The following is a 57,671-nucleotide window of genomic DNA, read 5'->3' as shown; positions in this document are numbered from 1 at the left end:
TCAAGGAATGCCGTGCTCTCGTCAAAAACGACGACCTTATGGTCTCGCAAAAAACTTCTTGCCAAGGCAAGACGTTGACGCTCGCCTCCCGACAACATTAACCCCCTGTCTCCAATTTCCGTATCCAGCCCGGATGGCAAGCCTTTTAGGAATCCATCAAGGTCAGCAAGTTTTAAAACTGCTTCTAATCTTTCATCTGGTGCATTTTGATCAGCGATTCTTAGATTAAATCTTAACGACCCGTTGAATAAACCAACCTCTTGGGATACGAAAGAAAACCTAGAATAGAAGTCTTGATCAGACAAATCTTCTATCGCAACACCACCATATTTGATTAAACCAGAAGAGGGTGTATAGAGCCGCATCAGCAACTTGACAATTGTCGACTTACCCACACCAGATGGACCGGTGATCGCAACTACTTCACCTGGAATAAATCGGATTGACAAGTCGTGCAGCACCTTTTCTGTAGGTCGCTCAGGGTAAGAAAAGCGAACATTAGAAAATTCCAGGTGATGACTAATATTCGCAAGCTGATTACCTTTTCCAACATGCCGAACTTCACAAGCGTCGAGATGTTTTAGTAAGGGTGCAAAGCCACCGAGTGATTCAATCATGCTACCAATACTTTTCAAAAGAGCATCGTATGGCTGACACACCTGAAACATATAGGCTGCAACCATTACAAAATGACCAACACTTATCTCTTCGGAAAGCAACCTTAGTGAAGACTCATAAAGAACAACAAAAAAAACAAGCGAAAAAATACATACCCTAAAAACTTCTAGACAAGTACTTTTCCTATAAAAACCCAACCAAGACTGATAAACACCTTCTTGATCTTCACGAAAAAAACGCAACAGAAATTCATCGGCCAAATATATACGTATCGTCTCAATATTCGAAACAATTCCATGAATGGCTTTTGAACTTCCCATCTCTTTTAATATCACAACCTTGAACAACTCCGACAAGCGCCCGATCATTGAAGAGCTAAGAATTGCATACATAAAAACATATAAAAAAATCATGAACATTACGAAAAAATCTTTAAAAAAACCCAACACAACTAACGATACGAGTATTTGAACGATAGAGGGTAGTACACTAACCAGCATTGATCGAATTGTGTTATCCATACTCGCCGAAGCACATTGCAGGACCTGCGCCAGCTGCGCCGGGCCTTTTATAAGGCTCTCACATGCAGACAAACGAATAGATCTCTTAATGAACATCTCGCCAAGATTTATATTCACCCGCTGGATAAACATCATAGTCATTACATCAGACAAATGAGAAAACACCTGAGATATAAAAACAACGCCAACTACCAAACTCAAAAACATCAAAAACTGCTCATGATTACCTGACGCAACCGCAAGCATCCTCTGCAAAAATAAAGGTACGAGACCAAAACCTATCGCGGTAAGGAAAATCAAAACTACTAAAAAGGCCAAACGACTTACGTCTTTTGACTTCATGGACAACTTCAATAGCGTATAAGTATCAACAAATCCTTTGACATTCATTTGGATACTTCCCGAAAAATCAGCTTAAACAGCTCATGAGGCAACAGAGGAAAAGATTGGTCACCTGTCATTAAAGAATTCAGGGCCAGTTGCTCTCCGGCACACCCTTTCATCAGACCACACCCTAAAGTAGACGCCCCCTGAATCGTCCAATACTTACTTTCTAAATCGACGTTCAAAGCTTTCTTGAATAGTCGCTGATAAATTAACTCCACCCCCAACGCTCCGTTTGAAACTGAGAAATTTTCTTTACTGCCCGAAGCTTTTAAATTCTTCTCGAACATCGCTCGAAAGTTGTGCTCCTGCAAAAACCTGTCAAGTAGATCGATATTAAAATGTCTTCTTAAAAAATCGAACACATAAATAATTCCCGCGCCTCCATGCGCCCATCCAAACTCATTTTGAAGCTCTATGCTTCGAGGCTTATGTCTTAAATCTGGCCAGTTGCCAAGTTGCGGATCAAAGCAGTTGATTTCCGACGTAATTACGCCTTTTATCAATGGAAGGACCGTTTCATCAGATATATCAAAAACCATCGCATATACAGCGATCGAATAAGCGATACCTGCTTGTCCATGCGAAAGCCCACATAATATTTTTTTAGGATGCATTGAGATATTACTAGGGAATAGTATCTGTTCACCGTCTAATTCAGATCTCGCGACTAACGCCTCGAATAGTGATCTAGAAATATCTTGCCACTCCTCCTTCTTTGACAATTGAAAATAACAGCTGGCGACTACCAAAGCTCCAGCAAGACCATAGATCAAGCCCGAACCTAGATTTTTATATTCTTCAGAATAAAAAGCCGCAACAATTTTATCGGTTGCAATTGAAAGAAAGGAGGGATTTCCATGTATAAAAATTGGCGCTATAGAACTTAACCCACCGACATACGCTCCACCTATTGGAGACGACGATAGCAACTCACCACCTAAAATCATTTCAAAATATGCAAACAAAAATTCCTTATTCTCCGATTCTGATTCGAATAATCTCCCAATAGCAGCGAGATAACCAAGCCCACCCGAACCTGCAAACAAATCAAACCCCACGGTAGTTAACTCGAGATAGCTTTCACACCTACTTGTAAATATTAAAGGAGGAGACCGAGTATCAATCATGTGTTTAGCAGTTACATTTACTGCAGAAGGCATTTTTTTTAGAGTCAAGAAACTGGAATCTTCTTCCTCAAAACCATGAACTTGATTAAACCTACAGTTCAAGTCAACTATTTTTTCCGCCTCTCGGTATACGCACTTTAAAAATTGAATCTCGTTGCCAAACCCCTCATTCACTATGCGATGTAAATTATCCTTCACACTGTCGTATCCGCTTACATAATTAATCAACTTAATACTTTCAGCCGCATGAGTTGACCAAACAGCAAGATCTTTCGCACAAGAAGTAAATCTAGGAACATCCCCAAAAAAGCAAGATTCAACCTCCGCCTTTAAGAGAGCGGAGTCGGCCCGATGATCTTCGACTGATCCGAGGCAAGACTCGATATATTTTCTTCTATCCTGGTTATTTTTTAGAAACCAAGGATGATAGGAAGCCTCAATCACCAAGCAATAGTTAGCGGTATCTCTCAAGATTATTCTATTTGTTAGATTAGATGTTTGATTCAAAAAATCTACAAAACGCTTATATTCATAAATTATGACCTTGTAGCACTCAACACAACCTGCAACGATATTTTCAATATAGTCTATTGGATTCTGTACCTCACCATTAAACACCACCGCATTTGGATTCGTGTTTAATGATGCTTTTCTAACAGCTTGTTTCCGAAATATATTTCCTATGCCCGCGTGCTCGGTGTCGGCAAGTCCATCTGTGTACTTAATAACATTCGGCACAAGCCCTGTTCTAGGTATTCCCAAACGCGGCGCATCAACATAGACATGATGAAATACTGCCTCCAAGTCGACCGGAACGGGGTTTCCATGATGAGTTACGATATTTTCATAATGGAGGTCGGTAATTCCTAACGACGCAGCCGCAGCAATCAAATAACCTGCCAATCTATAGTAATTCTCTACCTCCGCCTTGCTTTTCAAAGGAGCCTGATCACACCACTTCACCCACCCGAAACCTTGCCCCGTTAGGTATTCTGGAAACTCCCAGCCGCGAATACCACATTGTTCATTGAAAAAAACTCCAAGAAACTCGCTTGTTTTCTTTTCCAACTCCAAATCACGCAACTTCAAGGCAAAAGCAGGGCATCCTTGAACATAAAAAAGTGCTACGTTTTTATTTCCATCGTGACTCTCGTCTCCCAGCAAAAACACATCACTCACTTCATGAGGACCATCCAAAAAACCACTACGCAGCAATTCTGGAAGCGACTCTAAAAAACACTCTTTCACTAATGAGAAATTCTCTAGTTCATCCACAAAAAGTTTATCCAGCAAGTACCTCAGCGAATCGTACTTCCTCAAAAACTCGAGATACAATTCATCCTGCGCTAAAAAATCCTCGTAGGTCATCCTGACCCCAAGGTTTTCGTTAACATGTGACACCTCTGCCTCGATGGATTGGCGAACATAGCTTTCCACCTTATTTACTACGTGTATAGCAAAGGCATTAGCCAACTTTCTATCAATCAGACAAGCAAGATCAAACCTCTTACTCTCATACAGGCTACTTAAAAATTCATTCACTAAAATCCTGTGTGAACCAGAATAAGCCGCCATAGAATCAACCATCGACAAATCACTCATTAACACTTCCTTATGTCAATTGAAAGGCCGCCTTGAGGCGGCACATACCTAGTTAAAAACGACTACACTGGCTCTGGATACCAGTCCATAACAGGTGCCACTTTTTATTGATTTCGGAGAGTAAGAAGCATAGCAACACCGACCGAAACATTGAGTACAATTACTTGTTGCTGCCCCCGTATGTACTGGCCTAGTCAGTTCCATTCCCGGGGGAGTGTTCTCAACTTGCATAAGAAGTGGATCTACGTACTTTTCCCCAAAGACAGCGCTCATCATAACGCCGTCTGCCCGAATAACATCTTTAATAGTTTCAATATCAACGTTTCGAATATTCATCTCACATCCTTGTATCGCCATTAGAATTTTCTGAAAAATCGTGAATCACTTGCACTTATAGATATATTGGATCAAGCCTTTACGGTCAATAAATTAGAGGCAGGAATAAGACTAATATCGTGTAGGATTATTCCAGCAAGCCCATGGGAGCAATCCATATTTAATCCAAAATATGAAGATTTTCACACAAACAATAAATTCGTTAGAAAACGACATGCCTACTGATCTAATACTTAGATGCTCAACAATCAATAACTTAGACATCTTCAAACATTGGGACGGACGCTACTCAAACCTGGCACGACCACTGCAACCCAACCCGCGTCCCCCCTCTTCAGCAAGGAACGCCCCATGACGCAGAACGATCCCGGCAACGACTACCCCCTCAGCGAAGTCCCGATGCATGCGCGAAAAGGCCTGGCCTCGACCGCCATGGTGTTACTGGGATTCACATTTTTCACCGCAACCATGTTTGCCGGCGGCAAGCTCGGCGTGGCCTTCAGTTTTGGCGAGATGATGGCGGTGATCGTCGTCGGTAACCTGCTGCTCGGGCTGTATGCGGCGGGGCTGGGTTATATCGCCTTCAAGAGCGGGCTTAATTCGGTGCTGATGGGGCGTTTCTGTTTTGGTGAGGTTGGCAGCAAACTCAGTGACCTGATCCTGGGATTTACCCAGATCGGCTGGTACGCCTGGGGCACTGCAACCGCCGCGGTGGTGATTGGCAAATACTTCGCGCTGGAGCAAGGCACGGTGCTGGGCCTGATGGTGCTGTTCGGCCTGGTGTTCTGCGCCACGGCGTATGTCGGTTATCGCGGCCTGGAGATCCTCTCGTACATCGCGGTGCCGGCGATGATGTTGCTGCTGATGCTGTCGATGTGGGTCGCGACGGTAAAAGTCGGTGGCCTCGAAGATTTGCTCAGCGTGGTGCCGACGGGTTCGCTGGACTGGTCGACCGCGATCACGCTGGTGTTCGGCACCTTCGTCAGCGGCGCGACGCAGGCCACCAACTGGACACGTTTCTCGCGCTCGGCAAGGGTTGCCGTGCTGGCGAGCCTGATCGGTTTTTTCATCGGCAATGGCCTGATGGTGCTGATCGGTGCCTACGGCGCGATCGTCTATCAGCAGCCCGACGTGGTTGAAGTGTTGCTGCTGCAAGGTTTCGCCATGGCCGCAATGGCCATGCTGCTACTGAATATCTGGAGCACCCAGGACAACACCATCTACAACTTTGCCGTCGCCGGCTGCAACCTGCTGCGCACCGGCCGACGCAAAACCGTGACCCTGGCGGGCGCGGTGATCGGCACCCTGCTCGCGCTGCTGGGCATGTACGACATGCTGGTGCCGTACCTGATTCTGCTGGGCACGGTGATTCCACCGATTGGCGGGGTGATCATGGCCGACTTTTTCTTCCGCTGGCGCGGGCGCTATCCGCGTCTGGCCGACGCACGGCTGCCGGCGTTCAACTGGCCGGGACTGGGGGCTTACGCGGTCGGCACGCTCACTGCGTTCCACTCGCCCTGGGTCGCGCCGCTGGTAGGGATTGCCGCCGCCGCGCTAACGTATGTCATCGTCACCAGCCTGCTCGGCGCCCGTCGCGCCAGTGCGCCACTACCAGACCTATAAGAAGGATTCGCCTGATGCACATTATCAACGCCCGACTGCGCAACCAGGAAGGTTTGCACGAATTGCACCTGGAAGACGGCCTGATCCGCAGCATCGGCCGCCAGACCGAAGCCCCGACCCTCAACCCCGGCGACCTCGACGCCGGCGGCAATCTGGTGGTGCCGCCCTTCGTCGAGCCGCACATCCACCTCGACGCCACGCTGACTGCTGGCGAACCGCGCTGGAACATGAGCGGCACGCTGTTCGAGGGCATCGAGTGCTGGGGCGAACGCAAGGTCACCATCACCGAAGAAGACACCAAAACCCGCGCCAGGAAGACCCTTCAAGCCTTGGCCGCTCACGGCATTCAGCACGTGCGCACCCACGTCGACGTCACCGACCCGCAGCTCACCGCGCTGAAGGCGATGCTCGAAGTCCGCGAAGAAACCCGCCATCTGATCGATCTGCAAATCGTCGCGTTCCCACAGGAAGGCATTGAGTCGTTCCGCAGCGGTCGCGAGCTGATGGAAGAAGCGATTCGCATGGGCGCCGATGTGGTGGGCGGCATTCCGCATTTCGAGTACACCCGTGATCAGGGCGTCAGTTCGGTGAAGTTTCTGATGGACCTGGCCGAACGCACCGGTTGCCTGGTCGATGTGCATTGCGACGAAACCGACGACCCGCATTCGCGCTTTCTTGAGGTACTCGCCGAAGAGGCCCGCAGCCGCGACATGGGCGCGCGGGTCACGGCCAGCCACACCACGGCGATGGGCTCTTACGACAACGCTTACTGCGCGAAATTGTTCCGTTTGCTCGGTCATTCCGGGATCAGTTTCGTCTCGTGCCCGACCGAAAGCATTCACTTGCAGGGACGCTTCGACAACTTCCCGAAACGTCGGGGCGTGACCCGGGTCAACGAGCTGCTGGAGGCCGGGATGAACGTGTGTTTTGGCCAGGATTCAATCGTCGATCCGTGGTACCCGCTGGGCAACGGCAACATCCTGCGCGTGCTTGAGGCGGGGTTGCACATTTGCCATATGCTCGGCTATCGCAACCTGCAGAACGCGCTGGATCTGGTCACCGACAACAGCGCCAAGGCCATGCACTTGGGCGAACGATACGGACTGGAACAGGGGCGTCCGGCGAACTTGCTGATTCTGTCGGCGGACAGCGATTACGAAGTGATCCGTAGCCAGGGCCTGCCGCTGTATTCGATTCGCGGCGGCAAGGTGCTGATGAAGCGGCAGATGCCGGTGGTGGAGTTCAGCAGCCCTCTTAACTGACCGCCATTTCCTGTAGGAGCTGCCGCAGGCTGCGATCTTTGTTTTTGATTCTAAAAACAAGATCAAAAGATCGCAGCCTGCGGCAGCTCCTACAGAATGCTCGCGATCCTGCATGGGTATGCATTTCCCTGTGGGAGCTGGCTTGCCAGCGAAGGCGATTGCCGCTTCAACCGATCAAGCGAGCCGTACCAAACAACCTGACCCGCATCAATTCGCCCCGCTCTTCTTCAAGCAACACCGGCGCCGTCCCGCCCGGCATGACGACGTGCACCTCCCCACTCGCCACCCAACCCACCGCCCATGCGGCACAGGCCACTGCACTGGCGCTGGTACCGGAAGACGCCGTCGGTCCTTCACCACGCTCGAACACTCGGGCGACGATGCGCTGCGCTGACTCAAGCGCGGCCCATTGCAGATTGACGCCCGCCGGGCATGGCTGGCCGGCGCCCGTCGGCATCGCGTAGGCGATTCGGGTCAGGCCTTCGGCCCATGGCGACTGGCGCATTTGTGAGTTGCTCGGCAACTCGGCGATGTCGGTCAACAACGTTACGCAATGCGGATTGCCGATGCGCACGAATTGACTGTGCTGCCACGCGGAATCGAGTTGTGCCAATGGCGCTACGTGGCTCACCTCATGACCATTCAACCCGCGCTGTTCAACCTGCTGCGCACCCACCGCTGAAGGCCCGAAGCCCGGTTGACCAAGGTCCAGCCAGAAACCGTTCACGCCTTCGACTACGGCCGGTTTCACCGAGGTTTCCACGGCATCACCCTTGTCGTGATGCACTCGCAGCGACACCCCTTGCGCCGGCATCAGCCCTTGCTCCAGCAACGACTGGGAAAAAATCGTCAGGCCATTGCCACTGCGCTCGGCCAAGGTGCCGTCGGTGTTGACGATCAGCACGTCGAACGGCGGCGCTGACTGGAACGGGCCGATCAGCAAACCGTCGCTGCGGTGCGCCTTGCTCCCCGCCGGACGCTGGCCCTCGGGCCAGTCGCAGCACAGCGCAATGGCTGCCTGACTCCACGCCGGTCTCGACACCGCACACTGCGCGGCTCCCATCGGCAGATCGATCCCCGCCTCACGAAGTGCCTGCGGCGAAATCACCCCGTAAATATTGCCTCGCGCATCGTAGAACTGCGTCATCACCGATCTCTCTCACCTTGTCGAAGCCATCACTGTAAACCGCGATCCCTTGTAGGAGTGAGCCTGCTCGCGAAAGCGGTTTGTCAGCGGCCATATTCATTGCCTGAACCACCGCAATCGCGGGCAAGCCCGCTCCCACAGGGTTCTGCACAGAACGGGCAATTGTGAACACCGGTCATCCAATGTGGGAGCGAGCTTGCTCGCGAAGGCTGCGTATCAGTCGCCATATTCATTGGCTGATATACCGCATTCGCGAGCAAGCTCGCTCCCACAGGTTAGGATGTCGGCTGCCCCGCCCCGAGACCTGCGATCGAACCTCGCCGCGCGATGACTGTCATTCGGGGGACGCGACGTTTTTTGCCAAGGATCGATATGACCAGCCTCAACCCCCAAGACACCTTCGTCCCCGGACGCCTGCAGCAGATGTCGACGCGCATCGCTTTCTTCATCGCCGGCCTGGGCATTGCCGCGTGGGCGCCATTGGTGCCATACGCCAAGGCTCGCGCCGGGCTCGACGAAGGCACGTTGGGCCTGCTGCTGTTGTGCCTCGGCGTCGGCTCGATTCTCGCAATGCCGCTGGCGGGGATTCTCGCCACGCGCTTCGGCTGCCGCAAAGTCGCCACCGGCGGCACCCTGCTGATCTGCGCGGCGCTGCCGTTGCTGGCGACGGTATCGTCGATTCCGGCGCTGATCGCCACGCTGTTCATGTTCGGTGCCGGTCTGGGCACGGTGGATTCGACCGTCAACCTGCAAGCGGTGATCGTCGAAAGGGCCAGCGGCAAGCACATGATGTCGGGCTTTCATGGCCTGTTCAGCCTCGGCGGGATTGTCGGTGCAGCGGGGGTCAGTGCCCTGCTCGGCCTCGGCCTGACACCGCTGGCAGCGATGCTGGTAGTGGTAGCGGTGTTGGCCGGCGCGCTGTTCAAGTGTGTACCGCACATGTTGCCGTACGGCAGTGAAAGCTCGGGACCTGCCTTCGCCATTCCCCACGGCATTGTGTTGTTCATCGGCGGCATGTGCTTCATCGTGTTCCTCACCGAAGGCGCGGCGCTGGACTGGAGTGCGGTGTTTCTTGCGCAGGAGCGCGGGATCGACACGGCGTACGCGGGATTGGGTTATGCGGCGTTTGCATTGACCATGACGGCCGGACGTTTGATGGGTGACCGGATCGTGCGGACTGTCGGTGCAACGCGGATCATTCTGTTTGGTGGTCTGTTGGCAGCTGCAGGTCTGTTTCTGGCGACATTCGCGCCGAGCTGGGAAGCGGCATTGGTCGGTTACGCACTGGTGGGTGCGGGTTGTTCGAACATCGTGCCCGTGCTGTACACGGCGGTGGGCAAGCAGACGGTGATGCCGGAGAGCATCGCGGTGCCAGCCATTACTACCCTGGGCTACGCAGGGATTCTGGCGGGACCGGCGGTGATCGGCTTTGTCGCGCATGCCAGCAGTCTGAGTTTTGCCTTCGGGTTGATGGCGCTGCTGTTGGTGGCCGTCGCCATCGGCGGCAAAGTCCTCAAGGTCTGAACCCCATCATTGTGGCGAGGGAGCTTGCTCCCGCCGGGTTGCGGAGCGCCCCCAAAAAATCGGGCCTGCTGCGCAGTCCAGCGGGAGCAAGCTCCCTCGCCACAGGATCAGGCGTTATCAGAAACCGACGCTGGCCTGCACGAAGAACGTACGCGGCGCGCCGACATACATCCCCGAATTGTTGTCGCTGGAGCGGGTGAAGTACTGCTTGTCGAAGACGTTTTTCACCCCGGCACCCAGTTTCAGATTCGACACTTGTGGCCCGAAGTCATAACCGCCGCGCACGTTCCAGGTTACGTAACCCGGAATGTCGCCATACTGCCCATCGGCCGTGCCTTCGGTGATGTAATTGCCGTTGAAGCTGCCATCGGCGTTGACCCCGGTACCCGGTGAGCGCTGTTTGGACTGGGCGAAACCGTCGATGTTGTAGGTCCAGCGGTTGATGTCGTAACGCAGCCCCACGGTCGCCACCTGCCGCGAATAGAACGGCAGATCACGGCCCTTGAAGCCCGGAATCTCACCCTCGTAGGTGGCGCGGGTGTAAGTGAGACCGGCGTTGGCGGTCAGCCCGTCAAGGCGTGGATCGAGCGCGGCCATGTCGTAATGCACCGACGCTTCGATGCCCTGATGCTTGGTCGCGCCGAGGTTGGTCCAGCCGACATCGTTGCTGATGTATTGCAGCTCGTCATCGAAGTCGATGTAGAACAGCGTCACTTCCCCGCCCCACACGTCATCGTTGTAGCGCGTGCCGATCTCGTAAGTCTTGGCCTTTTCCGGCTCCAGGCCGTTGGCGGTCTGGTCACCCGAACCGCCCTGGCCGAGCTGGAAATACTGCAGGCTGCCGAACGAGGTTTCGTAGTTGGCGAACAGTTTCCACGCGTCCGACAGGTGATACATCACGCTCAGCGCCGGCAGCGGTTCATTGCTCTCGATGCTGCGGTTTTTCTCCGGCACGCGCTTGCCTGCGGTGTCGAGCACGGCGCGGTCATGCCAGTCGGTGCTGATGTGTTCGAAGCGAATGCCCGGGGTGATGGTCCAGTTGCCGACGTCGATCTTGTTGTCGACATACACCGAGTTGGCCTCGGTGCCACCGGTGCGGTCCTGGAACACATGACCGTCGGACGTCGGCGTGACCACCGGCTGATTGTTGACCAGCGCCAGACGACTCGACTGTTCGTGCATCGCCTCTTTCAGGTAGCGATAACCGACGCTGACTTCCTGAGTGGTCGGGCCGACGTCGAAGACCCGCGACACACGCGGCTCGACACCGAGGGTGTAGTAGGAACGCGGGTACGAACTGAGGGTATTCTGGTCACGTGCGGCGATGGTGCTGCCGCGAAAACTGTCGGTGTAATAGGTCAGGATTTCTGCCTGCGTACGCTCGTCGATCTGGCGAATCCACTTGAACGATACGTCCTTGCGCCGACCGCTGAAGTTGTCGTAATCGCGCACCGAGTCGTACGGCTTGTCGTCGTACTGCTTCTGCGTCAGACCGCCCGGCATGTCGGCGCTGGCGTCGTAGTAATGAAAGTTGAGGCTGAAATCGTCCTGATCGGTCGGCGCCCAATGGGTCTTGAGCAGCACGTCGTCGATGTCGTTACCGTTGTTGCGCTCGCGGTAACCGTTGCCGTTGACCCCGGAATACAACAACGCCACGCCCATGCCGTTGTCGGCGGTGCCGCCGAGGAACGCCGTGTCGATGTGTTTCCAGCCGCCGTAACGGGAGGTTTCCAAAGTGGTGCCGATTTCCCCGGTGGCTTTTTCCGGGATGGCGCGGGTGACGAAGTTGATCACCCCGCCAACGTTCTGCGGCCCGTAACGCACGGAACCGGCGCCACGCACCACATCGATGCTGTCGAGGTTGCCGGAAGAGATCGGCGCCATCGACAGTTGCGGCTGGCCGTACGGTGCGAACGCGGCCGGCACGCCGTCGATCAGCACCGTGGAGCGTGGCGACAGGCGCGAAGTCAGGCCACGCACGCCAACGTTCAACGCGATGTCGCTGCCGCCGGTGCCGTTGGAGTCCTGCACCTGCACGCCGGGCACGCGCTTGAGCACATCACTGACGTTCATCGCGCCCTGCTCGACCATGGCTTCGCGGCGGATCACCGTGCGCGCACCCGGGTGGTTCTGCACCACCGCGGCATCAGCGTCACCGAGCCAGTCGCCGACCACTTTGATGTCGGTCACGCCCAGTTCCAGCGGGCCATTGTTGGCAGCGTTGGCGGCCGGTGCGAGGGTCACCGAGCCTTCGTTGATCTGATACTCCAGGCCGCTGCCCTGCAACAACTGACGCAGCGCCTGCTCGGGGGAAAGATTGCCGTCGACCGCCGGTGCCTGTTTGCCAGCAACCAGATCCGGGCTGAAGAAAACCTGCAGCGAAGTTTGCTGGCCAAGTTCGCTCAGGGCCTGGCCCAGCGGCTGGGCGCGGATGTGAATGGCTTCAGCGGCGAAGGCCAGCGGCACGGCGGCATTGACCGCCAGCGCGAGAGCCAGCGGCAGCCAAGGGGATTTTTTGTTGTGGGCTGAGGTGTTTTTCACGTCGAACGTAGTCCTGTGGATCGCAAGAGTGTGCGTCTGTTAATGCAAACCAGTTGCAGTTGAACAGGAAGACGATGAACTCGAAAAAAACCTGAATGTTATTTTGAAATTATTTCCTGACTGCCGTCGGCCAGGGTGCGCACGGCCACCGGCAGGATGTTTGGCAGGGCCTTGAGCAAGGCGTCGGTGTTGTCGGATTTGAACACGCTGGTCAAGCGCAGGTTGGCCACCGTCGCGTTGGCAACCTTCAGCGGTTTGTCGCGATAACGCGAAACCTCCGCCACCACTTCGCTGAGGCTGGCGTTGTTGAACACCAGTTTGCCGCTGCGCCAGGCCGTCAGCTCGACGGGGTTGACCGCATAGGCCGCAGCGACTTTGCCCTCGGCGTCGACATGGGTGCCGAGGCCTGCGGTGAGGTTGATGAAAGCATTGTCCGGTGCATTGCGCCCCTGCACCTTGACCGTGCCCTGCTCCACCGAAACCCGGGTTTGCGTGGCATCGCGGCGCACATCGAAACGCGTGCCGGTGACCGTGACCTTGCCGCTGCCAGCCTCAACCACGAACGGGCGCGCGGTGTCGTGCTGAACGCTGAACATCGCTTCGCCCTCACTCAACTCGATCAACCGCCGATCCTTCTCATAGCGCACCTGCAAACGGCTGCGGCTGTTGAGGTCGATTACCGATCCGTCCGGCAGCGCCACATGCTTGCGCTCACCCAACGCCGTCGCGAACTCGGCGCTATAACCGTCCGGGTGATTCAGACCGCTGAACAAACCGAGGCCGAGCGCCACCGCGAGCACACTGGCGGCCACGGCATAGCGCGCCAGTGGGCGACGTTCGCGACGGGCCGGCGGGGTTTCAACGAGGGCCTTGAGGCGTGGCGCCGGCAGCAGATCCGCCGCCGTCCACAGGCCTTGCAGCAACTGGAATTCGTCACGGTGTTGCGGATGCTGGTTCAGCCAGACGTCGAAGCGCTGCTGTTCGTCGGCACTGATCAGCGGTTCCTGCAAACGCACAAACCAGCGTGCCGCCTCATCGCGCACCATTGTTTGCCCGCACGCGCAATCACGGGTATCCATCATGGAATGTCCTGTCGGGCTGGGGATGAAAAGCGGTGGCCGCTCATGACTGCATGCCATCGAGACGGTCGCGCAGATGCCGCAGGGTGCGAATCATATATTTTTCGACCATGTTCCTGGACAGTCCCAGGCGTTCGGCGATCTCTGCCTGGGTCAGTCCTTCGATCTTCTGCCAGACGAAAATCTTCCGGCAGTTGAGCGGCAGTTCCTGCAGCGCCCGTTCGATGGAGTCGGCCAACTGGATCGCCTGCATGTAATGCTCCGGGTCGCCGGTTGACGACACACTGTGATCGATCGCCTGCGACTCCATGGCTTCCCGTCGATCCTCACGCCGATAACCGTCGACCGCGATGTTGCGTGCGGTCTGGTGCAGATACGCCCGTGGCTGCTGCACCGCTGCCGAATCGGATTCGAGCACCCGCACAAAGGTGTCGTGCGCCAGATCCTCGGCCTGCGCGCGATTGCGCAGACGCCGGGTCCAGGTGCCGATCAACTCTTCGTAATGCTCGAAAAAGCCGGGTCTGCGGGGCAGCATGGGGTTCATGACAGCGTGCTGGGGAAAGAGGCGTGAATAGTAATGCTTCCTATTAAGGCAGGCAATTCATTCCTTGGAGACCCGATCCGCCGTTCATCTCCAGGTCATCGTGCTTTTGCAATCACCTCACTCATGTATTGATGCAGATCGCGAAAATCCTGAACGCTCCAGGCGTGCGGCGCGATCTTCACGCCGTTGTCCTGCAAGGTTTTTGGAATCAGGTTTCCATTGGGACGAAGGATGATCGAGGACACGATGACGCCCGGATAATCCTTAAGGCGTTTCTTGAAGGTGGCTGTTGTCAGGTCAGGCGTTGGCGGATTGCTTTTATTGGCCAATGGCCCGGTTGCCTTGATATCGGCGCCGTGGCATACAGCACAGCGCTGGACATAAAGATTTTTGCCGTTGGCATTTTCTGCCACGGACAGGGAGGTCTGAATGACTGATAACAATGCGAATAAGGCGACGAGGGTTGTTTTCATTTTTATAAAGGGTCAGAGGCTGAAACGGACGGCGCACAGCTAAGCACACATCAGGAAGCCAATTTCCACGTATCGAGAAATTGCCGGGCAGCGACCCACGTCGTCGAGTTTTTCGCAGCCGTCCCGCCTATTGTGTAAAATGCCGCCCGGGTGCCACCGCAACAACGCGGCAGGGCAGGTTTAATTCAGCGCAGGTCGGGCCGCCGCGCGGAGTTGCTGTGCCTATGAGCCACGATCCGTCACGCCTGCAGGCTGCCCGTCAGGAGTCGCCTTCTGCCCTGGCCTTTCTCTCGCGATTTTTCGCCGCCGAGTCCGCCGGTGGCCTGATTCTGATGGCCGCTGCCCTGGCCGCGCTGCTGGTCGCCAACTCGCCTTGGGCGGCCACGTATTTCTCGACCTTGCACATCAAGATCGCCGGTCTGTCGATCGAGCATTGGGTGAATGATGGCCTGATGGCGATCTTCTTCATGCTGGTGGGCCTGGAGATTAAGCGCGAAATGCTCGCCGGTCAGTTGTCGACCTGGGGTCAGCGCGCGCTGCCGGGCTTTGCCGCACTGGGCGGGATGCTGGTGCCCGCCCTGATCTACGTCGCGATCAACTGGGGCAATCCACAAACCCTCAGCGGTTGGGCGATTCCCGCGGCCACCGACATTGCTTTTGCCCTGGGCGTGCTGTCGCTGCTGGGCAAACGGGTGCCTGTGTCGCTGAAAATCTTCCTCTCGGCGCTGGCCATCCTCGATGACTTGGGCGCCGTGGTGATCATCGCGATTTTCTACACCAGCGGGCTGTCGGTGAGCATGCTGCTGGCGTCGCTGGCGGTGATTGCGCTGCTGGTGATCCTCAACCGCTGCGGGGTCAGAAAGCTGTGGCCGTACCTGATCGCTGGCGCCCTGCTGTGGTTCTTCATGCTGCAATCGGGGATCCACGCGACCCTCGCCGGGGTGATTCTGGCTCTGTGCATTCCGCTGGGTAACCCGGAGGACGAGCACAACTCGCCGCTGCTCTACCTCGAAGAAAAAATGCATCCGTGGGTGGCGTTCGCCGTGGTGCCGATTTTCGGCTTCGCCAACGCCGGGGTGTCGCTGACTGGCATTTCCCCGAGCAACCTGCTTGAGCCGGTGCCGTTGGGCGTCGCGTTGGGCCTGGTGTTCGGCAAGCAGATCGGCATCCTCGGCCTCGGTGCCCTGGCGATTCGCAGTGGTCTGGCGCAACTGCCGCAAGGCGCGAGCTGGCTGCAACTGTATGGCGTCGCCCTGCTCTGCGGGATCGGCTTCACCATGAGCCTGTTCATTGGCGCGCTGGCGTTCCCGGGCGCGCCGCATCTGGTCGACTCGGTGAAAGTTGGGGTGTTGCTGGGTTCGATCCTGTCCGCGCTGCTGGCGGTGGTCGTGCTGACGAGTGCGGGTAAGGCGAAGGCTTCGAGCTGACCTCAAGGTCTCATCGAAACAAAAAACAATGTGGGAGCGAACCTGCTCGCGAAGGCGCTGGTTCAGTCAACAGCTTCGCTGACTGAACTGACGCTATCGCGAGCAGGCTCACTCCCACAGTTTTTTACAGCGGTAATGCTCAGCCTTTTTCGTCGATTCCGGCCTGCAGGGTCTGGCTGTTCAGGTGGCCGCTCAGGGTCACCGGACCGACTTTCAGATTGCCGTTATCAAACGACACCTTCGGTGCGTTCTCCTCGGTTTTCTGCGGCAGGTCCAGTCCGGCTTTCACCCCGTAATCACGGTTGACCAGATCGCTGCCAACGACCTTCGAAGCGCCCAGATCGACCTTGCCGTCCGTCGATGAAATCCGCGCGCCGGTCAGCTGCGTGCCACCACCAACGTTCAACTTCACACCCTGATTGCCACCGATGCCGGACGCCTGCGCCACGCTGTCCTTGTGCGCGTATTCGCCCTGCGCTTTCAGCGTTGGTTTGTAGTCGGTGCCGGCGAGTTTTTCCTTGTCACTCGGCGGGTTCTTCTTCGCGGTCAGGCCCAGATCGACATCGACCTTGGCTTGCGTCTTCGAGTCCTGACGGCTGTCGACAGTCAGGTCACCGGCAACCTTGCCACTGACATTTTTCGCGTCGATCCGCGCGCCCGACAGTTGTGCATCGCCTGCGCTGTTGAGGACCACGCTGTCAGCCTTGATCTGGCTGTTCTGCTGGGTGGTGCCTTGCAGGTAATCGACGCCGACCTTGGCCCCGGCGTTGAAGCCGTGGTCGCTGCTGGCCTGTTCATCGGCGGCGGTCGGGGTCTTGCTGCTCAGGTTGCCACCGGCATTCAGCGCAACGTTCCAGTTGTTGCGCGTCTCGGTGGATTGCGCAGACTCCTGAACCAAACCGCCCTTCTGCGCATCGATGCTGATGTTCGGCGCGCTGACTTGCGTGCCTTGCAGGTGCACCGCGTCACCGCTCAAGGCGATTTGGCTCTGGCTGTTGAGCTGTCCACCGGTCAGGGTTTGCGAGTGTTCGTTGACCCGACCGATGTTGAAGTTGCCGCTCAAATTACCGCCCTGATCGCGACTCTTCTCGCTGCTGGATTTGCTGCCGCCGCCCTTCAAACCGCCGCCGAGATTGCTGCCGGTTGCGGTGTGGGTATCAACGGCCGCTTGCAGATCAAGCTTGCCGTCAGCGTGCATATCGATGGCGCCGGCGCTGTCGATCCTGGTGCCTTGCTGAACCTGATTGCCACCGCTGCTCAGTTGCACCGGGCCGTTGCCGCTGATGCTCGCCACGTGAGCCTGGGTGTCATTGGTCTGCTTGCCGGTGTGATCAATCTGGAAGCCAGCGCCGAGGTCGACGTTGGTGCCGTCGGTGCCCGGCAAGGTGCCAACCGTCAGCGAGCCGTTGCCGCGCAGGCTGGAGTCGCTGCTGCTCTGGCGATCATTGGCCTGATTCAGCGCCAGATCGCCGCCGGTCTTGATGTTCACCCCGCCCTGCCCGCCGTCGAAACGGCTGCCAGCAAACTGCGCATCTGCGCCAACGTTGATGTTCACACCCTGATTGCCGGCATACCCGCCGACCACCGCCGTGCTGCTGTCCTTGCTGCTGTAGCGGTTGCCGCCCGCGCCGCTGCCGGCGACGTTTACGTCTTCGCCGGTCTTGGTGTAGACGCGCACGTCGACCTTGGCGTCCACTGAGTTATCGGTGCTGCTGTGAGTGTTGCTCGCGGCATCGGCAACCAGTGTGTCAGCGCTGATGTTGACCTTGCCGTTGCTCGCGCTGTACTGAGTGCCCTGATCGTGCAGGGTACCGGCGGTTTTCACCTCGACACTGCCGCCGTCGAAACGACTGACTACCGCGTTGCTGCTCTGCTCGGTCTTGTCGGCGCTGCCGTGACCGATCGCCACGTCGAGACCGACGTTCGGCTGGCCAAGATTGCTCAGGCCTTCCTTGTCCGGCACCTTGCCGTTGAGCACATCCTTGACCGCACCGGCAATCGGGCGGGCGATGTCCTTGTACTCGACGTTGGCGCCGATGTCCGCCGACCAGTTGCTCTGGTTGTGGCTGCTGCTTTCGGTGTTGCTTGCCGCGCGGTTGTCGATCTCGTTGGCCGCGACGTTCAGACCGTTGCCAGCCTTGACCTGCGCGCCTTCGGTCACCAGCTTGTCGGCGTTGAGGGTCAAGCCGCCGCTGCTCTGCACGTTGGTGGTTTGCGCGGTGGTTTTGCTGCTGCTGTCTTGCGTGGTGCTGTGAGCGAAATCGACGCCACTGCCGGCACGGTCGAGGCCGCCGGTGTAGTAGAAACCACCGCCGGTGCTGGAGGTGTCGGTCGAAGTTTTGTGGCTATCCTGTTCGGCCAGCAACGACACATTTTTGCCGCCCAGCGTGGTGTCGCCGGCGGTGGATTTGACTTCACCGCCCTTGATCGTCAGATCGCCGCCGGCCTTCACTTGCACGCTGCCGCCGCTGAGGCTCGAGCCTTGCTGGGTGACGTCGTTGCGGGTGACGGTCTGCTGCTTGTCTTCGTAGTGCACCCCGGCGCGGTATTGCTCCGGCGTTTGCTCTTTGGCGTAGGCATCGAAGCCACGGGTCTCGGTGGTCGAACTGCTGTCGTGGGTGTTCTGCGTGGAATGCACGTTCACATCACCGGCAGCGTCCGCCGTCAGCGCACCGCCGGCCTTGACCGTGGAGCCGGCCACTTCGATGTCCTTGGCGCTCTTGAGCTTGAGGTTGCTGTCGGAAACCAGCTCGCTGCGCAGCGTGGTGCTGTCCCTGGAGTTCTGCCGCGATTCGTCCTTGCTGATGCCGAAGAACTTGCTGTCCTTGTCGTGGTTGTTGCTGTGCGAAGTGTCCTGCACGCCGTCGATCACCAGCGAACCCTGATCGCTGATCACGCTGGCCTCGGTGCCGCCACGCACCTGGCTGCCGCTGATGCGCACGTCATCAGCCTTGACGATCAGTTTGCCGGCCGCATTGATTTTGCTGCCCTGATGCTGGGTCTGGCCCTTGTCGGCGTCACCGGTCTTGCCGAAGAATCCGCCGCCAACCAGGTCGCCTGAGTAGCTGTTGTTATTACTGCGACTGGTGCGCGTGGCGGTGGTGACGTCCACTTGCTTGCCCGCCAGTTTCACATCGCCGGCGCTGTTCAGTTCGGCGCCTTCGGAACGCAACAACGCGGCGGTTTGCAGCGCGATATTGCCACCCTGCAACTGGCTGCCGAGGCTGCGCTGCTCTTCGCTGCTGTTGTTCCAGTCAGCCTTCCACAAATGCTTGCGATGGTTGCCCTGATCGGTCTGAGTGTGGCTTTCGGTGGCCGCAGTCAGGCGCAGATCACCGCCGCTGTGCACATCGAGATTTTTCGCCGCTTCAACTTTGGCTGCTTTGAGTTCGGTGTCTTTGCCGGAGGTCAGCCTGGCGTCGCGGCTGGCGACGATCTGGCTGCCGTGCTGGCGAGTTTCACTGTCGGTCTGGGTGCGGTCGTAGGTTTCCCAAGTGATGCCGATGGTGCTGTTGCTCCAGTTTTCGCGTTTTTCCTGAAGCTTGCGGCTTTCGACGGTACTCAAGGTCAGGTTGCGCTTGGCATTGACGCTGACATCGCGACCACTGACGTCGGTGGCGGCCAGCGTCAGGTCGTTGCCGCTGTGCAGGCCGACATCGCCCTGACTGCTGCGAATGCCGGCACGGCTCGCGTCGAGGCTATTGGAGATGGCCTCACCGCTGACGCTGAGGTCGCCAACCGAACGGATCTGCACGCCGTCACGCCCGGCCACTTGCACCGCACCCACACGCACGCCCGCGCCTTCGGCGGTGCTGACGATATTGATGCGCCCGGCCTGCATCGCGCCGAACAGGCTGGCGTCGATGCGTTGATCGGCGGTGTTGCCCGCCGGGTCCACGGTTTTTACCTGACCGCTGGCGTAATCCACCTGATTGCGTCCGACCGTGAGGTTCAGTTGATCGCGGGCGTCGATGCGGCCCTGGCTGTCGATACGCGGGGCAATCAAATTGACCGAACCCTCGGCGTTACGCAGGCCGCCACTCTGAATCTGCAACTGACCGCTGGCGTCGCGGGTGTTCAGCGCTTGCAGTTTGCCGTCGTTCAATTCAGGACGACCGACCAGCAGACTGGCGTTAGGCGTGTTGATGAAACTGCCGCCGTTCACCGAGATGCCGTTGGGGTTGGCCAGCACGTAATCGGCGGCGCGACCGAAGATTTCCTGGGCGCCATTGATCGCCGAAGGGTTACGGCTGATCACCTCGTTGAGGATCACGCTCGCCGCCTGCCCCTGCAGTTGCGGGTTGGCCGCCAGTTGCCCGGCGAGCTGCGATTGCCCGGCCTGCAAGGCGTTATTCAGCACCAGCCCCTGACGGTCGACGTTGTAGTCGAGGAACTGGTTGTGCGACAGGCCCGAGCCGTTGGGCGCGACGATATTGACGATGGGCACACCGCCCTGAGTCTGCAATTGCGCGGTGCCGCCGGGGCCGGGTGCGACCACCACACCGCCGGCGATAGCGGTCGGCAGGTGCACGGCGAAGAACAGGCTGGCGATCGCCCAGCGCAGTTTGCCCCGAGGAGAAAGATGAAATGCAAAGGTGCGTGCTGGCATAAAAACGTCTCCATGTAAGTACGGCATCACGGCGCGCGATTGAGTATTGGCCGTGGCTGTCGCGCTCAGATCCGACGGCTGTTTGTTCACTGCTTGATGAGTCTCGGTGGTGCTCATATCTGCAACCCCACGCGCATCAGCCAGGTCTCTGGCTCGTGCTGCAATCCGTTGGGGGTGTTGAGGGCGCGCTGGTAGTCGACGTCCACTTGCAGATTCTTCCAGCCCAGATTCAGCCCGACGCTGGCGCCGCTCAGGCGTTGGCCCTGGGCACCGTGGTCGGCCTTGAGCCAGCCGTTGTCCAGCGCCACGCGCGGGGTGATCTGCACCGGCCAGTCGTTGCGCAGGGGCAGACGCAGGGTGTTGCGCCAGATCGCGCCGCTGGCAGCGGATGCGCTGTTGACCCGATAGCCGCGCACTGCCGAATCGTCGGTGCCAAGCAACTGTTCGATGGCTGGCAACGGGTCGGGGCTGTATTGCAAATTGAGCTGGCTTTGCCACTGCCACGCTTGCGCGCCGAACTGGCCGTTACGCCACTGGCTGAGGCCGGCGCGGTACTTGTGAAATTGCGCTTTGGGCAGGTTGTTGACCGCGTGATTGGCGTCGTCATCGGCGCCCAGCCAGCGCAGGCCTTGCGAGTAGGTGAAGTCGAGGTTCCACACCGCACGGTCGAGCCAGAACAGATTGAGCCCGGCTTCGGCCACGGTCAGGGTCGGGCTCTGAATGCCCAGGCGAACATTCTCCAGGTAGCTGTCGACGTCCTTGTGTGCCAGTTGCAGGTTGGCGCTGAGCTGGCGGCTCTGGTCGCGCCACAACACGCGGTCGGCGCGCAGGCTCAGTTGATCGGTGATGCCGGTGCTGTACAGGGTCGCGCTGGGCAGTTTGAACGGCGCGCGATACTCGGCGTGGCTGGCGAATGCGCTGTAGGTCCAGTAGCCGTAGGGAATCGCGTAATACAGGCTGGCGTTGCGACTGTAGCGGTCGCCCTGATTCAACGTGTCGCTGGCGCTGAGGCTCAGCAGGTCGTTAAGTTGCAACGGGCTGTCGACGCTCAGGCTGACGCTGTTGCGATCCCGCCCGGTGCTGGCGCTGCCGAGGTTGTCCACGCCCAACCCCAACGCCCAGCGCGACTGTCCGGAAGTGCGCGAGCGCAGGATGATTCGCGACGCGCCAGGCTGGCTGCCGGGGGCGATGTCGGCGGTCAGGTCAAGCGAACGCAAGCGGTTCAGTTGATCCAGGCCCTGCTCCAGATCGCGCAGGTTCAGCGGCTGGCCGAGCATGTGCGGGAACGCGCCACCCAGCGAAACGGGCAGGCTCTGATCGGCCAGTTCGATGGACTCGATGTAGCCTTCGTCCACCATGATGTCCAGCGACTGCCCCGCCGCCGGCGCACTCAACAGGTACGGACGGCTGGCGATGTAGCCCTGCTCGACGTAGGCGGCGGTGATGGTCGCCAGCAGATGGTTGATCTGGCCGACGCCCATGCACGGCGCCAGCAGCGGTTTGATCCGGGCGTTGAGCTTGGCGCTGTCGATCAGCGTGACACCGCCGATGCGCGTGCCACTTAGCGGCCAGCAACGTTCATCGGGGGCGACTGTCTGCGGGAGCGCTGGTGTGGCCGGCGCCGGGCCGAACGCACCGCGCTCCAGTTGGCGCTTGCGTTGTTCCATCTGCAGTTGTTGCAGATCGCGTTGTTGCTGTTGCTGCTGGCGCAGCACTTCCTGGCCCGGCGCAACAGGGTCGGCCGCTTGAATCGAGGAGGCACACACACTCAACACAAAGGCCGACAACAGCGGGCAAAGCGTGAAGCGACGACGAGAAACAGCGCGAAGCAAATACGGCACGCAACATCCTTGCAAGCATGAAATGGCGTAATGCCACTTCATCAATGCGAGTGATAGTCAGAGCCTTCTTACGCAAATGCAAGACGCTTCCTACAGCGCTTACATTTCTTAAACATTTGATTTTGCTGTGTTCAACGCTAGGCCATCAGGGTTTCCCCGAGGGCTTTCATCGAGTACTCGAAGACCTGCCCCGCATTACCAGGGCTGTCATTCATCGAAACCGCTCCAAACCCCGAGGCCGGGTAAGCAACTGACGACCGGCACAAAAACATAATTGCCACAAAATATTACTTGCGTCATATTACAACTGTAATAACTACTCGTTCCCGCAGGTATTACGCCATGACCGCCATGTCCACCCTCGAGCCCGACCTGTCAGCCCCGGTCACCCCCGCCAAACCGCCATTGCGCAAGCGCCTGCTGCTGACCGGCTCTGGCCTGATCGCGCTGGTCGTGGTCGGCGTGTACGCCAGTCATTGGTGGAGCACCGGGCGTTTTCTCGAGGAGACTGACGATGCCTACATCGGTGGCGACGTCACGGTGATCGGGCCGAAGATTGCCGGCTACATCGAAGAAGTGCTGGTCAGCGACAACCAGTCGGTCAAGGCCGGCGACGTGCTGATCCGCCTCGACGCGCGCGACTATCGCGCCAACCTCGCCAAAGCCGAAGGCGCAGTAGCCGCCGAAGAGGCGCTGCTGGCCAACCTCGATGCCACTGAACAACTGCAGCAAGCGGTGATCGGCCAGGCCCGCGCCGGCATCGATGCCGCCGGTGCCGAAACCGCCCGCTCGCGGGATGACAATGCGCGCTACAAACGTCTGGTCAGCACCAATGCCGTGTCGGTGGAAAGCGCCCAGCGCGCCGACGCCAGCTTCAAGACCGCCCAGGCCCTGAGTGCCCGCGCCCAGGCCGAATTGCTCGCCGCTCAGCGCCAACTGGCGGTGATCGACACCCAGAAACAACAGGCCCGCGCCGCCCTGCAACAAGCCCGGGCCGAGCGTGATCTGGCGCAGTTGAACCTCGGCTACACCGAACTGCGCGCGCCGGTTGATGGCGTGATCGGCAATCGCCGCGCACGGGTCGGCGCCTATGCCCAGGCCGGGTCGCAACAGTTGTCGGTGGTGCCGGCCAGCGGTCTGTGGGTGGATGCCAATTTCAAGGAAGACCAACTGGCGCGGATGAAACCCGGGCAACGGGTGAGCATCCGCGCCGACGTGCTTTCCGGCCAGGAGTTCCACGGCCGCCTCGACAGCCTCGCCCCGGCCACCGGCGCGCAATTCAGCGTGCTACCGCCGGAGAACGCCACCGGCAACTTCACCAAAATCGTCCAGCGGGTACCGGTGCGAATCCTCCTCGATCCGGCTGATGGCGTGCTCGGCCATCTGCGGCCGGGGCTATCGGTGACCGCTGAAGTCGACACCCGCGCGCAAGCCGAAACCAGCGCCGTGGCCGTCGCACCATGAGCACCGCCCTCACCGCCCCGGCGCAACCGTTCAACGCCGCCGACATGGCCACCGCGACCAAAGTGTTCGCCTTCGCCACGATGTGCATCGGCATGTTCATCGCGCTGCTAGACATCCAGATCGTCTCGGCCTCGCTGCGCGACATCGGCGGCGGGCTCTCGGCCGGCACCGATGAAACCGCGTGGGTGCAGACCAGTTACCTGATCGCCGAAATCATCGTGATCCCGCTGTCAGGCTGGCTGTCGCGGGTGTTCTCCACGCGCTGGCTGTTCTGCGCCTCGGCGGTCGGTTTTACTCTGGCCAGCCTGCTCTGCGGCGTGGCCTGGAACATCCAGAGCATGATCGCCTTTCGGGCGCTGCAGGGCTTTCTCGGCGGCTCGATGATTCCGTTGGTGTTCACCACCGCGTTCTTTTTCTTCACCGGCAAACAACGGGTGATCGCCGCCGCGACCATCGGTGCGGTGGCGTCACTGGCGCCGACCCTGGGTCCGGTAATCGGCGGCTGGATTACCGACATTTCCTCATGGCACTGGCTGTTCTACATCAACCTGGTGCCGGGGATTTTCGTCGCCGTCGCAGTACCAATGCTGGTAAAGATCGACCAGCCGGAACTGGCGCTGCTCAAGGGCGCGGACTACCTGAGCATGGTGTGTCTCGCGCTGTTTCTCGGCTGCCTGGAATACACCCTCGAAGAAGGTCCGCGCTGGAACTGGTTCAGCGATCAAACGATTCTGACCACGGCGTGGATCAGCGGTCTGGCGGGTCTGGCCTTTATCGGGCGCACCTTGCACGTGGCCAATCCGATCGTCGATCTGCGCGCACTCAAGGATCGCAATTTCGCCCTCGGCTGCTTCTTTTCCTTCGTCACCGGGATTGGTCTGTTCGCGACGATTTACCTGACGCCGCTGTTTCTCGGCCGGGTGCGTGGCTACAGCGCGCTGGACATTGGTCTGGCGGTTTTTTCCACCGGGGTGTTCCAGATCATGGCGATTCCGTTGTACGCCTTTCTCGCCAATCGCATGGATTTGCGCTGGATCATGATGCTTGGGTTGGGCTTGTTTGCCGTATCGATGTGGGAGTTCAGTCCAATCACCCACGACTGGGGCGCCGGTCAATTGATGTTGCCGCAAGCGCTGCGCGGGATCGCCCAGCAACTGGCGGTACCGCCGGCAGTGACGCTGACCTTGGGAGGCTTGGCACCGGCACGCTTGAAGCACGCTTCGGGGCTGTTCAACCTGATGCGCAATCTGGGCGGGGCCATCGGCATTGCCGCCTGCGCGACCATTCTCAATGACCGCACCAACCTGCACTTCACCCGCCTGGCCGAGCATTTGAACAGCAGCAACGAGGCGCTGAATCAGTGGTTGGCGCAGGTCGGTGGCAACCTGGCGACATTGGGCCAGAGCGGTGATGTCGGGACCACCGCCGGCCTGCGTCAACTGTGGTTGCTGACTTACCGCGAGGCGCAGACCCAGACCTACGGCGATACCTTTTTGATGATCATGCTGTGCTTCATCATCGCCACGGCGATGGTGCCCTTGATGCGCAAGGTACAACCACCGTCTGCGCCGAGTGCGGATGCGCATTGATGCCTCGCCCGTGTAGGAGCTGCCGCAGGCTGCGATCTTTTTATCTTGTCTTTAACAGATCGCAGCCTCGTTTCACTCGACAGCGCCTACAGGGTTATGTCTTGCGGCTCAGAGCTGCGGGGTTTTGCGGAAGCCCACGGCCAGACGGTTCCAGCTGTTGATGGTGCTGATCGCCACGCTCAGGTCGACCATTTCCTTGGGCGTGAATTGCGCGGCGACGATGTCATAGTCTTCGTCCGGCGCGTGAGTCAGGCTCAGTTGAGTCAGCGACTCGGTCCACAGCAGCGCCGCACGTTCGCGCTCGGTGAAGAATGGCGCCTCACGCCACGCGGTCACGGCGAACAGCCGGCGCGGGGTCTCACCGCCCTTGATTGCGTCAGCGGTGTGCATGTCGATGCAGAAGGCGCAGCCGTTGATCTGCGAAGCGCGCAGCTTGACCAGTTCAATCAGGGTCTTTTCCAGCGGCAGTTTCGAGACCGCAGTTTCCAGGGCCATCATCGCTTTCAGGGCGTCTGGGGAGGCGGTGTAGAAATCGGTACGAGCTTTCATGGTGGAGTTTCCGGGGCCAGTGAATGTGTGACTAAGGTAGTCCCGCCACTGCCCCGGACAAATAGCCAATCTCCCGGAAGACGAGTAGACCACCCCGTCACACGCGCTGACGCAACCAGTGCAGGAACCCGGTTTTCGCCACCACGGTCGGCACGTCCTGGGTCAGGGTCTGGGCCTTGTGCAGGCGATAATCGAGCAAGGCTTTCATCGCCTCGTTGATGTCGTGGCGGGCATCCAGGCACGGCTTCAGGTAGGTCTTCTCGATGCGATACAGCGCGCAAAAGGTTTTTGCTGCGAAGGTCGCCGGCACCGACGAATCGGAGAGGATGCCGGCCTCGCCGATCACCTCCCCCGGCCCCATGCGTCCGGATTCGAACGGGCTGCCATGGCGAGTCAAGGTCACGCTGACCACGCCCGATTCGATAATGAACAAATGATCGCTGACCTCCCCGGCTTCGAGGATCGTCTCGCCGGCACGGAAGGTTTGCAGGGTCATGTTCTGGCTGAAGGTGTCTTTCTCTTCCTGGCGCAGCGTGGAGAAAATCGGTGAGCTGTCGAGCAGCGCCCGCGGCCGCGAAAGATTGCCGGTGACGATCGGTTCGACACTCGACAACAGATTGACCCCGGACGCCTGCAGATGCCGGTAAGCCAGATCGAACAGCTGATTGCGCACCGGACGTTTCTGGTCCATAGACGACACAAAGCCGCTGATTTCGTATTCGACACCGGTACTGCTGGCGCTTTTCAGTGCGACGCTCGGCGCGGGATTGTCCAGCAGCGGACGGCAGCCCTGCATCGCCCGTTCCAGCGCATCGATCACCGTATTGGGCCGGGCATGCGGGCTGACCTGGACACTGACGGCCAGGCCGAACATGTTGCTCGGCCGGCTGAAGTTGATGATCTTGGCCTTGGCCGCCAGCGAGTTGGGAATCACCGCCATGCTGCCCTGGCTGGTCTGCAGACGCGTAGCGCGCCAATCGATGTCGATGACCCGGCCTTCGGTGCCGTCGATGGAGATCCAGTCATCGATCTGATACGGCTTGGTGGTGTTGAGCACGATCCCGGAAAACACATCACTGAGGGTGCTCTGCAACGCCAGACCGACAATGATCGCCAAGGCCCCGGACGTCGCCAGCACGCCTTTGACCGGCAAGTCCAGCACGTAGGCCAGTGCGGCGATAATGGCGATCAGGAAAATCACCGCACCGAGCAGATCCTGCAACAGCCGCCCGGTGTGCCCGACGCGCTGCATCATCACCGCGCCGATCAGCACGGTCAGGGTGCGTGCGCCAAACAGCCACCAACCGATCTGCAACCCGGTCGCCGCCAGATGCAACGGCACGTTGTCCGCCCACGGCGCAGGCTCCATCGGGTTGAGGCCTTCGTTGAACAGCACCGCGCTGAACAGGCTGAAAATCAGCACCCGCACCAACAGCTTCCACGCGCTGCCACGGGAACTGATCAGGCGCCACAGGCCCAGATCGAGCAGGATCAGGATCAACGCGCAAAACAACGGATGTTCGGTCAAGAAAGACAGCATCAAACCACTCCGATACGGGCCAATCGCGAGAAGATCGCACAGATTGGCTCAGTGTAGGAGCAATTGATTTCAGAGGCAGAACGCCCGCGCAAAAACACCAGAAACCAATGTGGAAGCGGGCTTGCTCGCGAAAGCGGTGGCTCAGTCAAACACGCATCGACTCTAAGTCCGCTATCGCGAGCAAGCCCGCTCCCACAGGGGTGAAATTTACCCGTGCATCTGGCCAAACCGACCGGACTGGAAGTCGGCGAATGCCTGATGAATTTCCTGCTCGGTGTTCATCACGAACGGACCATGGCCGACAATCGGTTCGTCGATCGGCTCGCCGCTGAGCAGCAGCACCACCGCGTCTTCACTGGCCTCAAGGGTCAACTGACGACCGTCGCGCTCGAACAGCACCAACTGCCCGACACCCGCAGTTTCCACACCGTTTATCTTGACCGAACCTTTCAACAGCACCAGCGCAGTGTTGCGCCCTTCGTGCAGATCCAGGCTCAGCAACTTGCCGGCATTGAGCCGCAGGTCCCAGACGTCGATCGGCGTGAACGTGCGCGATGGGCCTGTATACCCATCGAACTCACCGGCAATCAGCCGCAGGCTGCCGGCGTCGTCCTTCAGCGCGATATTCGGAATATCGCCGTCGAGAATGGTCTGGTAGCCGGGCGCGGCCATTTTGTCCTTGGCCGGCAGGTTGACCCACAGCTGCACCATTTCGAGCTTGCCGCCGGTTCTGGCGAAATCATCCGAATGAAACTCTTCATGCAGGATCCCGGACGCAGCCGTCATCCACTGCACGTCGCCCGGGCCGATGGTGCCGCCGCTGCCGGTGGAGTCACGGTGCTGCACCTCACCGTCGTAGACGATGGTCACGGTTTCAAAACCACGATGCGGATGCTGGCCAACACCGCGGCGCTCGGTGGTCGGGGTGAATTGCGCAGGTCCTGCGTGATCGAGCAGCAGGAACGGGCTGATGTGCTTGCCCAGATTGTCGTAGGAAAACAGAGTGCGAACCGGGAAGCCATCGCCGACCCAATGGCCGCGGGGGCTGGTGTAGATACCGATGATGTTTTTCATGGTTGCCTCCAGAAAAGTGGGTGACGCAATGAATTAAGCTTAAATCCATGACGGTTGAAGGACTAGACGGCAAAAACCAGTCTTAGCGTCCCACTCATAGAACAGTCCTCATCCAAAAGCGTCCCCGCCTCGCCCTGTAGGAGCTGCGGCACGCTGCGATCTTTTGATTTTAATAACAGGATCAAAAGATCGCGGCGTGCCGCAGCGCCCGCAAGATTCGTGACTTGTGCTCAACAGTGCTTTGTCCCCCCAGCGGTTTTTCTCAAGAACTCAGACGCGGATACTCCCGCCCATTCTCACTGCAACCCTGGAGTCATCAATGTCTGTTCCCGCTTTTGGTCTGGGTACGTTTCGCCTGCAAGGCCAGGTGGTGATCGATTCGGTGCGTAATGCGCTGGATCTCGGTTACCGCGTCATCGACACCGCGCAGATCTACGAGAACGAAGCCGAGGTCGGTCAAGCCATCGCCGCCAGCGGCATTGCTCGCCAAGAGCTGTTCATCACCAGCAAGATCTGGATCGCCAACTTCGCCAAGGATCGCTTGATCGACAGCCTCAAGGAAAGCCTGCGCAAGCTGCAAACCGACTACCTCGACCTGACGCTGATCCACTGGCCATCGCCGGAAGATCAAGTGCCCGTCGCCGAGTTCATGGGCGCGCTGCTCGAAGCCAAACGTCTGGGCCTGACCCGGCAGATCGGCGTTTCCAACTTCACCATCGAGCTGATGCAACAGGCAATTGCAGCGGTCGGCGCAGAAAACATCGCCACCAACCAGATCGAACTGCACCCGTACCTGCAAAACCGCAAAGTGGTCGAGTTCGCGCAAAGCCAAGGCATCCAGATTACCTCGTACATGACCCTCGCCTATGGCGAAGTGCTCAAGGACCCGCTGATCCAGCAGATTGCCGCACGCCTGCAAGCGACCCCGGCGCAAGTCACTCTGGCCTGGGCAATGCAACAGGGCTACGCGGTGATTCCATCGTCGACCCGACGCGCCAATCTGCAGAGCAACCTCGGTGCTGCGGCGCTGACCCTGAGCGACGCCGACATGGCGTTGATCGCCACGCTGGAGCGCGGCCAGCGCCTGACCAGCCCGAAAGGCATTGCTCCGCTGTGGGACTGATCGTTCAGCTCTGAAGGCGCTGCGCGAGACTGAGCATGGCCTGGCGCAGCACCTCGACCGAGCGCTCGACCACTTGGATTTCGGCGTCTCGGCAGGCCTGCTCGAGATCCGTACAGGCTGCCACCACTCGCGCGGCACCGACCATCTGCGCGCCGCCCTTGATGTGATGCGCCAGCCTGCGCAATTCACTCGGATTGAGGGGCCGGCGTGCGACGTCCAGCCGTTGCAGGTCGTCCTGCAGACTGCACAAGACTTGCTCTCGCAAACGTTGCATCAGCGCATGATCGTCACCGGCCATTTGCTCCAGCGCACTCAGGTCGAGTTCGGTCAAGGGCCGTGGCTGCTTCGGCTCGCCCGCATTTTCGCTGTGCCTGGCGCCCTGCAACGCCAGCGCCAGATCAGCCAGGCGGGTCGGTTTGAACAGGCAATCATCCATACCGGCCTCAAGACACCGTGCCTTTTCCTCGATCTGCGCATTGGCGGTAAAGCCGAGAATCAGACACCGTGCCCGGCCGCTCGCCGCCTCTTCGCCACGGATCGCCCGCGCGAGTTCGTAGCCGTTGCGCCGGGGCATATTGCAGTCGGTGATCAGCACGTCAAACGCTTGCGCCCGCCAGCGTTGCAGCCCCTGTTCCCCGTCCTCCATATCAACGGTGCGGTGGCCGAGTTCACTCAACTGCCAACAGAGCAGCAGCCGGTTGACCGGATGGTCATCCACCACCAGCACGCTCAGTGAGCGCGCCGGCGTGTCGGCCACCGCGGTGCTTGCAGCCTCGGTGGCAAGCGCGGCCAACGATTGCAATTGCAGACTGACCTCGACCCGTGTTCCATGTCCCGGCTCGCTGACAAGGCGTAGCGTACCGCCCATCATTTCGCAGAGCTCACGGCTGATCACCAACCCCAGCCCCGAGCCGCTGCGCGCGGACTGCCCGGGGTTGCCGGCCTGAACAAACGGGCTGAACAGGCGCTGGCGGTCATGCTCGCTGATGCCGATGCCACTGTCTTCGATCACCACCGTCACGCCCACGCTTGCGAGCGGCATCGCGTGCACTGATAGCCGCAAGCTGACCTCGCCTTGCTCGGTGAACTTGATCGCGTTGCTCAACAGGTTCGACAGCACTTGCTTGAAGCGCACCGGATCAATCAATACGTCAACGTCACTGCCCGCCCCCAGCTCGATGTGCCATGACAGGCACTTTTGTCGCGCCAGCCCTTCGAATACCCGGCACACCGAGGCCACCAGTTCGCGCAGGTTGGCCCGCTGCGGCGCGAGGGACAACTGCCCGGATTCGATGCGCGCGATATCGAGAATATCGCCAATCAGCGCGAGCAGTTGCTGACCGGCGCCCGACGCAACCTGAATCGCCAACCGGTCAGTGACACCCTCCTCGGCACGCTTGAGCGCCAGTTCGAGCATGCCGATCAACGCGTTCATCGGCGTGCGGATTTCATGGCTCATGGTCGCCAGGAAAGTCGTCTTGGCGCGGTTGGCATCGTCAGCCGCCTCTTTGGCCTGCTGCAACTGACGCAACCATTGCTGACGCTGACGTAACTGCCAGCGCTGAAAACCGATCCAGGCCAGCGCCAGCACCAGCAACCCCGCCGCGGCGGCAAACCCGAGGACAATCTCGCGCCGGTGGCGTACCCAATAGCTCTCCTCCACCACCACATCATGGCTCCAGCGCTCGACCAACTCATCCATCTGCTGCGGCGCGATGCTCAGCAGTGCCTTGTTCAGCATTGTGTGCAGCGCCGTGGCTTGCGGTGCAGTCGCCAATGCGATGCGTGCCGGTTGATCGCCGACGGTGTTGGTGATGCGCAAACGCTCGCGGTACTGGCGGGCAAGCAGAAAGCGCGCCACCAGCAGTGAACTGACGGTCGCATCGGCCTGGTCCTTGACGATCAGTTCCATGCCCTCGGCGGGACTGCGCACCTCCACCAGTCGGACTCGTGGCACGCGCCGCACCATGTAGTCGCGCAACGGATGCCCGCGATAAATTGCCAGGCGCTTGTCCTGTAAATCGTCGAGGCTGCGCGGACTGCCGGCCGTTGTCGCACTGATCAGCACAAACGGGTTGTTCAGATAGGCGCGGGTGAACTGCAGCTCGGCTTCACGCTCGCTGCTGGGCGTCACCACCGGCAACACGTCGAGTTCACCGGCCTTGAGCTGTTCGATCTGGCGGTCCAGCGAACGCCCCCGAACCACGTCGAATTGCAAACCGGTGCGCTGGCTGATCAGGTTGAGCAGCTGTGCCGACAGACCACTGAAACGGCCCTCGGCATCAAAAAAACTCAGTGGCGCGAAGTCCTCGATCACCCCCACCCGCACCACCGGGTGCTGCGCCAACCAGTCCTGCTCGCTGGCACTCAGGTGTACCCGCGACTGTGCGGCCATCTGCGCGCGCCCTGCGCTCCAGCGCTGCTCGATAAGCTGACGACGCTCCATGGGAATCGCCACCAGTGCCTTGTCGATGATGCGTTTGAGGCGTACTTCACTGCGCCGCAAGGCGAAACCAAAGGCGTTGGCATCCAGCCCGGACGGCCCGGCCAATTGCAGGTCATTGCGATAATTGGTGTTGATCAGGTAATTGGCGCTGATCAGATCGCCGAGATAGCCATCATCGACACCGAAAGCCACCGACCCCAGTGCGTCCATCGCCGAGGGATAGCGCAGCACCTGCGCCTCGGGATAGAACGCCTGCACACTGGCCAGCGGCAGATAATCCTCGACCATGGCGATGCGTTTGCCTGCCAGATCCACCGGCAACGTTTCGTCAAACCGGGTCACCAGCATCGGCTGATCGTCGGCGTAGGGTCGCGACAGGACGAAATCAGGGTCGGCGAGTTCAAAGCTGTTGGAGGTGCCGAGCAGGTCGAGTTCGCCATATTTCAGCGCAGCCATGACTTGCTCGCGATTGGCGAAACGCTGCACATCAATGCGCACCCCGAGCAGTTGCGCCAGCAGCTCGGCGTAATCGGCGGTGAGCCCTTCCAGCTCTTGTTGATTGCGGGTGATTTCGAACGGCGGATAGTCCGCACCGGAAACGCCCATGCGCAAGACCGGATGCTGGCGTAACCACTGACGGTCACGCCCATCGAGCGCAACATGGACATTGTCCAGTTCGGCCTGGGGCAACAGTTGCAGGTGCTGCGCCGGGTCACTGGCCCAAGAGGTGGCCGTGATGCTCAACCACAGGACACAGCACCAGCCTTGCCGATTCATCAGGTCACTCAGAGCAAATGATTGCGTTTGGCGAATTCGCGCAAGTGCACCGTCGAGTTGATCCCAAGTTTTTTCATCAAACGGGTTTTGTAGGTGCTGACGGTTTTATGGCTCAGGTGCATGTCTTCGGCGATCAGTTTGTTGGCTTTGCCCTGGGCCAATTGCTCAAGGATATTCAGCTCACGATTGGACAGGTCGTCGATCATCTGCTTTTCGCTGCGGTGCAAAGGGGTCGACGTATAGTCCTTGTCAGACGGCGCCGCAAAATAGGAATAGCCTGACATCATCGCCTGAATTGCCTTGTGCAATTGCAGCAACTGGTTGGTTTTGGCCACGAAACCCAAGGCACCCGCACGCAGGCAGCGGTCCTGATAATACTGCGGGTCCTGAGAGGTGAAGATCAGCACCTTGCATTTGGGGTCGATGGCCTTCAGCCGTTCCAGCACCTCCAGGCCACCGATCCCCGGTAACTTGAGGTCGAGTATCACCAGTTTGGGTTTGTGCTCACGATTCAGGGCCAGGGCCTCGCTGGCGCTCGCGGCCTCGTGAATCTCCTTGAATCGCTCGGTCTGGAGTACGAGTCTCACGGCTGCGCGCACCACCGGATGATCGTCGACGATCAGCGCTGACTTCATGACGGCTCCCCGTACAACCACATGACAAAGGTGCCACGACGTCGGATGCTGCGGACGCCGTCGCTGTGCAAAGACTGTTACACGGGAACCCTGCGGGATCTACCTGTCAGATCTGACAGTTGCAGCAAACGCCAAACCGTGCTCAAGCCCGGCGCTGCAGGGCCGATGCCGGGTTCCGGGCATTCGCTGCGCACTGCGGCGGGCCCTCAACCCGATCCATCAGGTGCTTGATCGCTGCCAGGTCGGGCAGTGCGACATGGCTGATCTGCATGTTCTCCTGAGCAAAACCTGCCGGGGTCTGCACCGGGGCCGAAGGTTCGTTGTAGATCAGAACATGACGGACATGCGGGTTGTTCAGGAAAAAGTCCGACAGGTCCAGCGACCCGGCCGTCAGTTCGGCATTGATGACTACGGCATCGAAGGGTTCGCAGCCGTATTCCACCAGCGTCAGCAACTCCAGCAGACTCTGCACCGGAGCGACGCGGAAGTATTCGAGATGGTTGAACAGCCGCTCGATTTTCATTCGGTGAAAATGCTGCGGATCGGCAATCAGGATGCGCAGGGTTTTATTGATCATGCTCGATATCCCGAAGTTCGGAGATGGCGCGCCGAGATTACGCATCTCGCCGGAACAGCTCTGTAGGACCTTTCCTAAAAATCCGCTCATTCGTCTGTTCCTTTGCCGTGGTTGCGCCGTTGCAGCCAGTTCAACAGATCGGCCCCGGCCATCGGCCGTGCGTACCAGTAGCCCTGCCCTTGCGTGCAGCCCAGCGCCAGCAGTTCACGACGTTGCGCAGCGGTTTCGATGCCTTCGATGACCACGCTCATGCCCAAGGCTTCGCCCAACGCCAGGGTGCTGCTGATGGCCGCGCGGCAACGGGGTTCATGCGCAAGGTTGCGAATGAAATCGGCGTCGAGCTTGATCTCGTTGAAGGGCAACTGACACAGGCGTTGCAACGAAGAGAATCCGGCGCCGAAGTCATCGATCGACAAGCGACAGCCCATCATCCGCAACCGCACCAGTGTCTCCAGGCTGGTGGCGGGTGCTTCGAGCAGGCCGCTTTCGGTCAGCTCGAAGGTCAGGCTCGAGCCGCTGCTTGTATGTTCGGCCAACAGGCTTTTCAACGTCGATGTCAGTTGCGCATTGGCCAGTTGCACGGTTTGCAGGTTGAACGCCAGGTTCAGGACAAAACCTTGCGCCCGGGCGCTGCGCTGCACGTGCAAGGCCTGGTCGATCTGCGCCAACAGCATCTCGTCGAGCAGCCCGCAACGCTCGAGTACCGGCAAGAACAATGCTGGCGAAATCAGCCCGCGTGTCGGGTGCTGCCAGCGGCACAGCACTTCGACGCCTCGAACCTCGCCGTTCTGCAGGTCGAACTTGGGTTGATACCAGGCCTGCAATTGGCCCTCGGCCAGCGCATGGCGGACCGTCGTTTCACTGGCCAGCGTCATCGCGCGCAGCGGCTGCGGCGGGCTGATCTGCCGGTTGACGAATGTGTCGAGTAACTCGGCCAGTCCCTCAACGTGCAGCGGTTTGCCGACATCACCGAGCAGGTCCAGCCCAAGCAGTGCGACCATCTGATGCACCGCGCGCCGCAGGTCCGCCGACAGCGCACTGCAGATGATCACCGACCTGACCTGCCCCGAGGCGCCGACCCGTTGCAGAAACGCCAGCCCGTCCATGCCCTCCATCTGCAAGTCGCACAGGGCGATGTCCACCGCGCCGACTTCATCGAGCAACGCCAGCGCCTGCGCACCATCGCTGGCCTCCAGCACCTGCTGACAACCCAGCCCTTGCAGGAGGTTCACCGCCACGGAGCGCTGAAAAGCGTGGTCTTCCAGCACCAGGATACGAAGCGGCAGGTTGGGCATGAGGGTCGGCTCGCTGTGGGTGAAGTGCGGATGAGTGTTGAGCTCGCGAGGGAGCGTCTGCATTTGCTTGACCATCGAGATGTACCAGCACGGTGCCAGGGCCCTGGCGATTCCGCGTCGCAGAGCGTGTAGGACTTAGAGTTTGACGGCGTAAGAAAATGTGCTGAGCACGCTATACAGAACTCACCAGAAACACTGTAGGAAACGTCCTGAAAAACAGCTGGAAATCTCTTGAAAGCAGGCAACATGCCGCACAGGCATTGGCCGATGCGGCGATGTTCATGACAGCACCGGCGACTGTGTACGCTGAGAGCCACGCCCAATGGCGGTGCAATGTGGTTGCCTCATTCGGTGGTACTCGGACTCCAGAACGCCTGCACCACCAGCGCTGAAGTCGAAATCCGCGCCACCAGCGCATCGAGTTCATCGCCGTCGACCGAAGTCGTCGCCAGCGTGGCTTCGATCTCGATTTCGTCGGCACCGAAGGCGTGTACATCGACGTCGCTGGCCGGGTAATTGCTGCGTTCCAGCTCGGCTTCGAGCAGGGCGAACACGGCTTTCTGCTGCGAGCGCCGGGCGATCACGTAAACAATGTTGGTGACTTCCGCCGAAACCACGTCCAGTGGCTGGCGGTTGATGTTGTTGACGATCGGCCGCAGCAAGGTGTTGGCGGCGAGGATGAACAGCGTGCCGAGCACCGCCTCGGCCAACAGGTCGGCCCCGGCGCAAGCGCCGACGGCGGCGGAAGTCCACAAGGTCGCGGCGGTGTTGAGGCCACGGACGTTACCTTCCTCGCGCATGATCACGCCCGCGCCGAGAAAGCCAATCCCGGAAACCACGTACGCGACCACCCGCACCGCGCCTTCTGCGCCGCCGAGACGGTTGGCCATGTCGACGAAAATCGCCGCACCGACCGCCACCAGCACGTTGGTGCGCAGGCCGGCGGTGCGTTGCCGGTACTGGCGCTCGAACCCGATCAGGCCACCGAGGATGAACGCCGCGCTGAGGCTGACGAGGGTGTCGAGCAGCGAGGTGAGGTTGAGGTTGTTGATGGCTTGCATGATGAAGCTCCTTGAATAGTCCACAGTCCCTTTGTTGGGCTTGCTGCCAATTCACTTGAACTACCCGTTCCCTGTAGGAGCTGCCGCAGGCTGCGATCTGTTGATCTTGTCTTTTAAAAACAAAATCGACAGATCGCAGCCTGCGGCAGCTCCTACAGGTTGGCAGGTGAAGATTGCAGCCTGCTGTTATTGCCAGCCGAACCGGCGGATGTAGAAACCTTTCACCGCCTGGGTCAGCGCCATGTACGCCAGCAGGATCATCGGCAGGAACACGAAGTACAGCGACGGCAGTGCCTGCAGTTTGAAGTAGTTGGCCAGCGGCCCCATCGGCAGGAAGATCCCGACCGCCATGATGATCCCGGTCATCACCAGCAGCGGCATGGCTGCACGGCTTTGCAGGAACGGAATCTTCGGCGTGCGGATCATGTGCACGATCAGCGTCTGGGTCAGCAGCCCTACCACGAACCAGCCGGACTGGAACAGTGTCTGGTGATCCGGGGTGTTGGCATCGAACACGTACCACATCAAGGCGAACGTGGTGATGTCAAAGATCGAACTGATCGGCCCGAAGAACAGCATGAAGCGACCGACATCCGCCGGCTGCCAGCGCTGTGGCTTTTTCAGCATCTCGTCATCGACGTTGTCGAACGGAATGGCGATCTGCGAAATGTCGTAGAGCAGGTTCTGTACCAGCAGGTGCATCGGCAGCATCGGCAGGAACGGAATGAACGCACTGGCGACCAGCACCGAGAACACGTTGCCGAAGTTGGAGCTGGCCGTCATCTTGATGTACTTGAGCATGTTGGCGAAGGTCCGACGCCCTTCGAGCACGCCCTCCTCCAGCACCATCAGGCTCTTTTCCAGGAGGATGATGTCGGCGGCTTCCTTGGCGATGTCCACCGCACTGTCCACCGAAATACCGATGTCGGCGGTACGCAGCGCCGGCGCATCGTTGATACCATCGCCCATGAAACCGACCACATGGCCGTTGCCTTTGAGGATGCGCACGATGCGCTCCTTGTGCGACGGCGTGAGCTTGGCGAAGACGTTGGTTTTCTCTACCGCCACGGCCAGTTCGGCATCGCTCATGCGCTCGATGTCGTTGCCCATCAGCAAGCCCTGTTGCGCGAGGCCGACTTCGCGGCAAATCTTCGCGGTCACCAGTTCGTTGTCACCGGTCAGCACTTTGACCGCGACGCCGTGCTCGGCCAGCGCCTTGAGCGCTGGCGCAGTGCTTTCCTTCGGTGGATCAAGGAACGCCACGTAACCGATCAGCGTCAGTTCCTGTTCATCCGCCAGGCTGTAAGTGTCGCGACCTTCCGGCATCGAACGGGCAGCCACCGCCACCACGCGCAAGCCTTCAGCGTTGAATGCTGCGGTGACCTGACGAATCCGGGTCAGCAATTCATCGCTCAAGGCTTCTTCGACTTCGCCGTGCTGCACACGGGTGCACACCGCCAACACTTCTTCCACCGCACCTTTGCAGATCAGTTGATGTGGCTGACCACGCCCTTCGACCACCACCGACATGCGCCGGCGATTGAAGTCGAACGGAATCTCGTCGACCTTGCGAAACGCCGTGCCAACCTTCAATTCGCGATGGATTTCCACGTGCTCCAGCACCGCCACATCGAGCAGGTTTTTCAGCCCGGTCTGGTAGTAACTGTTGAGGTAAGCCATTTCCAGCACATCGTCGGAGTCTTCACCCCAGACGTCGACATTGCGTGCGAGAAAGATCTTGTCCTGGGTCAGGGTGCCGGTCTTGTCGGTGCACAGCACGTCCATCGCGCCGAAGTTCTGGATCGCATCCAGCCGCTTGACGATGACCTTCTTGCGCGACAGGAACACCGCGCCTTTGGCCAGGGTCGAGGTGACGATCATCGGCAGCATTTCCGGGGTCAGGCCCACGGCAATCGACAGCGCGAACAGCAGCGCTTCGGTCCAGTCGCCCTTGGTGAAACCGTTGATGAACAGCACCAGCGGCGCCATGACGAACATGAAGCGGATCAGCAGCCAGCTGACTTTGTTCACGCCCAGCTGGAACGAGGTCACCGCGCGGTCAGTTGCGCCCACACGCTGTGCCAACGCGCCGAAATAGGTGCTGTTGCCCGTGGTGAGAATCACCGCCACCGCCGTGCCGGACACCACGTTGGTGCCCATGAATAGAATGTTCTCCAGCTCCAGCGGATTGCGCGTGTCGCGGTCGGCCTGACGGGCAAACTTTTCCACCGGCATCGATTCGCCGGTCATCGCCGCCTGGCTGACGAACAGGTCCTTGGCGCTGAGCACCCGGCAGTCAGCGGGAATCATGTCGCCGGCCGACAGCACGATCAGGTCGCCCGGCACCAGTTGCTTGATCGGCAGCTCGATGCGTGGCTCGTCGCGGCGCATCACCGTGGCGGTGTTGCTGACCATCGCCTTGAGCGAGTCGGCGGCCCGGTTGGATTTGCTTTCCTGCCAGAAGCGCAGCAGCGTCGACAGCACCACCATGGAGAAAATCACCGTGGCGGCTTTCAGGTCTTCGGTCAGCCAGGAGATCACCGCCAACAGGGTCAGCAGCAGGTTGAACGGGTTTTTATAGCAGTGCCACAGGTGAGTCCACCATGGCAGCGGCTGCTCGTGTTCGACTTCGTTGAGGCCGTACTGCGCGCGCAGTGCGTCGACTTCAAAATCGGTCAGGCCGTCGGTGTGAGTACCCAGCGACGAGAGCAGTTCACCGCTGTCGCGATGGGCCGCATCGACCAGGGTGTTGGCCAGCGTGGGCGGGACTTCACGGCTGACCGTGGTGTCGTTGATCGATTCCAGCAGCGCCAGACGGCGGAAGTGCCGGGCGATGTGGCGTGTGCGCAGGAAGCCTGCGAAAAATTCCTTGAGCGTAAGTTTCATGGCTGTTGCCCCTATGGTCAGCCGGGAAACCGTCGAGCAGGTACGACCACGCCTCGTTCACCGGAAAATCCGGCACGGCAAGGCTTGGCGCGCCGGTCAGAAAAGACAGGCGTGTCGATAGGTTTGCGATCACGACCACACGGTCGAAATCACATACTTTCAGTGTCGATGAGAAGGACGTCGGGACATGGTCTCAACTGACCATGATCGGGATGCCGCTGCTCGCTTTACGGCGAGACAACGGCAGAGAAAGGCTGCGCGTTATCTTGCCGAGAATCTGCCGGTTACCGAGACCGGCCGACAACTGTCACTCGAACAAGTACCCACTGTGGGTCTCCGCTATTGATGAAAACGCGCGAAGCTTACGCCTCGATGATTGGAGAGTAAACCCGCAAAAGGAAGTGTGTCGGGGAATATCGGGGGATGTTCAGGAAGGGTTCAGGAATGGTTTTTTGCGGTGATCCTTGAGGCCCCTTCGCGAGCAAGCTCGCTCCCACATTGGATCTTCATCTGACACAAAATCTGTGTTCACTGAAAATCCCTTGTGGGAGCGAGCTTGCTCGCGAAGGCGGTCGATCAGGCAAAGCAGATTCAGCTGGCAGTCGCCAACAACAGATCCGCCATCGAACGATGCCCACGGTTCTTGCCATGCTCATACAACGACCCGGCAATCTCGTCGGCACGCACCGGCAACACCGACAGCAAGGTGTCGCTCAGACCATGGCTGGCCTGGCAGAAGCCCTGCATGTACAGGCCGGCCTTGCAGCGTTCGTCGGTGATCAGTTTGTAGTTGCGATCGACCTCGAAATCACCGAGGTACTCTTCCAGTGGCGCCAGTAATTTGCGGTGCATCTGCCGCTCGTAACCGGTGGCCAGGACCACGGCGTCATAGAGGCGCACGGTGACTTCGCCGGTAGCGTTGTTGCGCACCGCCAGTTCGATGCCGCGCTCGGTGGCGCTGGCGCTTTCCACAGTGGTCAGGGTGCGGAACGCATGACGGGCGATGCCCGAGACTTTCTGCCGATAGAAGATGCCGTAGATGCGTTCGATCAGGTCGATGTCCACCACCGAATAGTTGGTGTTGTGGTACTCGTTGACCAGCCGCTCACGCTCGGCGCTGTTTTGCTGGAACACCAGATCGGTGAACTCCGGCGAGAACACTTCGTTGACAAACGGGCTGTCGTCCGCAGGCTTGAGCGCCGAGCCGCGCAGGATCATGTCGACCTGCACCGACGGGAACGAATCGTTCAGATCGATGAAGGCTTCCGCCGCGCTCTGCCCGCCGCCGATGATCGCGATGCTCATCGGTTGATTGTTCACACAAGGCTGCTTGGCCATCTGCGACAGATACTGCGAGTGATGGAACACACGGCTGTCGCCCTTCAACGCCTTGAACGCCTCCGGAATACGCGGCGTACCACCGGCACTGACCACCACCGAACGCGCGGTGCGCACAAACTGCTGGCCTTCGCTGTCGCGGGAGATCACGCGCAACGCTTCAACCTGGTGGTTGTGCAGCACCGGTTCGATGGTCAGCACTTCTTCGCCATAGCGGCTCTGCTCGGTGAACTGCCCGGCGACCCAGCGCAGGTAGTCGTTGTACTCCATGCGGCACGGGTAGAAGGTGCCGAGGTTGATGAAGTCCACCAGGCGGCCGTGAGCCTTCAGGTAATTGACGAACGAGTACGGGCTGGTCGGGTTGCGCAGGGTCACCAGATCCTTGAGGAAGGAAATCTGCAATTCGCTTTGGGTCGACAGGGTGTTGCCGTGCCAGCTGTAGTTGGCCTGCTTGTCGAGGAACAGCACATCCAGCTCGCCGTGGGTCGGGCCGCGCTCTTGCAGAGCGATGGCCAGCGCCAGGTTCGAAGGGCCGAAACCGACGCCGATCAGGTCGTGAACGATGGGCGATGCAATTGCCTGAGTCATTTCCAGTGTCCTCTGGATGAACCCCTCAACAAGGGGAAAGGAGAGCCTAAGTGACCCGACTGGCCTTGAGCAGGACAGCAGGTCGTCTGTTGAGTAGGAACGAGGACAGTGAAATAAAATTTAGCGATGGCGGCTCAATGGGCATCCCATTGCTTGATGCGCAGGCGGCAATGCTTCATCGCATTGACAATGTGTTTTTCCACCAGTGCCTTGGAAATGCCCAGGTGTTCGGCGATCTGCGGGTGCGACAGGCCTTCGATCTTGCGCAGCAGAAAACTGTCGCGGCACAGCGGCGGCAATTCTGCCAGGGCGCGCTGGAGCATCTCCAGACGCTGGCCGTGATCGAGGGTGCCTTGGGGCGACGGGGTGAAATAACGCTCTTCGCTGTCGAGCACTTCCAGCGGCTCGACCTGACGCAAGGCGTTGCGCCGATGATCATCGATCACCAGATTCAGCGCAGTGCGATAGAGAAACGCCCGGGGCTGCTCGATGGGCGTGTCGCTGGAGCGTTCCAGTACGCGCACATAAGCGTCATGCACCACATCTTCGGCGACCTGACGGTTGCCGAGCTTGGCGTTCAGGAAACACACCAGCTCGCGATAGTAGTTTTCCAACATGACTCCCGGCCGCTTCGATGCGGATTCGATCCTTGAGCACACTGATCGACGGCCCCGCAAACACGGGTAGCAAGATAGTGGCAACTTGAGGTGCGTAATTTATAGTAATTCTCATATAGATTTAAAGTGGCGTTTGTCGTTGCCCGCCAAATAGTGCCGTTCTATACCTGTAACATCCTGTGTCTTCGCTTAAATTCCCCTGCGCATTCCTCGTTTACAGGACAGCTCCCCGTGTCTGTCGTGCCCTGCGACAGCGTTCAGCGGCTGCGCGCTGTGCCGCGCAGCCGGACGACGGGCCGAATTCCACTGGCCGGAACCCTGCATGAAACGTCCCCGCCCCGCCCGACGCGCCCTGCTCGCAACCCTCTGTCTGATTCCCGTTGTTGCCTTCGCCGCGTGGCAAATCATGCCGCCGGGCCGCGAGCGCTTCGCCACCGTGCAAGTCAGCCGCGGCGACATCGAAAGCAGCGTCACCGCGCTGGGCACTCTGCAACCGCGCCGTTATGTCGATGTTGGCGCGCAAGCCTCCGGACAGATCCAGAAAATCCACGTCGAAGTCGGTGACGTGGTCAAGGAGGGTCAACTGCTGGTGGAAATCGATCCGTCCACGCAGAAGGCCAAACTCGACGCCGGGCGCTTCTCGATCGAAAACCTCAAGGCGCAATTGCAGGAGCAACTCGCCCAGCATGAGCTGGCGCGGCAGAAGTATCAGCGGCAGCAGCATCTCGCGGCCGGCGGCGCCACCCGTGAAGAAGACGTGCAGACCGCCCGCGCCGAACTGAAAGCCACTCAGGCCCGCGTCGACATGTTCCAGGCACAGATCCGCCAGGCCGAAGCCAGCCTGCGCAGCGATCAGGCTGAACTCGGCTACACGCGGATCTACGCGCCGATGGCCGGCACCGTGGTCGCCCTCGACGCCCGCGAGGGCCAGACCCTCAACGCACAACAGCAGACACCGCTGATCCTGCGCATCGCCAAACTGTCACCGATGACCGTGTGGGCCGAGGTTTCCGAGGCTGACATCGGCCACGTCAAACCGGGCATGACCGCCTACTTCACCACCCTCAGCGGCGGCCAGCGGCGCTGGAGCAGCACCGTGCGGCAGATTCTGCCGGTGCCGCCCAAGCCGCTGGATCAGACCAGCCAGGGCGGCGGCAGCCCGGCCAGCAGCAGTAAAAGCGGCAGCGCCCGCGTTGTGCTGTACACGGTTTTGCTCGACGTCGATAACGCCGACAACGCCTTGATGGCCGAGATGACCACCCAGGTGTTTTTCGTCGCCAACCAGGCCAAAGGCGTGCTCACCGCGCCGGTCGCCGCGTTGCAGGGCAGCACCACGGCCAACCTGCAAACCGCGCAGGTGGTGGCGGCCAACGGCGACATTCAGCAACGCGAGGTACGCACCGGCATCAGCGACCGACTCAACGTGCAGATTGTCGACGGCCTCAACGAAGGTGATCACCTGTTGATCGGCCCGGTCGACGGCAGCGGAGGCTGAATGCAAACGCCTCTGATTGACCTGCAGGACATTCGCAAATCCTACGGCGGCGGTGACGCTCCGGAGGTTCACGTGCTGCGCGGCATCGACCTGTCGATCCATGCCGGTGAATTCGTGGCGATTGTCGGCGCATCCGGTTCCGGCAAATCGACCCTGATGAATATCCTCGGCTGCCTCGACCGCCCGACCTCCGGCGAGTACCGCTTCGCCGGGGAAAACGTCGCCGGCCTCGACAGTGACGAGCTGGCCTGGCTGCGCCGCGAAGCCTTTGGATTTGTGTTCCAGGGCTATCACCTGATCCCGTCCGGCTCGGCCCAGGAAAACGTCGAGATGCCGGCGATCTATGCCGGCACCCCGGCTGCCGAGCGTCACGCCCGCGCCGCCGCCCTGCTCGACCGCCTCGGCCTGGCCTCGCGCACCGGCAATCGTCCGCATCAGTTGTCCGGCGGCCAACAGCAACGGGTGTCGATTGCCCGGGCGTTGATGAACGGTGGCCACATCATCCTCGCCGACGAACCCACCGGCGCACTCGACAGCCACAGCGGCAAAGAGGTGATGGCGCTGCTCGATGAACTGGCGAGCCAGGGCCACGTGGTAATCCTCATCACCCACGACCGCGAAGTCGCAGCCCGGGCCAAACGCATCATCGAAATCCGCGACGGCCTGATCATCAGCGACAGCGCCCGCGACAACCCGGAAGCCCAGACCAGCGCCAACCCCGGCGCCCTGCAAGCGGTGGATCTGCGCCAGCGTCTAGCCGTGGGCGCGGACGCCACCGGCGCCTGGAAAGGTGAACTGGTTGATGCCCTGCACGCGGCGTGGCGAGTGATGTGGATCAACCGCTTTCGCACCGCGCTGACCCTGCTCGGGATCATCATCGGCGTGGCGTCGGTGGTGGTGATGCTGGCGGTCGGCGAAGGCAGCAAACGCCAGGTGATGGCGCAGATGGGCGCCTTCGGGTCGAACATCATTTACCTGAGCGGCTCGGCGCCCAACCCGCGCACGCCGCCGGGGATCATCACCCTCGACGAGGTGCACGCGCTGGCCAGCCTGCCGCAAGTGCAGCGGATCATGCCGGTCAACGGCGCCGAGGCCGGCGTACGTTACGGCAATGCCGACCACCTGAGTTACGTCGGCGGCAACGACACCAACTTCCCGGCGATCTTCAACTGGCCGGTGGTGCAAGGCAGTTACTTCACCGAGGCCGATGAGCAGAACGCTGCAGCCGTCGCGGTGATCGGCCACAAGGTCCGCAGCAAACTGCTCAAGGACGTGCCGAACCCGATCGGCCAATTCATCCTGATCGAGAATGTGCCGTTCCAGGTGGTCGGCGTGCTCGCGGAAAAAGGCGCCAGCTCCGGCGACTCCGACAGTGACAATCGCATCGCCATCCCCTATTCGGCGGCCAGCGTTCGGCTGTTCGGTACACGCAACCCGGAGTACGTGGCCATCGCCGCTGCGGACGCGCGCAAGGTCAAGGACACCGAGCACGCCATCGAGCAACTGATGCTGCGCCTGCACAACGGCAAGAAGGATTTCGAACTGACCAACAACGCCGCGATGATCCAGGCCGAGGCGCGCACCCAGAACACCCTGTCGCTGATGCTCGGCTCGATTGCCGCGATCTCGCTGCTGGTTGGCGGTATCGGCGTGATGAACATCATGCTCATGACAGTGCGCGAACGAACCCGCGAGATCGGCATTCGCATGGCCACCGGCGCCCGCCAGCGCGACATCCTCCGCCAGTTTCTCACCGAAGCGGTGATGCTCTCGGTGGTCGGCGGCATTGCCGGCATTGCCCTGGCGCTGATCGTCGGCGGCGTGCTGATCCTCAGCGAAGTGGCCGTGGCTTTTTCCTTGATGGCGGTACTCGGCGCCTTCGGCTGCGCCCTGGTCACCGGTGTTGTCTTCGGCTTCATGCCTGCCCGCAAAGCTGCCCGGCTCGACCCGGTCACAGCCCTTACCAGTGAATGATCGATTTATGAAACCGCGTCTCAGCCTGTTGACCGTGTGCCTGTTGCTCAGCGCCTGCGGCAGTCCCGTCCAGCGCCCGGACAGTGGCGTGCAAACGCCAGCTGCCTGGCAGTCGCCCCATAGCGCCAGCGTTGCCCGCAACAACCCGCAATGGTGGACGCAATTTGGCAGCCCGGAACTGGATCGTCTGATCGAGCAGGCGCGCGTCGGCAGTTTCGACCTCGCGGCTGCCGTTGCTCGCGTGCGTCAGGCGCAGGCGGGCACCGTCATCGCTGGCGGCTCACAGCTGCCGGAGGTCAAGGCCGGACTGAATGCCAATCGGCAGAAACTGCTGCGCGGCAATGGCTACAGCCAACTCGATGCCAACAGCAGCAACAAGGCGGTGGACTATTTCGATACCAACCTGAGCGCCACCTACGAAATCGATTTCTGGGGCGGCAAACGCGCCTCGCGCGACAGTGCGCAGTTCGCTCTGCAGGCCAGCGAATTCGACCGGGCGACGGTCGAACTGACATTGCTCAGCGGCGTTGCCAGCACGTATGCGCAAACCTTGTCGCTACGCGAGCAGAGCCGCATCGCCGAACTCAATCTGGCCAACGCACAAAGCGTGCTGAAACTGGTGCAGACGCGGTTTGATTCAGGCTCGGCAACTGCGTTGGAACTGGCGCAACAGAAGAGCCTGGTCGCCGCCCAGCAATGGCAATTGCCGCGCGTGCAACAGCAAGCCCAAGACGCGCTGATCAGCCTCGCCGCCCTGCTCGGCCGACCGGTGCAGCAACTGTCGACGACAGAGTCCTTCGAGCACCTGCAATGGCCAGACATCGCCGCCGGCGTGCCCAGCGAGTTGCTCACGCATCGTCCGGACATCGCACGCGCCGAAGCCCAACTGGCCGCCGCCGAAGCTGACGTCAAAGTCGCTCGCGCAGCCATGTTGCCGGCACTGACCCTGACCGCCCAACTCGGCTCGGGCGCCAATCAGTTCGACGATTTGATCCGCAGCCCTTTCTACAACCTGACCGCCGGACTGGTCGCACCGATTTTCAATAACGGTCGCCTCGGCGCTGAACGCGACAAGGCCTCTGCGCGCCAGCAAGAGCTGCTGGAAACTTACCGTGGGGCAATCATCAACGGTTTCGCCGATGTGGAAAAAGCGCTCAATAGCATTCGTCGCCTGGATGAGCAGCGGTTGTGGCAGAACGAAGAACTGAATCAGGCGCAGACCGCGTTCGACATCGCCCAGAGCCGTTACCAGGCCGGCGCTGAAGACTTGCTGACCGTGTTGGAAACCCAGCGCACGCTGTACGCGGCCCAGGATCAGCATGCACAACTACGGCTGTCACGAGTGCAGGCGAGCATTGCGCTGTACAAGGCACTTGGTGGCGGGTGGCAGACGCTGTAATCGAATCAACACAACAACCCTGTGGGAGCTGGCTTGCCAGCGATGAGGCCAGCACTCCCAACATCAACGTTGCCTGACCCGATGCTATCGCTGGCAAGCCAGCTCCCACATTGATTGACGATGTTGCCGCTCTCTCGGCCTGACACCTGAACCTGTGGAAGCGAGCCTGCTCGCGAATGATCGATGACGCAGCCCTCAAGTCGGGCTGGTTTTAGCCTTCAGATTGCGCGCATACCATGGCCGTTGCGGCACGCGGCGGAACAGGCCGGCGAGTTTTTCCTCGTCGCTGATGAAGGTGATGCGCAGCGCCAGCTTCATGGTTTCCGGATCCATCTCCACCGACTTGCCCACCTGCAATCCCGGCGTGGTACTGCAACCATGGGTGATCGGTCCGAGCCACGGATCATCGACTTCCACCCAGCGCCCCGGGGCAAACCATGGCACGCCATTGACCTGCAGCCGCGCGACTTCGCCCGGGTGGAAACGCTCGTGAGCGCGGAACCAGTCCTCGATGCGATCATCGATCCAGCCATGGAAATGCCAGAACGTCGGGTTGACGTGGGAAGAAAACGGATCGCCGAGGAAGTCGTTTTCGGCGTTGTACCAGCGGGCAGCGAAGTCCGCCGGATCGCGGGCAAACGGCACCGGCTGACCGTTGGACGGGTCGCGCGGCACAGAAGCCCAGCGCATGTGCAGCCAGTCATGCAGACCCAGTTCGACTTCGGAGCCAAACTGGCCGAGGGTGAGCCGGGCCAGATACGCCGGATCGCGGTATTGCGACTCCCAGACCTGGAAGTTGCTTTCGTAGGTCTCGGCGGTCTTGATGTCGCTGACCCACTGACTGAATTCGTCATCGCCCGCCGCCGTCCAGGTGGGCGGCAAGGCTGAGCCGTCGTGGTTGTCGAAATAGCGGGCGAAGCCGACACGGTCGCGGATCAGCTCCGGCTGCGGCAGCGGGAAAAACGCCCACGATGGCAAATCCTGCATCGAGCGCGCCGTCCCGAGCATGTGCCGGTGCATGAAGAAAAAGTCCACGCCCGAGCCATTGCGGTCCTTGCGCGGGCCTCGGGCATCGCGCTCCTTGTCACGCGGGCCGGGCTGCCAGCCGATGCCGCGCAAGGCTTCGCGTTTGTCCTCGGGCAGCTTGTGCCACTTGTCCCGGGTCGCATGCCACAACTGGTGAAACAGGCGATGCTCGGGCGAGATCAGCCACGCCAGCAATGTCGGGTTGAGCGGCGTGCGCTCGCGCGCTTCGGGAAACAGCCGCTTGACGGCGACGAAGCGGTTGTCCTGCGCCGGCAAGGCCAGCGCTCGATCCAGGCGCAAGGCCTTGCCGCTGAGCGTGCCACTGCCGGCATTGCCGAAGTCGGCCCAGACCTCATCGAGGATCATCTCCAGCTCATAGCTGATCTGACCGTCAGCGCCGATCAGGCGCCAGCTCAGCTTCGCCGCATCGGCTTTCGCGAGGTCGCCCAGAATTCGATAACGCGGTGTTTCAGCGGAACGCAGGCGCTCGGGCGTGTCGAGAAAACCGCACACGCCGCGACCCTTCTGGCCGATGTCGAGAAACACTTGCAGCCCCTTGAGCGGCAAGCCTTCGAGGCCGGCATCGGCACCTTCGAAACGGATATCCCACACCCCGCGCAACGCATTCGCCAGGCGCTGCCCGGCCATGTCGGCGACGTCGAAAGACGCTTCACCCGGGGTGATCGTCGGGTCCGGCTTCGTCCATTCACGATGCCCGAAATACGCCGCAGGCACGGCAGCGCCGGTCAGCGCCAGGCCCGCCATGAACCATCGTCGAGAAATCTTCATTGCCCTACCTGTGTCAGCCATGAAGCAGGCTTTATCCAAGCTAGAACGTTTGCTCCATGCACAAATTTATGGGGGTACCTGAAAAGATCGCAGCCTTCGGCAGCTCCTACAGTGATCGCGTTCCAATGTAGGAGCTGCCGCAGGCTGCGATCTTTTAACCTGGCAACCTAAATTCCACGGCCATCCACTCGTTCTTCCCAGATAGCGAAGGCCCCCGCGCCTGCACCTCGATGGCGAACCTGACTGAGATGGCAATGACAAAACCACGTTCGAAAAAGGCTCTATTCATCGGCCTGCCGTTGGCCCTGGCGATCAGTGCCGGCGCAGGCTTTGCCGTGTGGCACCACTGGTTCAAGGACGACCTCGGCTACCCGGCCAAAGTCATGAAGCAGGCCGATGAGCTGCACGAACGCATGCTCTCTTTCGACAGCCATGTCAGCCTGACGCAAAATTTCGGCACCGACGGCCACGAAGCCGACAAGGACGGCGACGGCCAGTTCGACCTCGCCAAGGCCAACCGCGGGCGCCTGTCCGGCGCCGCCCTGACCATCTTCGGCTGGCCGGAAATGTGGAACGGCCCCAACGCCCCGCACAAGCCGACCCCCGGCTTCGTCGACGAGGCGCGCAATCAGCAGGAAATCCGCTTCAAGATCATCTCCGGGATGGTTCGCGACTACCCCAATCAGGTGGCCATCGCCTACACCCCCGACGACTTCCGGCGCTTGCACGGCGAAGGCAAGTTCGCGATTTTCATCAGCATGCTCAACGCCTATCCGCTGGGCCACGACCTCAACCTGCTGGATCTGTGGACCGCGCGCGGCATGCGCATGTTCGGTTTCAGCTACATCGGCAACAACGACTGGGCGGATTCGTCGCGGCCGCTGCCATTTCTCAATGATTCGCCGGACGCCCTCGACGGCCTCTCGGATCTGGGCAAGCAAGCGGTCAAGCGCCTCAACGATCTGGGCGTGATCATCGACGTCTCGCAAATGTCGACCAAGGCCCTCGAACAAGTCGCGCAGCTCAGCCGCACGCCGCTGGTGGCCTCGCATTCGGCGCCACGTGCGATGGTCGACATCCCGCGCAACCTCAGCGACAAGGAAATGCAACTGATCAAAAACAGCGGCGGCGTGGTGCAGATTGTCGCGTTCTCGCAGTATCTGCGTCCGCTCACCCAGCAAACCCAGGACAAGCTCAACGAGATGCGCAAGGACTTCGACCTGCCGCCGCTGCCGAACCTGGCGATGGCGTTGATGCCGGGCGACCCGATCATTGCCGCGTGGTCCGAGGAGAAGTTTGGCCAGTACGCCAGCCGCCTCTACGGCATCCTCGAAGAAGAGCCGAAAGCCAGCCTCAAGGATCTGGGCGATGCCATCGATTACGCGGTGCGCAAAATCGGCATCGACCATGTCGGCATCAGCTCCGACTTCAACGAAGGTGGCGGCGTCAAAGGCTTCGAGAACGTCGGCGAAATTCGCAACGTCACCGCCGAGCTGATCTCGCGCGGTTACTCCGAAGCGGACATCGCCAAGCTCTGGGGCGGCAACTTCCTGCGGGTCTGGGATCAGGTCGAGAAAGCCGCGAAACCGGCACTGGCCGCCGCGCCGGGAACTGCCAAGCCATGAGCAATCGTCGTGAGTTCTTGAAGCAGGCGGGGATTCTCGCGGCGGCGCTGCCGTTGGGTGCGAGCCTGCCGAATGTCGCCGGCGCCGCGAACGCCGCGCCCGCGACCGGCAACAAGTGGACGCGGTTGCAGCAGCTGTTCGACCAGGATCCGGCGTATCTGCACTTCTCCAACTTCCTGATCACCTCGCACCCGAAACCGGTGCGCGAGGCGATTGAACGACACCGCGCCGCCCTCGACAACAATCCCGGCCTGGCCATGGATTGGGACCTCGGCGTGATCGAACAGCGCGAAGAGAACGTGCGAGTCTGGGCCGGTCGCTATCTGCAAGCCGATGCAAAACAGATCGCCCTGACCGGCAGCACCACCGAAGGTCTGGCGACGATCTACGGCGGCGTACACGTGCGCCCCGATCAGGAAATCCTCACCACCGAACACGAGCACTACGCGACTCACACCATCCTCGCCCTGCGTAGCGAACGCGACGGCACCCGGGTGCGCAAGATTCGCCTGTTCCAGGATCCGTACAACGCGAGCAAAGCAGAAATCCTTGCTGCCATCGACGGCGCCATCCGCCCCGAAACCCGGGTGCTGGGCATGTGCTGGGTGCATTCGGGCAGCGGCATGAAACTGCCCATCGGTGAAATCGGCGCCATCGTCGACCGGCACAACCGTGGTCGCAGCGACGCCGACCGCATCGTTTACGTGGTCGACGGGGTGCATGGCTTCGGCGTGGACAACCTGAACTTCACGCAGATGAACTGCGACTTCTTCATCGCCGGCACCCACAAGTGGATGTTCGGCCCACGTGGCACCGGCATCGTCTGCAGCCGCTTCGCCGAAGTCAGGTACGTGACCCCGATCATTCCGACGTTCTCCGAAGCCACGGCGTTTTCCACCACCATGACGCCCGGCGGCTATCACTCGTTCGAACACCGCTGGGCGCTGGACGAAGCGTTCAAATTGCATCTTGAGCTGGGCAAGGCCGAGGTCGAGGCGCGCATTCACGCGCTCAACAGCTACCTGAAACAACGCCTGCAGCAACGTCCGCAGATCGAACTGGTGACGCCACTGAGCCCTGAGCTGTCCGCCGGTTTCACCTTCTTCCGGGTCAAGGGCAAGGACAGCGACAAGATCGCCGCGCACCTGATGGCCAACCGCGTGGTGGCCGATGCCGTACACCGCGACGTCGGCCCGGTGATTCGCACCGCGCCGGGGCTGCTCAACGACGAAGAGCAAATCGACCGCTTGCTGGCCGTGCTCGACCAGGCCCTGTGAATCCGGGCGATCCCCTTTTCCTTTTAGCGAGACTCGCAATGAACAGTGAACTGCGTCGATTTTCCTTGAAGGCGCTGCCGGCGCTGATGCTCACCGCCCTCGCCGTCGGCCTGCTGCCGGGCGCCGCACAGGCCGCCACCCCGCCTGCGCCGGGCAAGGTGTTCAAGGACTGCAAGGACTGCCCGGAAATGGTCGTGCTGCCCACCGGCACGTTCACCATGGGCACCCCGGAGGATGAGGTCGGCCGCGAGCCGGATGAAGGGCCGATGCACCCGGTGACGTTTGCCAAACCGCTGGCGATCAGCCGTTTCCAGATTCTGCGCGGCGAGTGGGACGCCTACCTCAAGGACAGCGGCTACAAGATGCCCGACGGCGACACGCGCCCCGGTCGCGCGTGCAAGGCGGGCATTCCGGATTATCAGGGCAGCGACCCGCGCAAGCAGTACACCGACAAGCACCCGGCGGTGTGCATGGATTTCCCGGAGGTCGAAGCTTACGTGGCCTGGCTGTCGAAGAAGACCGGCCAGCAATACCGACTGGTCAGCGAGTCGCTGCGTGAATACGCCGCCCGCGCCGGCAGCACGGGACCGTTCCCCTTCCCGTTCGACGAAGGCAAGGAATACAGCATCGCCAAACACGCCAACACCTACGGCGCCGCCGATGGCTACAACTTCACCGCGCCGGCCGGCAGCTTCCCGGCCAACGCCTTCGGCGTCTACGACATGCACGGCAATATTTATGAGTGGACCGCCGATTGCTACAACGAGAACTACGTCGGCGCGCCTAGCGATGGCAGCGCCTGGTTGAGCGGCAAGTGCGAAGTGCGGCGCATCCGTGGCAACGACTGGGGCGAAGCGCCGGTGTTCTCGCGCTCGGGCAACCGCAACGCCACCTACACCGACACCCGTGGCGACTGGATCGGCTTCCGGGTCGCCCGCGATCTGTAAGGCTATCGCCCGGCTAAATTAGCCATCCCGGCAGTCGTTCTACAGATGGGCGCGATCCTCCATGGCGCGCCCACCGCCCTCTACGTCATCCAGGCGAACCCCACGCGCAGTGCCGGTGTTCGCCGCTCCTTCAAGCAGGGAACCTCCATGAGCAAACCAACACGCGGGGTGATCAATGAATTGTTCGCCCTGCTCAAACCCTTTCGACTGATCGTCAGCGTGTCGATCCTGCTCGGCATGGTCGGTGGCCTGAGCGTCACCGCGCTGCTGGCGACCATCAACAACGTGCTGCACGCCGAGGGCGCACTGACCAGCACGATGGTCGCGGTGTTTGCCGGCTTGTGCCTGCTGGCCCTGACCAGCTCGATCTTTTCCGACATCGGCACCAATTTCGTCGGCCAGCACATCATTGCCAAATTGCGCAAAGAGCTGGGCGAAAAAGTCCTCTCGGCGCCGATCGAGCAGATCGAGCGCTATCGCAGCCATCGGCTGATTCCGGTGCTGACCCACGACGTCGACACCATCAGCGACTTCGCTTTCGCCTTTGCGCCGCTGGCGATTTCCCTGACCGTGACCCTCGGTTGCATGGGCTACCTGGCGATGCTGTCGTGGCCGATGTTCCTGATGATGGCGGTGGCGATCCTGATCGGCACGGTCATTCAGTACATCGCCCGCGGGCGCGGCATGCAGGGTTTCCTCAAGGCCCGCGACTACGAAGACGAGTTGCAGAAGCACTATCACGCCGTCGCCGAGGGTGCCAAGGAACTGCGCATCCACCGCCCGCGCCGGCATCGCATGTTCGTTTCGGGGATCGAAGGCACGGCCGACAAGATCTGCGCAACGCAGGTGCGCTCGGTAAACATTTTCGTGGTCGCCAAGACCTTGGGTTCGATGCTGTTCTTCGTGGTGATCGGCCTGGCGCTGGGCCTGCAATCGCTGTGGCCGAGTGCTGACAAAGCAGTCATGAGCGGCTTCGTGCTGGTGCTGCTGTACATGAAAGGGCCGCTGGAACACATCATTGGCACCTTGCCGATCGTCAGTCGCGCGCAAATCGCGTTCCGCCGGATTGCCGATCTCTCCGAGCAGTTTTCCTCGCCCGAACCGCACCTGTTGCTCAGCGATCAGGGCCACCAAAAGACCCCGGTGCACAGCCTGGAACTGACCGATGTCTCGTACAGTTTCCCGACGGTAGAAGGCGCCAAGCCGTTCCGGTTGGGGCCGGTGAACCTGAAAATCGAACAAGGCGATATCATTTTCATCGTCGGCGAAAACGGCTGCGGCAAGACCACGCTGATCAAGTTGCTGCTGGGCCTGTACGCGCCACAGCAAGGCGAAATCCGCCTCAATCAGCAGCTCGTCGACGCCAGCAACCGCGACGATTACCGCCAGTTGTTCACCACGATTTTCGCCGACTATTACCTGTTCGACGACGTGGTTCAGGGCGACACCCATATCCCGGAAGACGCCAACCAATACCTGGAGCGCCTGGAAATTGCGCACAAGGTCAGTGTGCGTGACGGCTCGTTCACCACCACCGATCTGTCCACCGGCCAGCGCAAGCGTCTGGCCCTGATCAACGCCTGGCTGGAGGAACGTCCGGTGCTGGTGTTCGACGAGTGGGCCGCCGATCAGGACCCGACCTTCCGGCGGATTTTCTACACCGAGCTGCTGCCGGACCTGAAGCGTCTGGGCAAGACCATCATCGTCATTTCCCACGACGATCGTTACTTCGATGTCGCCGACCAACTGGTGCGCATGAGCGCCGGCAAAGTGGTCACTGAGCTGCAACCCGCCTGACTGTGAAAATTTTGTAAAAAAAATGGCGTTGAGCTTTCCGGTTTTCGGAAGGCTCAACGTCTTACTAACAGTTAATAGAAATAGTTCTCAGTCAACACTTTGAAGAGTAGAAGAACAATGCCCGCACCGCACGGACTCCACCCGCTCGCCAAGGCTCTGCTGATCCGCCGCTCCTTCCGTTGCACCTTGCCCGCGTTCTGCGCCATGGCCCTGACCGTGCCGATGGCCGGCCAGGCCCAGGCCGCCGCCGTGGCGATCAATATTCCTGCACAGTCGCTGGGGAGCGCCTTGCAGGAATTCGGTCGCCAGACCAACCTCCAAGTGCTGTACAGCCCGGATGAAGTCAGCGGTCTGCGCAGCAGCACGGTCAGTGGCAACCTGGAACCGACCGCCGCCATCGCGCAACTGCTGCAAGGCACCAACATCGCCTACAGCGTCGAGGGCAACAACGTCGCCTTGCGTTCGCGCAGCAGCGGTGGCGCCAGCCTCGATCTGGCCCCGACCAGCATTTCCGCCACTGCCGAATCGGCCTGGGGCCCGGTCGACGGGATCGTCGCCAAGCGCAGCGCCACCGGATCGAAGACCGATTCGTCGCTCAAGGAAATCCCGCAGACCATCAACGTCGTCACTCAAGACGAAATCAAGATGCGCGGCTCGAAGACCGTCACCGAAGCCCTGCAATACACACCAGGCATGACCGGCGGCGGTTTCTCGGACCGGGTGAAGATCTTCGACGAACCGACCTCCCGGGGCTTCTCCCCTACTCCGCTGTACCTCGACGGCCTGCACATGCCTTACGGCGGCGGCAGCACCGGCGGTTCGCTGCAGATCGACCCGTACACTCTGGAGCGCGTCGAAGTGCTCAAGGGCCCGGCCTCGGTGCTGTACGGCCAGAACCAGCCTGGCGGTATCGTCAACATGGTCAGCAAGCGTCCGACCGCGACCCCGCTGCACGAAGTGAAGCTCGGTGGCGGCAGCTATGACCGCAAATACGGCGCCTTCGACCTCGGCGGCCCGATCGACGATCAGGGCGAATTCCTCTATCGCCTGACCGGCGTGGTCAACGACAGCGGCTCGGCCATCGACTACGCCAGCCAGAACCGCATGCTGCTGGCGCCAAGCCTGACCTGGCTGCCTAACGATCAGACCACCATCACCGTGTTCGGTCAGTACCAGAAAGACCACGACGTACCGGAAGCCCAGGGCCTGCCGGCCAACGGCACCGTGCATCGCAGCCAGGCCGGGCGCATCAGCCGCAGCCTGTTCCTCGGCGAGCCGGACGTGAACAAATACCACCGCGAGCAGTTCGTAGTCGGTTACGAGATTGCCCACGAACTCAACGACGTCTGGACCCTGAAGCAGAACGCGCGTTACGCCGACATCAATGACCAGTACGTGGCGCCGCTGCACGGTTATTCGTTCCCGACCAACCCGGTCACCGGCCTCAACGATGGCAGCTACCAGAGCCGTTATGCGGTGGACTGGTCGCAGCACAACAAGGTCTACGGCATCGATAACATCGCCCAGGCCAAGTTCAACACCGCCGATGTCGAGCACACCGTGCTGCTGGGCGTGGACTACTACCACTACAATTCGAAATTCCTCGGCCTGTACGACCGCACCGCTCCAGGTCTGGACCTGTACAACCCGGTGTATGGCAGCCAGATCAATTTCCGCCAGCCGTACAAGTGGGACAACACCATCACCCAGACCGGCCTGTACGCTCAGGATCAACTGCGCTGGAACCAGTGGTTCCTGACCCTCGGCGGTCGTTATGACTTCGCTGAAACCGACAACAAGCAACCGCTGAGCGGCGGCCACAGCAACCAGAAGGACGAGAAGTTCACCGGGCGTGCCGGCCTCGGCTACGAGTTCGACAACGGCATCACACCGTACGTCAGCTACGCCGAATCGTTCCTGCCGCAAACCGGTACCGACATGAGCGGCGGCGCCTTCGAACCGACCACCGGCAAGCAGTACGAAGTCGGCGTCAAGTACGAGCCGAAGTCGATCGACGGCTTCATTCAGCTGTCGGCGTACCAGATCGACCAGGACAACATGCTCACCACCGACCTCGCCAACCCGGGCTTCAGCACCCAGAGCGGCTCCGTGCGTTCGCGCGGTATCGAGCTGGAAGGCAAGGTCAACGTCACCCGCAACCTGCGCGTGCTGGCGGCAGTGTCGCGTAACCAGACCAAGTGGGAGAAAGACAACGACGGTCGCGAAGGTCGCACCCTGGCCATGCGTCCACCACTGACCGCCTCCGCGTGGGTCAACTACGACTTCGACATCTCCACCGCCCTCGCCGGTTTCGGCATGGGCCTGGGCGCCCGCTACGTGCGCAGCAGCTACGGTTCGGATTACGAGTCGGACTCGTTCCAGATTCCGTCCTACACCGTGTATGACGCCATGGTCTCTTACGACCTGGAGAAATCGCCGCTGCATGTCAAAGGCGTGAAGCTGCAAGCCAACCTGCAAAACCTCACCGACGAGAAATACGTGGCCGCGTGCAACGGTACCCTCGACTGCTACTACGGCGAAGGTCGGACCATGACTGCTGACGTGACCTACAACTGGTAATACGGTTAGCGCTCACTGAAACGCCGGCATTTGCTGGCGTTTTTTTTGGGGGGCTGATTGGGGCTTGGCGGCCTTTGGGCCGACCAGGCTCTTGGGGGTTTGGGGGGATATCCGTTGCTGCGGGTGTTGCTGCTGGCGGTTTCGCTCTTACAGCGAGTCACCTTTTCCAGACGCCGAAAAGGTAACCCAAAAGGCTTTGCCCCGGCGTACGGCACTTCGCTTAGGCTCAGTGTTCCCTCGCTACGGTGCCCATCCGGGGGCAGCGCCTACGGTTTGCTGCGCTGCACCTCCTCTCGATGTATGCGGCTTCGCCGCACGGCGCTGCGCGCCTACCCCCCGGATCGACACCTCCGCTCGGCCTGCCGAAGGGGCAAAAAATCAAAAGCCAGAGCCAGAGCCAGAGCCAGAGCCAGATCAAAAGATCACAGCCTTCGGCAGTTCCTACATGGGATTGAGTGTTTTCAGTTAGAAATTGGTCGGCTGGCTGGCCGCCATCACTGGCAAGCCAGCTCCCACAGTGGGATCGGGTGTTTTCAGTTAGA

At 60.2% G+C, this 57,671-nt stretch carries 36 protein-coding genes (1 of these 36 running past the window's edge); 15 read left to right on the top strand and 21 right to left on the bottom strand.

What is annotated here, in order from left to right; all coding sequences use genetic code 11:
* Together B1722_RS26205 and B1722_RS26200 are read right to left on the bottom strand one after the other, a co-directional pair.
* A protein-coding gene (locus B1722_RS26205; RefSeq protein ID WP_086794862.1) for an ABC transporter ATP-binding protein crosses the window boundary here: on the bottom strand, positions 1 to 1,529 show its 5' portion. Its footprint begins 145 nt before the window's first position; the window shows 1,529 of its 1,674 coding nt (coding positions 1–1,529); its start codon is at positions 1,527 to 1,529; its stop codon lies beyond the left edge, outside the window.
* The gene (locus B1722_RS26200) at positions 1,526 to 4,255 is read right to left on the bottom strand and encodes a DUF4135 domain-containing protein (RefSeq protein WP_086794861.1); all 2,730 of its coding nucleotides are present in this window, start codon (positions 4,253 to 4,255) and stop codon (positions 1,526 to 1,528) included. Before B1722_RS26200 ends, B1722_RS26205 begins: the two co-directional genes overlap by 4 nt.
* Before the next feature lie 687 nt (positions 4,256 to 4,942).
* Between B1722_RS26200 and codB the strand changes: the two genes are divergently transcribed.
* Both codB and codA read left to right on the top strand, forming a co-directional pair.
* A complete protein-coding gene (gene codB / locus B1722_RS26195; RefSeq protein ID WP_086794860.1) occupies positions 4,943 to 6,214 on the top strand; it encodes a cytosine permease in 1,272 nt (423 codons plus the stop codon).
* A gap of 14 nt (positions 6,215 to 6,228) precedes the next feature.
* On the top strand, positions 6,229 to 7,476 hold the full coding sequence (gene codA / locus B1722_RS26190; protein ID WP_086794859.1) for a cytosine deaminase: 1,248 nt from the start codon (positions 6,229 to 6,231) through the stop codon (positions 7,474 to 7,476).
* Positions 7,477 to 7,642: 166 nt separating this feature from the next.
* On the opposite strand, the gene B1722_RS26185 is transcribed toward codA, so the two are convergent.
* Positions 7,643 to 8,623, bottom strand: a complete 981-nt coding sequence (locus B1722_RS26185; RefSeq protein WP_041070820.1) for a DeoR family transcriptional regulator — start codon at positions 8,621 to 8,623, stop codon at positions 7,643 to 7,645.
* A gap of 372 nt (positions 8,624 to 8,995) precedes the next feature.
* On the opposite strand from B1722_RS26185, the gene B1722_RS26180 reads away from it, so the two are divergent.
* Positions 8,996 to 10,147, top strand: a complete 1,152-nt coding sequence (locus B1722_RS26180) for an MFS transporter (protein ID WP_041070818.1) — start codon at positions 8,996 to 8,998, stop codon at positions 10,145 to 10,147.
* Positions 10,148 to 10,264: 117 nt separating this feature from the next.
* Here B1722_RS26180 and B1722_RS26175 read toward each other — a convergent pair whose 3' ends face one another.
* The 4 genes from B1722_RS26175 to B1722_RS26160 all read right to left on the bottom strand — a co-directional run bounded on the left by B1722_RS26175 (position 10,265) and on the right by B1722_RS26160 (position 14,784).
* Complete coding sequence (locus tag B1722_RS26175; protein ID WP_086794858.1) at positions 10,265 to 12,688, bottom strand: TonB-dependent receptor; 2,424 nt, start codon at positions 12,686 to 12,688, stop codon at positions 10,265 to 10,267.
* Between the two features lie 98 nt (positions 12,689 to 12,786).
* Positions 12,787 to 13,770, bottom strand: a complete 984-nt coding sequence (locus tag B1722_RS26170; RefSeq protein ID WP_086794857.1) for a FecR family protein — start codon at positions 13,768 to 13,770, stop codon at positions 12,787 to 12,789.
* A gap of 40 nt (positions 13,771 to 13,810) precedes the next feature.
* Positions 13,811 to 14,311 (bottom strand): sigma-70 family RNA polymerase sigma factor, encoded by a 501-nt coding sequence (locus B1722_RS26165; RefSeq protein WP_003223490.1) that lies wholly within the window; start codon positions 14,309 to 14,311, stop codon positions 13,811 to 13,813.
* A 95-nt stretch (positions 14,312 to 14,406) separates the two neighbouring features.
* Entirely contained in the window at positions 14,407 to 14,784 is a 378-nt protein-coding gene (locus B1722_RS26160; protein ID WP_027614010.1) for a c-type cytochrome, read from the bottom strand.
* 224 nt (positions 14,785 to 15,008) lie between these two features.
* Here B1722_RS26160 and nhaA point away from each other — a divergent pair, with 224 nt between their 5' ends.
* Positions 15,009 to 16,211, top strand: a complete 1,203-nt coding sequence (nhaA, locus tag B1722_RS26155) for a Na+/H+ antiporter NhaA (RefSeq protein ID WP_086794856.1) — start codon at positions 15,009 to 15,011, stop codon at positions 16,209 to 16,211.
* 139 nt (positions 16,212 to 16,350) lie between these two features.
* Here the strand turns inward: nhaA and B1722_RS26150 are convergent, their stop codons facing one another.
* Positions 16,351 to 20,820: a hemagglutinin repeat-containing protein gene (locus B1722_RS26150; RefSeq protein WP_086794855.1), complete on the bottom strand. Its 4,470-nt coding sequence runs from the start codon at positions 20,818 to 20,820 to the stop codon at positions 16,351 to 16,353.
* Between the two features lie 113 nt (positions 20,821 to 20,933).
* Positions 20,934 to 22,661, bottom strand: a complete 1,728-nt coding sequence (locus B1722_RS26145) for a ShlB/FhaC/HecB family hemolysin secretion/activation protein (RefSeq protein WP_041070803.1) — start codon at positions 22,659 to 22,661, stop codon at positions 20,934 to 20,936.
* A 342-nt stretch (positions 22,662 to 23,003) separates the two neighbouring features.
* Here B1722_RS26145 and B1722_RS26140 point away from each other — a divergent pair, with 342 nt between their 5' ends.
* A complete protein-coding gene (locus B1722_RS26140; protein ID WP_041070800.1) occupies positions 23,004 to 24,125 on the top strand; it encodes an HlyD family secretion protein in 1,122 nt (373 codons plus the stop codon).
* Positions 24,122 to 25,714 (top strand): DHA2 family efflux MFS transporter permease subunit, encoded by a 1,593-nt coding sequence (locus B1722_RS26135; protein ID WP_086794854.1) that lies wholly within the window; start codon positions 24,122 to 24,124, stop codon positions 25,712 to 25,714. Before B1722_RS26140 ends, B1722_RS26135 begins: the two co-directional genes overlap by 4 nt.
* Positions 25,715 to 25,822: 108 nt before the next feature.
* Here the strand turns inward: B1722_RS26135 and B1722_RS26130 are convergent, their stop codons facing one another.
* The 3 genes from B1722_RS26130 to B1722_RS26120 form a co-directional block, all read right to left on the bottom strand.
* Positions 25,823 to 26,263, bottom strand: a complete 441-nt coding sequence (locus B1722_RS26130; RefSeq protein ID WP_086794853.1) for a carboxymuconolactone decarboxylase family protein — start codon at positions 26,261 to 26,263, stop codon at positions 25,823 to 25,825.
* A gap of 97 nt (positions 26,264 to 26,360) precedes the next feature.
* On the bottom strand, positions 26,361 to 27,803 hold the full coding sequence (locus B1722_RS26125) for a mechanosensitive ion channel domain-containing protein (protein WP_041070791.1): 1,443 nt from the start codon (positions 27,801 to 27,803) through the stop codon (positions 26,361 to 26,363).
* 207 nt (positions 27,804 to 28,010) lie between these two features.
* On the bottom strand, positions 28,011 to 28,877 hold the full coding sequence (locus B1722_RS26120; protein WP_041070789.1) for a pirin family protein: 867 nt from the start codon (positions 28,875 to 28,877) through the stop codon (positions 28,011 to 28,013).
* A gap of 319 nt (positions 28,878 to 29,196) precedes the next feature.
* On the opposite strand from B1722_RS26120, the gene dkgB reads away from it, so the two are divergent.
* Complete coding sequence (gene dkgB, locus B1722_RS26115) at positions 29,197 to 30,000, top strand: 2,5-didehydrogluconate reductase DkgB (protein WP_041070786.1); 804 nt, start codon at positions 29,197 to 29,199, stop codon at positions 29,998 to 30,000.
* A gap of 4 nt (positions 30,001 to 30,004) precedes the next feature.
* Here the strand turns inward: dkgB and B1722_RS26110 are convergent, their stop codons facing one another.
* The 8 genes from B1722_RS26110 to B1722_RS26075 all read right to left on the bottom strand — a co-directional run bounded on the left by B1722_RS26110 (position 30,005) and on the right by B1722_RS26075 (position 42,220).
* Positions 30,005 to 33,223 (bottom strand): transporter substrate-binding domain-containing protein, encoded by a 3,219-nt coding sequence (locus B1722_RS26110; protein WP_086794852.1) that lies wholly within the window; start codon positions 33,221 to 33,223, stop codon positions 30,005 to 30,007.
* Between the two features lie 8 nt (positions 33,224 to 33,231).
* Entirely contained in the window at positions 33,232 to 33,858 is a 627-nt protein-coding gene (locus B1722_RS26105; RefSeq protein ID WP_086794851.1) for a response regulator transcription factor, read from the bottom strand.
* A gap of 142 nt (positions 33,859 to 34,000) precedes the next feature.
* Positions 34,001 to 34,435, bottom strand: a complete 435-nt coding sequence (locus tag B1722_RS26100; RefSeq protein ID WP_086794850.1) for a chemotaxis protein CheY — start codon at positions 34,433 to 34,435, stop codon at positions 34,001 to 34,003.
* Between the two features lie 86 nt (positions 34,436 to 34,521).
* Positions 34,522 to 35,730 carry an EAL domain-containing protein gene (locus tag B1722_RS26095; RefSeq protein WP_254616404.1) on the bottom strand — a complete coding sequence of 403 codons (1,209 nt, stop codon included), beginning with the start codon at positions 35,728 to 35,730 and terminating at the stop codon, positions 34,522 to 34,524.
* Between the two features lie 344 nt (positions 35,731 to 36,074).
* Positions 36,075 to 36,791 carry an MgtC/SapB family protein gene (locus tag B1722_RS26090; RefSeq protein WP_007968289.1) on the bottom strand — a complete coding sequence of 239 codons (717 nt, stop codon included), beginning with the start codon at positions 36,789 to 36,791 and terminating at the stop codon, positions 36,075 to 36,077.
* Between the two features lie 186 nt (positions 36,792 to 36,977).
* Complete coding sequence (gene mgtA / locus B1722_RS26085; protein ID WP_041070774.1) at positions 36,978 to 39,677, bottom strand: magnesium-translocating P-type ATPase; 2,700 nt, start codon at positions 39,675 to 39,677, stop codon at positions 36,978 to 36,980.
* Positions 39,678 to 40,268: 591 nt separating this feature from the next.
* Positions 40,269 to 41,603, bottom strand: a complete 1,335-nt coding sequence (locus B1722_RS26080) for a lysine N(6)-hydroxylase/L-ornithine N(5)-oxygenase family protein (protein ID WP_086794848.1) — start codon at positions 41,601 to 41,603, stop codon at positions 40,269 to 40,271.
* A gap of 134 nt (positions 41,604 to 41,737) precedes the next feature.
* Positions 41,738 to 42,220, bottom strand: a complete 483-nt coding sequence (locus B1722_RS26075) for a sigma-70 family RNA polymerase sigma factor (RefSeq protein WP_086794847.1) — start codon at positions 42,218 to 42,220, stop codon at positions 41,738 to 41,740.
* Between the two features lie 322 nt (positions 42,221 to 42,542).
* On the opposite strand from B1722_RS26075, the gene B1722_RS26070 reads away from it, so the two are divergent.
* The 3 genes from B1722_RS26070 to B1722_RS26060 are packed head-to-tail and all read left to right on the top strand — an operon-like array spanning position 42,543 to position 47,088.
* Positions 42,543 to 43,715 carry an efflux RND transporter periplasmic adaptor subunit gene (locus B1722_RS26070; RefSeq protein WP_041070766.1) on the top strand — a complete coding sequence of 391 codons (1,173 nt, stop codon included), beginning with the start codon at positions 42,543 to 42,545 and terminating at the stop codon, positions 43,713 to 43,715.
* On the top strand, positions 43,716 to 45,689 hold the full coding sequence (locus tag B1722_RS26065; RefSeq protein ID WP_041070763.1) for a MacB family efflux pump subunit: 1,974 nt from the start codon (positions 43,716 to 43,718) through the stop codon (positions 45,687 to 45,689).
* 7 nt (positions 45,690 to 45,696) lie between these two features.
* A complete protein-coding gene (locus B1722_RS26060) occupies positions 45,697 to 47,088 on the top strand; it encodes an efflux transporter outer membrane subunit (protein WP_086794846.1) in 1,392 nt (463 codons plus the stop codon).
* Positions 47,089 to 47,283: 195 nt separating this feature from the next.
* Here the strand turns inward: B1722_RS26060 and B1722_RS26055 are convergent, their stop codons facing one another.
* Positions 47,284 to 48,903 carry a PvdJ/PvdD/PvdP-like protein gene (locus B1722_RS26055; RefSeq protein WP_086794845.1) on the bottom strand — a complete coding sequence of 540 codons (1,620 nt, stop codon included), beginning with the start codon at positions 48,901 to 48,903 and terminating at the stop codon, positions 47,284 to 47,286.
* A gap of 254 nt (positions 48,904 to 49,157) precedes the next feature.
* On the opposite strand from B1722_RS26055, the gene pvdM reads away from it, so the two are divergent.
* From pvdM to B1722_RS26030, 5 genes are all read left to right on the top strand, one after another.
* Complete coding sequence (gene pvdM / locus B1722_RS26050) at positions 49,158 to 50,528, top strand: pyoverdine-tailoring dipeptidase-like protein PvdM (protein ID WP_086794844.1); 1,371 nt, start codon at positions 49,158 to 49,160, stop codon at positions 50,526 to 50,528.
* Complete coding sequence (locus B1722_RS26045; RefSeq protein WP_086794843.1) at positions 50,525 to 51,805, top strand: aminotransferase class V-fold PLP-dependent enzyme; 1,281 nt, start codon at positions 50,525 to 50,527, stop codon at positions 51,803 to 51,805. The genes pvdM and B1722_RS26045 overlap by 4 nt, the downstream gene beginning before the upstream one ends.
* A gap of 38 nt (positions 51,806 to 51,843) precedes the next feature.
* A complete protein-coding gene (locus B1722_RS26040; protein WP_086794842.1) occupies positions 51,844 to 52,752 on the top strand; it encodes a formylglycine-generating enzyme family protein in 909 nt (302 codons plus the stop codon).
* 147 nt (positions 52,753 to 52,899) lie between these two features.
* A complete protein-coding gene (locus tag B1722_RS26035; RefSeq protein WP_086794841.1) occupies positions 52,900 to 54,549 on the top strand; it encodes a cyclic peptide export ABC transporter in 1,650 nt (549 codons plus the stop codon).
* Between the two features lie 117 nt (positions 54,550 to 54,666).
* The gene (locus B1722_RS26030) at positions 54,667 to 57,129 is read left to right on the top strand and encodes a TonB-dependent siderophore receptor (protein WP_086794840.1); all 2,463 of its coding nucleotides are present in this window, start codon (positions 54,667 to 54,669) and stop codon (positions 57,127 to 57,129) included.
* Positions 57,130 to 57,671: the final 542 nt, after the last annotated feature.

Origin of the sequence: Pseudomonas sp. SCPG-7 (assembly GCF_002156405.1) — a bacterium.
GTDB classification, from domain to species: domain Bacteria; phylum Pseudomonadota; class Gammaproteobacteria; order Pseudomonadales; family Pseudomonadaceae; genus Aquipseudomonas; species Aquipseudomonas parakoreensis.
The sequence above is the reverse complement of the archived record's forward strand: the minus strand, read 5'-3'. Positions and strand labels throughout refer to the sequence as shown.

Excerpts from the sequence above, each read along its gene's own strand:
- B1722_RS26200 (WP_086794861.1), bottom strand. The coding sequence starts at position 4,255 with ATGAGTGATTTGTCGATGGTTGATTCTATGGCGGCTTATTCTGGTTCA.
- codB (WP_086794860.1), top strand. The coding sequence starts at position 4,943 with ATGACGCAGAACGATCCCGGCAACGACTACCCCCTCAGCGAAGTCCCG.
- codA (WP_086794859.1), top strand. The coding sequence starts at position 6,229 with ATGCACATTATCAACGCCCGACTGCGCAACCAGGAAGGTTTGCACGAA.
- B1722_RS26185 (WP_041070820.1), bottom strand. The coding sequence starts at position 8,623 with ATGACGCAGTTCTACGATGCGCGAGGCAATATTTACGGGGTGATTTCG.
- B1722_RS26180 (WP_041070818.1), top strand. The coding sequence starts at position 8,996 with ATGACCAGCCTCAACCCCCAAGACACCTTCGTCCCCGGACGCCTGCAG.
- B1722_RS26170 (WP_086794857.1), bottom strand. The coding sequence starts at position 13,770 with ATGATGGATACCCGTGATTGCGCGTGCGGGCAAACAATGGTGCGCGAT.
- B1722_RS26165 (WP_003223490.1), bottom strand. The coding sequence starts at position 14,311 with ATGAACCCCATGCTGCCCCGCAGACCCGGCTTTTTCGAGCATTACGAA.
- B1722_RS26160 (WP_027614010.1), bottom strand. The coding sequence starts at position 14,784 with ATGAAAACAACCCTCGTCGCCTTATTCGCATTGTTATCAGTCATTCAG.
- nhaA (WP_086794856.1), top strand. The coding sequence starts at position 15,009 with ATGAGCCACGATCCGTCACGCCTGCAGGCTGCCCGTCAGGAGTCGCCT.
- B1722_RS26150 (WP_086794855.1), bottom strand. The coding sequence starts at position 20,820 with ATGCCAGCACGCACCTTTGCATTTCATCTTTCTCCTCGGGGCAAACTG.
- B1722_RS26140 (WP_041070800.1), top strand. The coding sequence starts at position 23,004 with ATGACCGCCATGTCCACCCTCGAGCCCGACCTGTCAGCCCCGGTCACC.
- B1722_RS26135 (WP_086794854.1), top strand. The coding sequence starts at position 24,122 with ATGAGCACCGCCCTCACCGCCCCGGCGCAACCGTTCAACGCCGCCGAC.
- B1722_RS26130 (WP_086794853.1), bottom strand. The coding sequence starts at position 26,263 with ATGAAAGCTCGTACCGATTTCTACACCGCCTCCCCAGACGCCCTGAAA.
- B1722_RS26125 (WP_041070791.1), bottom strand. The coding sequence starts at position 27,803 with ATGCTGTCTTTCTTGACCGAACATCCGTTGTTTTGCGCGTTGATCCTG.
- B1722_RS26120 (WP_041070789.1), bottom strand. The coding sequence starts at position 28,877 with ATGAAAAACATCATCGGTATCTACACCAGCCCCCGCGGCCATTGGGTC.
- dkgB (WP_041070786.1), top strand. The coding sequence starts at position 29,197 with ATGTCTGTTCCCGCTTTTGGTCTGGGTACGTTTCGCCTGCAAGGCCAG.
- B1722_RS26110 (WP_086794852.1), bottom strand. The coding sequence starts at position 33,223 with ATGAATCGGCAAGGCTGGTGCTGTGTCCTGTGGTTGAGCATCACGGCC.
- B1722_RS26105 (WP_086794851.1), bottom strand. The coding sequence starts at position 33,858 with ATGAAGTCAGCGCTGATCGTCGACGATCATCCGGTGGTGCGCGCAGCC.
- B1722_RS26100 (WP_086794850.1), bottom strand. The coding sequence starts at position 34,435 with ATGATCAATAAAACCCTGCGCATCCTGATTGCCGATCCGCAGCATTTT.
- B1722_RS26095 (WP_254616404.1), bottom strand. The coding sequence starts at position 35,730 with ATGCCCAACCTGCCGCTTCGTATCCTGGTGCTGGAAGACCACGCTTTT.
- B1722_RS26090 (WP_007968289.1), bottom strand. The coding sequence starts at position 36,791 with ATGCAAGCCATCAACAACCTCAACCTCACCTCGCTGCTCGACACCCTC.
- mgtA (WP_041070774.1), bottom strand. The coding sequence starts at position 39,677 with ATGAAACTTACGCTCAAGGAATTTTTCGCAGGCTTCCTGCGCACACGC.
- B1722_RS26080 (WP_086794848.1), bottom strand. The coding sequence starts at position 41,603 with ATGACTCAGGCAATTGCATCGCCCATCGTTCACGACCTGATCGGCGTC.
- B1722_RS26075 (WP_086794847.1), bottom strand. The coding sequence starts at position 42,220 with ATGTTGGAAAACTACTATCGCGAGCTGGTGTGTTTCCTGAACGCCAAG.
- B1722_RS26070 (WP_041070766.1), top strand. The coding sequence starts at position 42,543 with ATGAAACGTCCCCGCCCCGCCCGACGCGCCCTGCTCGCAACCCTCTGT.
- B1722_RS26065 (WP_041070763.1), top strand. The coding sequence starts at position 43,716 with ATGCAAACGCCTCTGATTGACCTGCAGGACATTCGCAAATCCTACGGC.
- B1722_RS26060 (WP_086794846.1), top strand. The coding sequence starts at position 45,697 with ATGAAACCGCGTCTCAGCCTGTTGACCGTGTGCCTGTTGCTCAGCGCC.
- B1722_RS26055 (WP_086794845.1), bottom strand. The coding sequence starts at position 48,903 with ATGAAGATTTCTCGACGATGGTTCATGGCGGGCCTGGCGCTGACCGGC.
- pvdM (WP_086794844.1), top strand. The coding sequence starts at position 49,158 with ATGACAAAACCACGTTCGAAAAAGGCTCTATTCATCGGCCTGCCGTTG.
- B1722_RS26045 (WP_086794843.1), top strand. The coding sequence starts at position 50,525 with ATGAGCAATCGTCGTGAGTTCTTGAAGCAGGCGGGGATTCTCGCGGCG.
- B1722_RS26040 (WP_086794842.1), top strand. The coding sequence starts at position 51,844 with ATGAACAGTGAACTGCGTCGATTTTCCTTGAAGGCGCTGCCGGCGCTG.
- B1722_RS26035 (WP_086794841.1), top strand. The coding sequence starts at position 52,900 with ATGAGCAAACCAACACGCGGGGTGATCAATGAATTGTTCGCCCTGCTC.
- B1722_RS26030 (WP_086794840.1), top strand. The coding sequence starts at position 54,667 with ATGCCCGCACCGCACGGACTCCACCCGCTCGCCAAGGCTCTGCTGATC.